The organism is Amycolatopsis orientalis DSM 43388, from assembly GCF_000411975.1.
Taxonomy (GTDB): Bacteria; Actinomycetota; Actinomycetes; order Mycobacteriales; family Pseudonocardiaceae; genus Amycolatopsis; species Amycolatopsis orientalis_D.
In genome coordinates this window covers 1-56,616 of record NZ_ASXG01000046.1, presented here as the reverse complement: position 1 = coordinate 56,616, position 56,616 = coordinate 1, and the positions used below count along the sequence as shown (strand labels likewise).

Annotated in this window: 53 protein-coding genes and 1 tRNA gene (1 of these 54 only partly in view); 36 read left to right on the top strand and 18 right to left on the bottom strand. The window is 70.5% G+C overall.

What is annotated here, in order from left to right; all coding sequences use genetic code 11:
* From L942_RS08665 to L942_RS08585, 17 genes are all read left to right on the top strand, one after another.
* A protein-coding gene (locus L942_RS08665; RefSeq protein WP_051165807.1) for an acyl-CoA dehydrogenase family protein crosses the window boundary here: on the top strand, window positions 1-105 show its 3' end. Its footprint begins 939 nt before the window's first position; 105 of the gene's 1,044 nt are visible here — the last part of the coding sequence; its start codon lies beyond the left edge, outside the window; the stop codon is at window positions 103-105.
* Window positions 102-944 carry a 3-hydroxyacyl-CoA dehydrogenase family protein gene (locus L942_RS08660; protein ID WP_037357277.1) on the top strand — a complete coding sequence of 281 codons (843 nt, stop codon included), beginning with the start codon at window positions 102-104 and terminating at the stop codon, window positions 942-944. The genes L942_RS08665 and L942_RS08660 overlap by 4 nt, the downstream gene beginning before the upstream one ends.
* Before the next feature lie 29 nt (window positions 945-973).
* A complete protein-coding gene (locus L942_RS08655) occupies window positions 974-2,347 on the top strand; it encodes an MmgE/PrpD family protein (protein ID WP_037357442.1) in 1,374 nt (457 codons plus the stop codon).
* 5 nt (window positions 2,348-2,352) lie between these two features.
* Complete coding sequence (locus tag L942_RS08650) at window positions 2,353-3,714, top strand: MmgE/PrpD family protein (protein WP_081654988.1); 1,362 nt, start codon at window positions 2,353-2,355, stop codon at window positions 3,712-3,714.
* A gap of 126 nt (window positions 3,715-3,840) precedes the next feature.
* Window positions 3,841-5,010: a thiolase family protein gene (locus L942_RS08645; RefSeq protein WP_200862746.1), complete on the top strand. Its 1,170-nt coding sequence runs from the start codon at window positions 3,841-3,843 to the stop codon at window positions 5,008-5,010.
* 11 nt (window positions 5,011-5,021) lie between these two features.
* Window positions 5,022-5,462 carry a Zn-ribbon domain-containing OB-fold protein gene (locus L942_RS08640; protein WP_051165804.1) on the top strand — a complete coding sequence of 147 codons (441 nt, stop codon included), beginning with the start codon at window positions 5,022-5,024 and terminating at the stop codon, window positions 5,460-5,462.
* Window positions 5,459-6,859, top strand: coding sequence for an MmgE/PrpD family protein (locus L942_RS08635; protein WP_037357273.1), 1,401 nt, complete (start codon window positions 5,459-5,461; stop codon window positions 6,857-6,859). The genes L942_RS08640 and L942_RS08635 overlap by 4 nt, the downstream gene beginning before the upstream one ends.
* Window positions 6,856-8,070: a CaiB/BaiF CoA transferase family protein gene (locus L942_RS08630; RefSeq protein ID WP_051165803.1), complete on the top strand. Its 1,215-nt coding sequence runs from the start codon at window positions 6,856-6,858 to the stop codon at window positions 8,068-8,070. Before L942_RS08635 ends, L942_RS08630 begins: the two co-directional genes overlap by 4 nt.
* Before the next feature lie 44 nt (window positions 8,071-8,114).
* Window positions 8,115-9,293 carry an acyl-CoA dehydrogenase family protein gene (locus L942_RS08625; protein ID WP_037357422.1) on the top strand — a complete coding sequence of 393 codons (1,179 nt, stop codon included), beginning with the start codon at window positions 8,115-8,117 and terminating at the stop codon, window positions 9,291-9,293.
* A gap of 4 nt (window positions 9,294-9,297) precedes the next feature.
* Complete coding sequence (locus tag L942_RS08620; protein WP_037357271.1) at window positions 9,298-9,771, top strand: MaoC family dehydratase; 474 nt, start codon at window positions 9,298-9,300, stop codon at window positions 9,769-9,771.
* Window positions 9,771-10,235: a MaoC/PaaZ C-terminal domain-containing protein gene (locus L942_RS08615; protein ID WP_037357269.1), complete on the top strand. Its 465-nt coding sequence runs from the start codon at window positions 9,771-9,773 to the stop codon at window positions 10,233-10,235. The genes L942_RS08620 and L942_RS08615 overlap by 1 nt, the downstream gene beginning before the upstream one ends.
* A 61-nt stretch (window positions 10,236-10,296) precedes the next feature.
* Entirely contained in the window at window positions 10,297-11,061 is a 765-nt protein-coding gene (locus L942_RS08610; RefSeq protein WP_037357267.1) for a FadR/GntR family transcriptional regulator, read from the top strand.
* Window positions 11,062-11,270: 209 nt separating this feature from the next.
* Window positions 11,271-12,437 carry a CaiB/BaiF CoA transferase family protein gene (locus L942_RS08605; protein ID WP_051165802.1) on the top strand — a complete coding sequence of 389 codons (1,167 nt, stop codon included), beginning with the start codon at window positions 11,271-11,273 and terminating at the stop codon, window positions 12,435-12,437.
* Complete coding sequence (locus tag L942_RS08600; RefSeq protein WP_037357265.1) at window positions 12,430-13,227, top strand: enoyl-CoA hydratase/isomerase family protein; 798 nt, start codon at window positions 12,430-12,432, stop codon at window positions 13,225-13,227. The genes L942_RS08605 and L942_RS08600 overlap by 8 nt, the downstream gene beginning before the upstream one ends.
* Window positions 13,227-13,982, top strand: a complete 756-nt coding sequence (locus L942_RS08595) for an SDR family NAD(P)-dependent oxidoreductase (protein WP_037357263.1) — start codon at window positions 13,227-13,229, stop codon at window positions 13,980-13,982. Before L942_RS08600 ends, L942_RS08595 begins: the two co-directional genes overlap by 1 nt.
* A 29-nt stretch (window positions 13,983-14,011) precedes the next feature.
* Window positions 14,012-15,664, top strand: coding sequence for an AMP-binding protein (locus L942_RS08590; RefSeq protein WP_081654987.1), 1,653 nt, complete (start codon window positions 14,012-14,014; stop codon window positions 15,662-15,664).
* Between the two features lie 41 nt (window positions 15,665-15,705).
* Window positions 15,706-17,058, top strand: coding sequence for an MFS transporter (locus L942_RS08585; protein WP_037357261.1), 1,353 nt, complete (start codon window positions 15,706-15,708; stop codon window positions 17,056-17,058).
* Between the two features lie 48 nt (window positions 17,059-17,106).
* Here the strand turns inward: L942_RS08585 and L942_RS08580 are convergent, their stop codons facing one another.
* A complete protein-coding gene (locus L942_RS08580; protein ID WP_037357259.1) occupies window positions 17,107-18,507 on the bottom strand; it encodes an Asp-tRNA(Asn)/Glu-tRNA(Gln) amidotransferase GatCAB subunit A in 1,401 nt (466 codons plus the stop codon).
* The gene (locus L942_RS41925; protein WP_051165801.1) at window positions 18,504-19,259 is read right to left on the bottom strand and encodes an aspartate/glutamate racemase family protein; all 756 of its coding nucleotides are present in this window, start codon (window positions 19,257-19,259) and stop codon (window positions 18,504-18,506) included. The genes L942_RS08580 and L942_RS41925 overlap by 4 nt, the downstream gene beginning before the upstream one ends.
* 157 nt (window positions 19,260-19,416) lie before the next feature.
* Between L942_RS41925 and L942_RS08570 the strand changes: the two genes are divergently transcribed.
* Window positions 19,417-20,262 (top strand): helix-turn-helix domain-containing protein, encoded by an 846-nt coding sequence (locus L942_RS08570; protein ID WP_051165800.1) that lies wholly within the window; start codon window positions 19,417-19,419, stop codon window positions 20,260-20,262.
* Between the two features lie 7 nt (window positions 20,263-20,269).
* Here the strand turns inward: L942_RS08570 and L942_RS08565 are convergent, their stop codons facing one another.
* The 5 genes from L942_RS08565 to L942_RS08550 all read right to left on the bottom strand — a co-directional run bounded on the left by L942_RS08565 (window position 20,270) and on the right by L942_RS08550 (window position 25,051).
* On the bottom strand, window positions 20,270-20,713 hold the full coding sequence (locus L942_RS08565; RefSeq protein ID WP_037357412.1) for a TIGR03618 family F420-dependent PPOX class oxidoreductase: 444 nt from the start codon (window positions 20,711-20,713) through the stop codon (window positions 20,270-20,272).
* A 429-nt stretch (window positions 20,714-21,142) separates the two neighbouring features.
* On the bottom strand, window positions 21,143-21,397 hold the full coding sequence (locus L942_RS44185; RefSeq protein WP_158684442.1) for a hypothetical protein: 255 nt from the start codon (window positions 21,395-21,397) through the stop codon (window positions 21,143-21,145).
* 928 nt (window positions 21,398-22,325) lie between these two features.
* Window positions 22,326-22,402, bottom strand: a tRNA-Arg gene (locus L942_RS08560).
* A 999-nt stretch (window positions 22,403-23,401) separates the two neighbouring features.
* The gene (locus L942_RS08555) at window positions 23,402-23,821 is read right to left on the bottom strand and encodes a peptidase inhibitor family I36 protein (protein WP_051165799.1); all 420 of its coding nucleotides are present in this window, start codon (window positions 23,819-23,821) and stop codon (window positions 23,402-23,404) included.
* A 186-nt stretch (window positions 23,822-24,007) separates the two neighbouring features.
* Window positions 24,008-25,051: a LacI family DNA-binding transcriptional regulator gene (locus L942_RS08550; protein WP_037357257.1), complete on the bottom strand. Its 1,044-nt coding sequence runs from the start codon at window positions 25,049-25,051 to the stop codon at window positions 24,008-24,010.
* A gap of 146 nt (window positions 25,052-25,197) precedes the next feature.
* On the opposite strand from L942_RS08550, the gene L942_RS08545 reads away from it, so the two are divergent.
* From L942_RS08545 to L942_RS08510, 8 genes are all read left to right on the top strand, one after another.
* Window positions 25,198-27,216 carry a cytochrome c oxidase assembly protein gene (locus L942_RS08545; RefSeq protein WP_051165798.1) on the top strand — a complete coding sequence of 673 codons (2,019 nt, stop codon included), beginning with the start codon at window positions 25,198-25,200 and terminating at the stop codon, window positions 27,214-27,216.
* Between the two features lie 102 nt (window positions 27,217-27,318).
* Window positions 27,319-28,995: an energy-dependent translational throttle protein EttA gene (gene ettA, locus L942_RS08540; protein ID WP_037357253.1), complete on the top strand. Its 1,677-nt coding sequence runs from the start codon at window positions 27,319-27,321 to the stop codon at window positions 28,993-28,995.
* A 19-nt stretch (window positions 28,996-29,014) separates the two neighbouring features.
* The gene (locus L942_RS08535) at window positions 29,015-31,573 is read left to right on the top strand and encodes a hypothetical protein (RefSeq protein WP_037357251.1); all 2,559 of its coding nucleotides are present in this window, start codon (window positions 29,015-29,017) and stop codon (window positions 31,571-31,573) included.
* Window positions 31,574-32,298: 725 nt separating this feature from the next.
* The gene (locus L942_RS08530; RefSeq protein ID WP_037357249.1) at window positions 32,299-37,278 is read left to right on the top strand and encodes an NAD-glutamate dehydrogenase; all 4,980 of its coding nucleotides are present in this window, start codon (window positions 32,299-32,301) and stop codon (window positions 37,276-37,278) included.
* Complete coding sequence (locus L942_RS08525; RefSeq protein ID WP_037357247.1) at window positions 37,275-37,697, top strand: acyl-CoA thioesterase; 423 nt, start codon at window positions 37,275-37,277, stop codon at window positions 37,695-37,697. The genes L942_RS08530 and L942_RS08525 overlap by 4 nt, the downstream gene beginning before the upstream one ends.
* Complete coding sequence (locus tag L942_RS08520; protein ID WP_037357245.1) at window positions 37,690-38,325, top strand: hypothetical protein; 636 nt, start codon at window positions 37,690-37,692, stop codon at window positions 38,323-38,325. The genes L942_RS08525 and L942_RS08520 overlap by 8 nt, the downstream gene beginning before the upstream one ends.
* Window positions 38,326-38,370: 45 nt before the next feature.
* Window positions 38,371-38,631: a hypothetical protein gene (locus L942_RS08515; protein ID WP_037357243.1), complete on the top strand. Its 261-nt coding sequence runs from the start codon at window positions 38,371-38,373 to the stop codon at window positions 38,629-38,631.
* A 268-nt stretch (window positions 38,632-38,899) separates the two neighbouring features.
* Window positions 38,900-39,349 carry a DUF6292 family protein gene (locus L942_RS08510; RefSeq protein ID WP_235078965.1) on the top strand — a complete coding sequence of 150 codons (450 nt, stop codon included), beginning with the start codon at window positions 38,900-38,902 and terminating at the stop codon, window positions 39,347-39,349.
* Between the two features lie 6 nt (window positions 39,350-39,355).
* Here the strand turns inward: L942_RS08510 and L942_RS08505 are convergent, their stop codons facing one another.
* Window positions 39,356-40,252 carry an acyl-CoA desaturase gene (locus L942_RS08505; RefSeq protein ID WP_037357241.1) on the bottom strand — a complete coding sequence of 299 codons (897 nt, stop codon included), beginning with the start codon at window positions 40,250-40,252 and terminating at the stop codon, window positions 39,356-39,358.
* A gap of 390 nt (window positions 40,253-40,642) precedes the next feature.
* The gene (locus L942_RS08500; RefSeq protein ID WP_037357239.1) at window positions 40,643-40,846 is read right to left on the bottom strand and encodes a cold-shock protein; all 204 of its coding nucleotides are present in this window, start codon (window positions 40,844-40,846) and stop codon (window positions 40,643-40,645) included.
* Between the two features lie 388 nt (window positions 40,847-41,234).
* Between L942_RS08500 and L942_RS08495 the strand changes: the two genes are divergently transcribed.
* The gene (locus L942_RS08495) at window positions 41,235-41,423 is read left to right on the top strand and encodes a hypothetical protein (RefSeq protein WP_037357237.1); all 189 of its coding nucleotides are present in this window, start codon (window positions 41,235-41,237) and stop codon (window positions 41,421-41,423) included.
* A gap of 288 nt (window positions 41,424-41,711) precedes the next feature.
* On the opposite strand, the gene L942_RS08490 is transcribed toward L942_RS08495, so the two are convergent.
* The 3 genes from L942_RS08490 to L942_RS08480 are packed head-to-tail and all read right to left on the bottom strand — an operon-like array spanning window position 41,712 to window position 44,729.
* Window positions 41,712-43,310 (bottom strand): glycoside hydrolase family 13 protein, encoded by a 1,599-nt coding sequence (locus L942_RS08490; RefSeq protein ID WP_051165797.1) that lies wholly within the window; start codon window positions 43,308-43,310, stop codon window positions 41,712-41,714.
* On the bottom strand, window positions 43,310-43,699 hold the full coding sequence (locus tag L942_RS08485; RefSeq protein ID WP_369806064.1) for a globin: 390 nt from the start codon (window positions 43,697-43,699) through the stop codon (window positions 43,310-43,312). The genes L942_RS08490 and L942_RS08485 overlap by 1 nt, the downstream gene beginning before the upstream one ends.
* 28 nt (window positions 43,700-43,727) lie before the next feature.
* Window positions 43,728-44,729: a mechanosensitive ion channel family protein gene (locus L942_RS08480; RefSeq protein WP_051165796.1), complete on the bottom strand. Its 1,002-nt coding sequence runs from the start codon at window positions 44,727-44,729 to the stop codon at window positions 43,728-43,730.
* A gap of 411 nt (window positions 44,730-45,140) precedes the next feature.
* Here L942_RS08480 and L942_RS08475 point away from each other — a divergent pair, with 411 nt between their 5' ends.
* The gene (locus L942_RS08475; RefSeq protein WP_050788293.1) at window positions 45,141-45,593 is read left to right on the top strand and encodes an HNH endonuclease; all 453 of its coding nucleotides are present in this window, start codon (window positions 45,141-45,143) and stop codon (window positions 45,591-45,593) included.
* A 100-nt stretch (window positions 45,594-45,693) separates the two neighbouring features.
* Here L942_RS08475 and L942_RS45280 read toward each other — a convergent pair whose 3' ends face one another.
* Window positions 45,694-45,939 carry a hypothetical protein gene (locus L942_RS45280; protein ID WP_235078963.1) on the bottom strand — a complete coding sequence of 82 codons (246 nt, stop codon included), beginning with the start codon at window positions 45,937-45,939 and terminating at the stop codon, window positions 45,694-45,696.
* 28 nt (window positions 45,940-45,967) lie between these two features.
* On the opposite strand from L942_RS45280, the gene L942_RS45275 reads away from it, so the two are divergent.
* From L942_RS45275 to L942_RS08460, 3 genes are all read left to right on the top strand, one after another.
* Window positions 45,968-46,132, top strand: coding sequence for a hypothetical protein (locus tag L942_RS45275; RefSeq protein WP_235078961.1), 165 nt, complete (start codon window positions 45,968-45,970; stop codon window positions 46,130-46,132).
* Window positions 46,133-46,441: 309 nt separating this feature from the next.
* A complete protein-coding gene (gene ctaJ / locus L942_RS08465) occupies window positions 46,442-46,696 on the top strand; it encodes an aa3-type cytochrome oxidase subunit CtaJ (RefSeq protein ID WP_037357229.1) in 255 nt (84 codons plus the stop codon).
* Window positions 46,683-47,165 carry a DUF5130 family protein gene (locus L942_RS08460; RefSeq protein WP_037357228.1) on the top strand — a complete coding sequence of 161 codons (483 nt, stop codon included), beginning with the start codon at window positions 46,683-46,685 and terminating at the stop codon, window positions 47,163-47,165. Before ctaJ ends, L942_RS08460 begins: the two co-directional genes overlap by 14 nt.
* 478 nt (window positions 47,166-47,643) lie before the next feature.
* On the opposite strand, the gene pepN is transcribed toward L942_RS08460, so the two are convergent.
* Window positions 47,644-50,211 carry an aminopeptidase N gene (gene pepN / locus L942_RS08455; protein ID WP_037357402.1) on the bottom strand — a complete coding sequence of 856 codons (2,568 nt, stop codon included), beginning with the start codon at window positions 50,209-50,211 and terminating at the stop codon, window positions 47,644-47,646.
* Window positions 50,212-50,392: 181 nt separating this feature from the next.
* Here pepN and L942_RS08450 point away from each other — a divergent pair, with 181 nt between their 5' ends.
* Window positions 50,393-51,013: a mycothiol-dependent nitroreductase Rv2466c family protein gene (locus tag L942_RS08450; RefSeq protein WP_037357400.1), complete on the top strand. Its 621-nt coding sequence runs from the start codon at window positions 50,393-50,395 to the stop codon at window positions 51,011-51,013.
* A gap of 43 nt (window positions 51,014-51,056) precedes the next feature.
* Here L942_RS08450 and L942_RS08445 read toward each other — a convergent pair whose 3' ends face one another.
* Window positions 51,057-51,848 (bottom strand): MBL fold metallo-hydrolase, encoded by a 792-nt coding sequence (locus tag L942_RS08445; RefSeq protein ID WP_037357226.1) that lies wholly within the window; start codon window positions 51,846-51,848, stop codon window positions 51,057-51,059.
* A complete protein-coding gene (locus tag L942_RS08440) occupies window positions 51,845-52,582 on the bottom strand; it encodes a 2-phosphosulfolactate phosphatase (protein WP_037357224.1) in 738 nt (245 codons plus the stop codon). Before L942_RS08440 ends, L942_RS08445 begins: the two co-directional genes overlap by 4 nt.
* Window positions 52,583-52,626: 44 nt before the next feature.
* Between L942_RS08440 and L942_RS08435 the strand changes: the two genes are divergently transcribed.
* The gene (locus L942_RS08435; protein ID WP_037357222.1) at window positions 52,627-53,100 is read left to right on the top strand and encodes a ribose-5-phosphate isomerase; all 474 of its coding nucleotides are present in this window, start codon (window positions 52,627-52,629) and stop codon (window positions 53,098-53,100) included.
* A complete protein-coding gene (locus L942_RS08430; protein ID WP_037357220.1) occupies window positions 53,100-53,909 on the top strand; it encodes an Fpg/Nei family DNA glycosylase in 810 nt (269 codons plus the stop codon). The genes L942_RS08435 and L942_RS08430 overlap by 1 nt, the downstream gene beginning before the upstream one ends.
* 105 nt (window positions 53,910-54,014) lie before the next feature.
* Here L942_RS08430 and L942_RS08425 read toward each other — a convergent pair whose 3' ends face one another.
* Window positions 54,015-54,830 carry a hypothetical protein gene (locus tag L942_RS08425; protein WP_037357218.1) on the bottom strand — a complete coding sequence of 272 codons (816 nt, stop codon included), beginning with the start codon at window positions 54,828-54,830 and terminating at the stop codon, window positions 54,015-54,017.
* Between the two features lie 141 nt (window positions 54,831-54,971).
* On the opposite strand from L942_RS08425, the gene L942_RS08420 reads away from it, so the two are divergent.
* Both L942_RS08420 and L942_RS08415 read left to right on the top strand, forming a co-directional pair.
* Window positions 54,972-55,847: a TIGR03619 family F420-dependent LLM class oxidoreductase gene (locus L942_RS08420; RefSeq protein WP_037357216.1), complete on the top strand. Its 876-nt coding sequence runs from the start codon at window positions 54,972-54,974 to the stop codon at window positions 55,845-55,847.
* A 1-nt stretch (window position 55,848) separates the two neighbouring features.
* Window positions 55,849-56,289: a nuclear transport factor 2 family protein gene (locus tag L942_RS08415; RefSeq protein WP_037357214.1), complete on the top strand. Its 441-nt coding sequence runs from the start codon at window positions 55,849-55,851 to the stop codon at window positions 56,287-56,289.
* Window positions 56,290-56,391: 102 nt separating this feature from the next.
* Here the strand turns inward: L942_RS08415 and L942_RS45270 are convergent.
* Window positions 56,392-56,616: hypothetical protein (locus L942_RS45270; RefSeq protein WP_037357212.1), on the bottom strand; the 225-nt coding region annotated here is incomplete at its 5' end.

Sequence of the window (56,616 nt, the reverse complement as noted above, 5' to 3'; positions counted from 1 at the left end):
TCGCTGCGTGCTGCCGCGAACGTCGCAGGCGGTGCTGCCCGGGCTGGCCGCGCGCTCGTCGGCGCTGCGGGAAACGTCGCCGCCATCGGAATGGAGGAAAAATGAATCTGCCCGCGAAGGTCGGGGTGTACGGCGGCGGCCGGATGGGTGCCGGGATCGCACACGCGTTCCTGGTTTCCGGCGCGTCGGTCACTGTGGTCGAGGCAGACGAAGCCGCTGCGGCCGCCGCGGCCGACCGGATCGGTGCGAGCCTCGCGAAGGCCGCCGAGCGCGGCAAGACGGCCGAGTCGGTGGCCGAGCTGACCGCCCGGCTTGACGTCGCCACGGATGCCGCCGCGCTGGCCGGCTGCGGCCTGGTGGTCGAAGCGGTCCCCGAGTCGGCGGAACTCAAGGCAGCGGTGCTGGCCCAGGTCGAGACCAGCGCACCGGACGCCGTGCTGGCGACGAACACGAGTTCTCTGTCCATCGACGGCCTCGCGAAAAGCCTTGCCCGGCCGGAGAAATTCCTCGGGCTGCACTTCTTCAACCCGGTCCCGGCGAGCTCGCTGGTCGAGATCGTGGTCGGCTCCGCCACGCCGGACGCGCTCGCGGCCGAAGCGAGGGGATGGGCCGAGGCGCTGGGCAAGGCGTCGATCACGGTGGCGGATTCGCCGGGGTTCGCGTCCTCGCGGCTGGGAGTCGCCCTGGCTCTCGAGGCGATGCGGATGCTCGAGGCGGGGGTCGCCTCCGCCGAGGACATCGACGCGGCGATGACGTCCGGCTACCGGCACCCGACCGGCCCGCTGCGCACCACCGACATCGTCGGCCTCGACGTCCGGCTCGCGATCGCCGAGCACCTCGCGCGCGAGGTGGGAGAGCGGTTCGCGCCGCCGGAGATCCTTCGCGCCAAGGTCGCGGCCGGACAGCTCGGCCGCAAGTCCGGACAGGGCTTCTACCGCTGGTGACGACCGAGACGGAAGGGAAGAAGAGGACCGTGGAAGACCTGGCAGCGGTATTCGGACAGCATTTCGCGGCCGCCACTTTCGCGAAGCTGCCGGCGGACGCGATCCGGGCGGCGAAATTCAGCACGCTCGACACCTCGGGGGTGATCCTCGGGGCCAGCGGGCTGATGGACGTGCTGCCGGCGGTCGTCGAGCTGGCGCGAGAGAGCGGCGGCACCGCGGAGGGCACCGTGTTCGGCTTCGGGGGCAAGCTTCCCGCCGAGCAAGCGGCGTTCGTGAACGGCGCGATGGGGCACGGCCTCGACTTCGACGACCACCTCCCGGAGGGGCACCACCCGAGCGTGGCGGTGCTGCCCGCCCTTCTGGCGGTCGCGCAGCGGCGCGGCGGGGTCTCCGGGGCGGAGTTCCTCACCGCGCTGGCCCTCGGCCAGGACCTGTTCGCCCGGCTGCGCAAGAACGTGGCGTGGAAACAGGACTGGTTCATGACGCCGGTGGTCGGCGCGCTCGCCTCGGCCGCGGCGTGCGGGAAGCTGCTCGCCCTCGACGCGGGGGAGATCGGGCACGCGATCGGCATCGCGTGCACCCAGGCGGCCAGCACGATGCAGATCGCCTACGGCACCGGCGGCGACCTGCGTGGCATGTACGGCGGATTCGCGGCGAAGGCGGGGGTGTTCTCCGCATTGCTCGCGGGCAAGGGCGTGAAAGCGACGTCGGCACCGCTCGAAGGCCGGGCCGGTTTCCTTCCGGTGTACTTCGGCGAATGGGACCGCGCCGCGATGACCGCCGGACTCGGCGAGGATTTCCAGGGCTCCACCATTCTGTACAAGCTGTGGCCGAGCTGCGGGGTCACGCATGCCTACATCCACACCGCGCTCGAGCTGATGGGCGGGCCGGGCCAGACCGCGGAAATCGAGCGAATCCAACTGGTCGGCGGCGATTTCGCGAAGCAGCTGAGCGAGCCGGCCGAGGTTCGCCGCCGTCCGCCGACGAGCAACGACGCCAAGTTCAGCCTTCCGTTCACCGTGGCCACCGCGTTGCTGAAGGGCACCGTCGGCGTCGGTGACTTCTCCGCGGAGCGGCGGGCGGACCCCGCGGTGCACGCGGTGGCGGAGAAGATCGAGTTCGTCGAGGACCCGCGCTACGACTGGGGCCGGGAGCTGCCGGCCGGAGCGGTGCGGATCAGCCTGCGCGGGGGCGCGGAACGGTATGCCGAGGGCAGCCACGACGAAACCCCCGGAGCAGCGCGGAATCCGCTCGGCTGGGATCAGCTGACGGCGAAGTTCCGCGACTGCGCGGCACACGCGGCGCGCTCGTTCGACCGCGCCGAGACGGACCGGATCACCGCGACGGTCGACCGTCTCGACACCCTCGACGACGTCGCCGTCCTCGCCGAGCAGTTGGGGTGACTCGCATGGACACCGTGCTCAAGTCCTTAGTAGGCCTTGTCTCGGGGATCGATCGCGCCAGCCTCAGTGAATCCACTGTGGACAGCGTGGTGCGGCACACGCTGGACACCGTGGGCTGCGGAGCGGGCGGATTCGCGAGCGGCCCCGCTCGCGTCGCGCGGGAAACGGTGCGCGGCTCCGGCGGCGCGTTGGTCGCGTCGGTGTACGGGGAAGCCGAGCGAGTGCTGGTGGACTTGGCGGGCTTCGCCAACGCCACCGCCGACCGCTACCTCGATTTCAACGACTTCGGGGTTTCCGGCCACCCCAGCGACATGATCCCGGCGCTGCTGGCGATGACCGAAGCTGCCGACGGCACGGGGGCCGATCTGGTCACCGCGATCGCCGTGGCCTACGAAGTCGCGACGCGGCTCGCCGAGGCCGTTCCGCCGGACCTTGGCTGGGACCAGGGGATCTACTGCTCGCTCGGGATCGCCGCAGGGCAAGCCAAACTTCTCGGCCTGTCCGCGGAAAAGACCGCGCACGCCCTGTCGCTCGCGGTCGTGCCCGCGATTCCGCTGCGAGTTACGCGCTTCGGCGAGCTGTCGGAGTGGAAGGCGGCCGCGACCGGGCACGCCGCGCTGACGGCCACGTTCGCGGTCCGGCTGGCGGCGGCCGGGATGACCGGTCCGCCAGCACCCTTCGAGGGCAAGGACGGTCTGCTCGAACGGGTATGGCCGGAATTCGGCTGGGACCCGGCGCCCGCCGAGTGCGCGGCGATCCGGCGGGCGAGCCTGAAACGGCATCCGGCCTGCTACTGGGGGCAGGTCCCGGTCGATCTCGTCACCGAGGCACGTGAGCGGGTCGACCTCGCGCAGGTAGCGGCGATCGAGGTGGCGACGTGCGCCAACGCGTGGCGGGCGATCGGCGGCGGCCGAGGCGACGCCGCCGAGAAATGGCGGCCGGCGACCCGTGAGACCGCCGACCACAGCATGCCGTACCTGATGGCCGCGGCGTTCGTCGACGGCAGGCTGACGGACGCGGCTTTCACGCCGGAGCGGCTGCGAGACCCCGAGCTGCTGTCCGTGATGGACCGCATTTCCGTGGTGGAACGCGAAGACCTGACCGCTCGGGCGACCCGGGACAGCTGCCCGACCGAACTCGTCGTGCGATCCCCTTCCGGTTCGGTGACGCTCTCCGCGGACGTGCCGAAGGGACACCCGGAGCACCCGATGACCGACGGCGAGGTGCACGCGAAGTTCGCGGCGCTGGCGGCGGCAGCGCTGCCCGGCGCGCAGGTGCGCGAACTCGCGGGCCTGCTGTGGGACTTGCCCCGGCTCGAGTCGCTGGCGAGCCTTGCCCGGCTGTTCCGGGCGTTCTCGCCGCGGTAACGCGCACCACTCGGCAGGTCCTTGACAGCGGGCACCTGCAACCAATCTAATGTAAGACAATAAGCAGATTGCTATAATGACAGATCTACTGCGAGGGCAGACGGGAGGCGAGGTCCGATGAGGCCGATGGCGTCCGTGGTGGGCATCGGCGCGTTGCCCGTGGGCAAGCACCTCGACCGGCTCGAACACGAAATGATGCTGGCGGCGCTGGTCGAGGCGGTCGCCGACGCGGGTCTCGCGAAGAAGGACATCGACGCGCTGATCTTTTCCACGCCCCGGCCGTACGCGGAGCAGCGGTACTTCGGCACCTTCATGGCCGGCTATCTCGAGATGGCGGTCGGCGACATCCTGATGGAGGTCCTCGGCAACGGGCTGACCGGCTCGATCGCTTTCGACGTCGCGCTGGAACGGGTCGCCTCGGGCAAAGCGAAGGTCGCGGTGGCGCTCGGCGTCAACAAGGAACTGCACGTCCCGACCGGGGAGCACATGACGTGGTCGATGCGCGCGGTCGGCGACGTCGACTTCCACGTTCCGTTCGGGGTCACCCCGATCGCGTGGTACGCGTTCAACGCGGTGCGCTACATGCACGAGTACGGCCTGACGCGAGAGCAACTGGCCGCGATCCCGGTGAAAAACCGCTATCACGCCTCGATGAACCCGCTCGCGCAGTTGCGCAAGCCGATCACCGTCGAGGACGTCGTGGCGGCTCGCGACATCGTGAAGCCGCTCGGGCTGCTCGACGTCCCGCCGCGGTCCGACGGCGCGGTCGCCATCGTGCTCGCCGCGCCGGAGGTCGCGCGCTCGCTGGGAAATCGCTACGTGGACGTGGTCTCTCGCGGGTTCCACCACGAGGGCGTGCACCAGGTGTCGAGCCGGCCGCGGCCCCTGACCGAATTCGAATCGGCGCGCATTGCTTCGGGCAAGGCGTACTCCGAGGCCGGCATCGCGGTGTCCGATCTGGACTTCGCCGAGGTCTACGCGCCCTGCTCGATCGTGGAGCTGATTCTGAGCGAGTCGATCGGCTTGTTCGCTCCCGGCACCGGCGGAGAGGCCGCGGCGGCCGGGGCGACCACGCTCGGCGGCGAGCTTCCGATTTCGCCGTCGGGCGGCTGCGGCAGCCGGGGCCACCCCCCGCACGTGACCCCGCTCTACAACGTCTTCGAGGCCGTGCAGCAGTTGCGCGGCGAGGCGGGGGAGCGGCAGGTGCGCGACGCCGGAATCGGTGCGGTGACGGGAGAACTCGGGGACTACAACGCGACGCTGATGCACATCCTCGCCAGCGCCGACGCGGGATAGGAGGAGCACGGATGACGACCGCAGAACCGTCGGCGGCCGCGGAGACGCTGGCCTACCCGCCGCGGCGGACAGAGTTCACCGAGCCGTTTTGGGGCGGGCTCGCCGCTGGCGTCCTGCGCACCACGCGGTGCGCCGGATGCGCACACCTGACTTTTCCGCCCAAGCCGATCTGCCCCGAATGCTGGGGCAGCGAACTGGAGTGGATCGACCTCGGCGGACGCGGCACGTTGTACAGCTACACCGAGGTTTCCGTCGCGCCGGCGACGTTCGCCGGCGAAGCGCCCTACGTCCTGTGCCTGGTCGATCTCGACGAGGGAATCCGGTGCCTGAGCCGGATCGACGCGCCGTGGGACGCGCTGCGGCCGGATTTGCGGGTGCGGATGCGCGTGCGGGAAACCGAGCCGGTCCGGCTGTTCGAATTCGAAGTGGACGATTCCGAGGAGATCCGATGACGACTACGGTCACCGACCTCGCCGTCGTGCTCGCGGAGCACGGGGCCGGGATGCGGTACGAGGACCTCGCCCCGGAGACTGTCGACGCCGCGGCCGAGGTGCTGTTCGACAGCCTCGCAGTGGCGCTGGGCGGACTGCACGCTCCCGGACTTCCCGAGGCGCGTGCGGCGTTCTCCGCGTGGGGACCGGGAAACGCCACCGTGTGGGGAACGGCGGCCACCGCGTCGGCTCCGGTCGCCGCGGTGCTCAATGCCGGCGCGCTGCACGCCCTCGACTACGACGACACCGACGATAAAGTGCCGCTGCACGCCGCGAGCGTCGTCCTCCCCGCGTTGCTCGCCGATGTCCAGGACTCGCGTCCGGAGGTGGGCGGACACGAGTTCCTGACCGCGCTCGCGGCCGGGCTGGACGGCGCGATGCGGGTGGGCCGGGCCGGCGGGCCGAAGGGCAGCCGGGGCTGGAACTACAGCGTCATCAGCGGCGGAATCGGGGCCGCGCTGGCGATCGCCCGGCTGCGTCGCTGGGAGGCCGGCCGCACGCTGAGCCTGCTGGGACATCAGCTCGCGCAGACGTCCGGCAGTCTCCAGTCCATTATCGACGGCACGCTCGCCAAACGCTTCCAGCCCGCCGTCGTGGCAAAGGACGTATTGTTCGGCGCGGCGCTCGCGGGTGCCGGGGTCGACGGGCCGCGCCAGGTCTTCGACGGCCGCGCCGGTTTCGTCAACCTCTACCAGGACGGATCGCTCGATCCCGACGTTCTGCGCGATGGTGCCGGGACAGCGGGCTACCTCACCGATCTGAGTCTGAAGCCGTACCCGTCGTGTCGGTTCACACACGCCCCGATCGACGTGGCGCTGCGTATCCGGGAATCCGGGATCGCGCCCGCCGACATCGCCCGGCTGACGTTCCGGACGAGCGGGCAGGCCGTCAACATGGTCGGCCGAGACTACGATCCGCACACCGCGAACGTGGTCGACGCGCAGTTCTGCGCTGCCTACACCGCCAGCGTCGCGCTCCACCGCGGAGCGGTGCTGATCGGCGACTTCGCCGAGGATCGGCTGCGCGATCCGGTCGTCGGCGGGTTCGCTGCCGAGCGGGTCGTCGTGGAGGCGTCCGATGCCGTCGATTTCCTTGCTATGGCACCGGTCACCGCCGAGGTCCGGCTCACCGACGGGAGCGTCCGCACCTTCGGTACGGACACGGTTTCCGGCAGTCCGGAGGCGCGTCTGACCGTCGAACAGCTGCACGCCAAGGCCGCTGATTGCCTGCAGCACGGCGGAGCCGTCGTCGGCGCGCCGGAGCTGTGGGACACAGTGCGTTCGCTGATTGCCGACGCTCCGGCGTCGCAGCTGCTCGACCTGCTCGCGCGTCCGTCTGCCGAAGCGGGTGCCCGATGAGCGCCGCGCAGGGTCCGCTCGCCGGGGTCAAGGTCGTCGAACTGTGCCACCTGATCGCCGGGCCGTACTGCGGGATGCTGCTGGCCGACGAGGGCGCGGACGTGGTGAAAATCGAGCCGCCGCAAGGGGAACTCACCCGGGCGCGCGAGCCCATCCGGAAATCCGGCGAGGGCGCCATGTCCGGGTATTTCGCCTCGCTCAACCGGCGCAAGCGCAGCCTCGCACTGGACCTCAAATCCGCCGCCGGGTCCTCGGTGCTGCACCGTCTGCTGGAGGGCGCCGACGTCGTCCTCACCAACATGCGGGCCGGGGCGCTCGACCGGCTCGGCATCCACCCGGAGACGCTCCGGCAACGCTATCCGCGGCTGATCGTGGTCAGCATGAGCGGGTTCGGCCTGCGCGACACCGGCGAGGACGCCAACCGGGCGGGTCTCGCGATGGTCGCCGAGGCGGTTTCGGGAGCCACCGCGCTGACCCGCGACCGCGAGGGCAGGCCCACCTGGTGCGGGTTCGCCCTCGGCGACATCGTGACCGGCATGACCGCGCACGCGTCGGTGCTGCTGGGCCTGCGCGAGCGCGAGCAGACCGGGTCCGGGCGACTTGTCGACCTCGCGCTGACCGAATGCACCCTGCCGCTGGCGACGGTCGCGCTCGCCCGCGTGCAATCCACCGACGCGAAGCTCGCGAAAACCGCGGGGGCCAACGATTTCCACGGCGTTCCGTACGGCACTTTCGAGGCGGCCGACGGGTTCTACAACGTCGGGGTCAACCGCGACGACTTCTGGGTGCGGTTGTGCGCTGCGATGGGCAAACCCGAGCTGGGCGAGGACCCCCGGTACGCCACGTACCTGGAGCGGGCGAGCCGGCAGCGGGAGGTCGAGTCGCTTCTCGAGTCCTGGAGCAAGGAACTGCCTCGCGACGAGGTCGTGAAGGCGCTGACCGCGGCGGACGTGCCGGTCGCGCCGGTGCTGACGATGGCCGAGGTCGTCGAGGACGGCCATTTCGCGGCGCGCGGCACGTTCATCGATGTCGACGACGCGATCGGCGGCACGCTGCGGCAGCCGAAGGACCCGACCGGGTTCGCCTCGGCCGCCCCGGCCCGGGTGCCGCGGCTCGGCGAGCACCGCGCGGAGGTGCTCGCCGAAATCGGGGCCGGCGAAGGAGAGATCCGGGAACTGGCCGCGCACGGGGCGTTCGGCCCCGACCACTGATGACCAGCGCCCGTTGCGGGCGGACACGAGAGGTGCGGTACGAGATGACCACAGTCGAATCCATGGCGCCCGAGGCCACTTTGGACGACGTCCTGCAGGCCGCGAAGGCGGTGACATCGCGGTTTTCCGACGACTACTACCGGGAGGTCGACGAACGCGACGCGTTCCCGGAGGAATTCGCCAAGGCCGCGGAGAAGGCCGGCCTGCACTCGGTGATGATTCCCGAGGAGTACGGCGGCTGGGGACTCGGCGTCACCGAGGCGTCGGTGATCACCGAGGAGATCAACCGGTCCGGAGGGGCGGGCGCGGCGATCCACGCGGCGATGTTCGCCATGGGCATCGTGGTCGGCCACGGCTCGGATGAACTGAAGAAGAAGTGGCTGCCGCAGATCACCAGCGGAGACGTGCGGCTGACCACGTTCGCGCTCACCGAGCCGAATGCCGGGACCGAGACCTCGAAGCTCGCCACCACGGCGCGCCGAGACGGCGACGACTGGGTGTTCAACGGGCAGAAGGTGTTCATCTCCCGCGCTGCCTACACCGATCTGATGGTGATCATGGCCCGCACGAGCCCTTCGCCCGACCCGGCCAAGCCCGGACTCGGCATCTCGTGCTTCCTCGTCGACATCCGCGACGTCGACCCGGCTCGGCTGTCGATGAAGAAGATCCCGCTGATCTTCAACCACCACACCTACGAGCTGTTCATCGACGACCTGCGGGTGCCCGGCGACGCGCTGATCGGCGAAGAGGGCATGGGCTTCAAATACCTTTTCGACGGACTGAACGCCGAGCGGATCGTGATCGCCGCCGAATGCATCGGAGACGGTCGCTGGTTCGTCGACCGGGCGGTGAAATACGCGAACGAGCGCGTCTTGTTCGGCAAGCCGATCGGCGCGAACCAGGGAATCCAGCACCCGATCGCCAAGGGTTACGCCCACCTTGAAGCCGCCGACGCGATGCGCTGGAAGGCGGCCGCGGCCTACGACGCCAAGGCGGAAAACGCGGGCGCGCTCGCCAACATGGCGAAGTTCCTGGCCGCCGAGGCGTCCTGGGAGCTGGCCGAGGCCTGCATGCAGACGCACGGCGGATTCGGGCTGGCCAAGGAATACGACATCGAGCGGAAGTTCCGCGACAACCGCGTGTTCCAGGTCGCCCCCGTCTCGCCCAACATGGTGCTCAACTACCTCAGCCACAAGGTGCTGGGGATGCCGAAGTCGTACTGACGCCATGACCGGCCTTTATTTCGAGGACTACCACGACGGCCAGCGGATCGAGACCCCGCGCCGGACCGTCACCGACTACGACATCTCGGCCTTCGTGACGCTGTGCGGGTTCTCGACCCCGACCTTCCTCGACCTGGAGTACGTGAGCCGGCCCGAGCACTACTCGGGCCGGATCGCGCCGGGCATGCTCACGCTGTCGCTCGCCGAAGGACTGGTCCTGAGCGCCGGGGTGACCCGCGGCACCGGTCTCGCGCTGCTGGACCTGACTCCGCGCTGGCAGGCGCCGGTGTACGCGGGCGACACGATCGGAACGCGGATCGACTTCGTCTCGAAACGCCTGACCTCGCGCGGCGACCGGGGCGTGGTCAAGACCAGCAACACGGTCGTCAACTCCAAGGGCGAGACGGTCGCGACCTACGACTCGACCCGGATGATCAAAACGCGGGCCTTCGGGTCCGCCGAAGAGGGGAGCGCCTGATGGGAAACGCCGTCAAGCCCGCGTACTGGTTCGAGGATTTCGAGGTGGGCGACACCTTCACCACGCCGGGCCGCACCGTCGGGCTCGCCGAGATCGCGACCTTCGCCGGGCTGTCGGGCGACTACAACCCGATCCACACCAATGCCGAGTTCGCGAAGGACAGCCCGTTCGGGCAGCGGATCGCGCACGGAGTGCTGGGCATGAGCGTGGTGACCGGGCTCGTGACCCGGCTCGGTGTGTTCGAGGCGAGCACGATCGCTCTGCTCGGCATCGAGGAATGGCGCTTCACCGGTCCGGTGTTCGACGGGGACACGATCCGGGTCGAAGTGCTCATCGAGGACAAACGGCTGACCAGCGACGGCAGGCGAGGGGTGCTCCGACGCCGCTACCGGCTCGTGAACCAGCGAGACGAGGTCGTCCAGGAGGGCGTCATGCCGCTGCTGGTCAAATGCCGCCCGGAATGAGCAGCGGGTAAACTGTCTGACCGAAGTGGTGCCACAGTCGGTGCGGGGCGGAGGAGACGGAATGGCGAACCCGAGCGGTGCCGGGCGGAGCACTCCGGTGCTGGGCCAGAAAGTGCTGCGTCCGCGTCAGCAGGTCGAGGAGGCGCTGCAGAAGGCGGTGCTGGACGGCCAGCTGCAGACCGGCGACCGGCTCCCGCCGGAAACCGAGCTGGCCCGGCAGTTCAGCGTGAGCCGCCCGACGATCCGCGAGGCGCTGTCGGCGCTGGAGTCCCGGGGCCTGATCCGCAAGGTGCCCGGCGCCGGAGGCGGCAGCTTCGTCCAGGCGGTCAACCACACCGCGCTGGGGCAGGTCGTGCAGGAGTCGATGCACAATCTGCTCCGGCTCGGCGGACTCGACTTCGACGAGGTCGCCATGGTCCGCCAGCACCTCGAGGCGCCCGCCGCCGTGCTGGCCGCGCAGAATCGCACGGACGAGGACGTCGCCCGGCTGCGGGAGATCCTCGCGGAGCAGAAGCGGCGGACCGTCGACGACCCGATGATCGCGGAACTCGACGCGCAGTTCCACGTGGGGATCGCGAAGATGTCCGGGAACCGGGTGCTGGCCGCGCTGATCTACGCGTTGCACCGCGAATCCGAGCCGGTGGCCTACCTCGATCTCTCGCCCAAGGTCGGGCGCGAGACGTTCGCCCAGCATCAGCGAATCGTCAAGGCGATCGAAAACCGCGACCCGGAGGCCGCGGAGAAGGCGATCACCGAACATCTCACCTACCTGCGTGCGCACCTGCGCAAGCATTTCGACGAACACGGCGGAAGCATCGCCATGTGAGCGGTCCCGCGGCGTCGCGGGCAGCTAGGACCACGAAGGGGGCCGGCCTTGTGCCGGCCCCCTTCGGCGTATCCGGCTGTCCTCTTGTCTTGTGAATTGATTAGCATTCTGCTTATTGACTTACATTACGCTAAATGTCAGGCTGAAGGCGCCGCCTCGATCCGAGGAACCGGCAGTCCACCACCCCATCGACTGTTGAGAGTGACGACATGCGTGGCAATCCGACTGCGTCCGGGCCCCTCGCCGGAGTGCGCGTCATCGACCTGACGACCTCCTACGCCGGCCCGACGGCCGCGATGTACCTGGCCGACCTCGGCGCCGACGTGGTCAAGGTCGAGCGGCCGGGACACGGCGACGACACCCGTGCGTGGGGTCCGCCCTTCGTGGGGAGGACCTCGGCGTGGTTCGCCTCGGCCAACCGGAACAAGCGGTCGGTGGAACTGGATCTCCGTTCCCCGGAAGGTTTTTCGGCGCTGGATGAGTTGCTGGGCGGCGCGGACGTCTTCCTGCACAATCTGAACCCCGGCAAGCTCGAGCGGCTGGGCCTGGCTCCGGAAGCGGTGTGCGGACGCCATCCGCGTCTCGTCTACTGCGCGCTGTCCGGCTTCGGCCTCGACGGGCCGGACAGCGCGTTGCCCGGCTACGACCTCGCGGCACAGGCACGGTCCGGGCTGATGTCGGTGACCGGCGCGAAAGGCGGTACCCCGCAACGGGTTTCGACAGCGTTGACCGACATCGTCACCGGCATGTGCGCCGCGCTGGCCGTCAACGCGGCGCTGGTCCGGCAGCAGGCGACCGGCAAAGGCGACGTCGTGGACGTGTCGCTGCTCGATTCCGGGCTCGCGCTGATGGCCCCGCGGATCGCCGCGTTCCTCGCCGGCGAACCGGAGCCCGCGCCCAGCGGCGGAACCGATTCGGTGCTCGCGGTCTACCAGCCGTTCGAGACCGCGGACCGCCCGCTCGTGGTGGCGATCGGGAACGACGCGATGTGGCAGCGGTTCTGCGCGGCGGTCGATCTTCCCGCGCTGGCACGAGACCCGGCACTGGCCGACAACGCGGGCCGCAGGGCGCAGCGGGACCGCATCACCGGGGCGATCGCGGCCCGGCTGGCGGAGCGCCCGGCGGCGGATTGGATGGCCGTGCTCGACCGGGCCGACGTGCCGTGCTCGCTGGTCCGGTCGCTCGGCGAGGTCGTCGCCGACCCGCAGGTGAAAGCCCGCGGCAGCCTGCTGCCGGTGCCCGGCGCGGACGGGCTGTTCACCGTTCGCAGCCCCTTCCGGCTCGCGTCCGTGGCTCAGCCGCGCAACGAGCCGAGCCCGGCGCTCGGCGCGGACACCGAGGACCTGCTCTCGAAGGAGGTCGTCGCCCGTGGCTGACGAAGTCCTGCTCGACCGGGACGGACCGATCGCGGTGGTCACCCTGAACCGTCCGGAGGTCCACAATGCACTCAACGCCGCGGTGCTCGGCGAGCTCTCGGCCGCGGTGCGCGAATTGGACGACGCGCCGGAGGTGCGCGCGGTCGTCCTGACCGGTGCGGGCAGCCGCTCCTTCTGTGCCGGCGCCGATATCGACGAACTGGCCGGGCTCGACGCGCTCTCCGCGCGGGAAGTGCTGCGGGCGGGACAGCGTGCCGTGACGGAGGTCGCGGGCAGCCGGACGCCGGTCGTCGCGGCGGTCAACGGCCTCGCGCTCGGCGGCGGTTTCGAACTGGTGCTGGCGGCGGCTTTCCCTGTGCTGTCGGAAAATGCTTCGTTCGCCCTGCCGGAGTCCGGGCTCGGCTTGATTCCCGGATACGGCGGCACGCAACGGCTTCCGGCCGCGATCGGCCGCGCGACCGCGTCGCACCTCATGCTCACCGGAACCAAGATGTCCGCCGAGCGCGCTTTTCAGCTGGGGCTGACTCCGCTCGCGCCAGTCGCGCCGGATGCGTTGCTGGACAAGGCGATCGAGCAAGCGCGCATCATCACCGCCCGCGGTCCAGCGGCTACCGCGGCGATCCTGGACGCCTTGCGCACGACTGCGCCCCGACCGGAACACCTCGACTTCGAAGCCGCTCTCGCCGGGACCGTGACGTCCGGTGCCGAAGCAGCCGAGGGCATCGCCGCGTTCCGCGCCAAGCGGGCGCCTCTTTTCGCCCCACGACCGAACCGGAACGGGAGTCTGTGATGACGGGATCGCTGGACGGGAAGGTGGCTGTCGTCACCGGGGCGGGCCGGGGCCTCGGCCGGGCCATGGCCGAAGCGCTCGCGGGTGCGGGCGCCGCCGTCGTCGTCGCCGGGCGGCGAACGGCCGACCTGGAGGACTGCGCGGCCAAATTGAATGCCGAAGGCGGTCGCGCGCAAGCAGTGCGCTGCGACGTCACGAGCGAGTCGGACGTCGCGGAACTGGCCGAAACCGCCGTCGCCTCGTTCGGACGCGTCGACATCCTGGTCAACAACTCCGGGGTCGTCGAAACGACGACCCTGGTCGAGCAGGAGCCCGAATCGTGGGACCGGATCGTCGACACGAATCTGCGCGGCGTTTACCTGACCACCCGGGCGATCGGCCGCCGGTTCGTCGCGCAGGGGTCCGGCAAGGTGGTCAACATCGCGTCGAATTTCGGGCTGATGGGGGTCAGCCACCACGCCGCGTACTCGTCGTCGAAGGCCGCGGTGATCGCTTTCACGCGTTCGATGGCGGTCGAATGGGCCCGGCACAACGTGCAGGTGAACGCGATTGCCCCGGGCTATTTCGCCACGGACATCAACGCGGGCCTGCGCGCCGACGACGCGGCGACCGCCGCCGTGTTGAAGCGGATCCCGGCTCGCCGGATGGGACGGCCGGAGGAACTGGCGCCGTGGCTGCTGCTGCTCGCCGGTCCGGCGTCCGACTTCATGACCGGCGAAACCCTCGTCGTCGACGGCGGCCAGTCGATCCAGTGAGCCGCCCCGTTCGCGGAAGGAGAACCTCGATGCCGCTGACAGTTTCCCGGCTGATCGCCGAAGGCGCTCCAGCCGATCCGGAGACCGTGCGCCAGTACTTCCGGGACGGCCGGTGGCGCGGCCGCACGATCCGGTCGGTCCTGCGGGACGCCGCGGCGGCGGTTCCGGACCGCGAGGCGCTGGTCGGCTACCGGTCGGACGGCACGACGCCGCGCTGGACCTACCGCGACTTCGACCGGGAAGCGACGCTGGCCGCGTCGGCGCTGGCGGGGCTCGGCGTCGAGGCGGGCGACGCGGTCGCCGTGATGCTGCCGAACTGGATCGAATACGGCGCGCTGATCTTCGGCATCAACGAGCTCGGCGCGGTCTACACCGGGATCCCGGTCGCCTACGGGGCCCGTCAAGCGGAGGCGATCCTTCGCCGCAGCAAGGCGAAGGTCCTGGTGATTCCGGTGCGGTGGCGCGGGAACGAGCACCTGGAACTCGCCAGGGAACTGCACGCGTCCATCCCGTCGCTGGAGAAGGTCGTGGTCCTCGGCGACGACAGCGCCGAACTCGGGCCGGACGCGGTGCGGTGGCGTGATCTCCCAGCCGTGCCGCGGGAATTCCCGCCGCGGGCGTCCGACGAAATCTGCTACCTCGGCTTCACCTCCGGCACCACCGGAGAGCCGAAAGGGGCGATGCACAGCCACGACACCCTGCTGCACAGCGCGTACCAGCTGGCCGAACACTTCGGCGCGGACGCGTTCGGCGAGCCGATGGTCCACCTGGTCGCTTCGCCGACCGGACACCACACCGGATTCATCTGGGGCGTGGTGTTCACCGTGTGCCTCGGCGGCACCGGCGTCCACGTCGACCGATGGGACCCGGTCTGGGGCACCGAAATCATCCGCGCGGAAGGCGTCACCACCTTCTTCGGCGCGCCGACGTTCGTGCAGGACATGCTCCGCACTGACCTGGCCGGCGACCCGGACTGCCCGCTGTCCTGCCTCGTCGTCGCGGGCTCGTCCGTGCCGCGGACGCTGCCCCGACAAGCCGGAAAGGCGCTGGGCGCCTACGTCGCGCCGGCCTGGGGGATGACCGAGTGCAGCATCATCGTCTCGACCACTCCCCGCGAGCCGGACGAGATCCTGGCGACCGACGGGTCGGTGTTCTCCGGTTCCGAGGCCGCGGTCGTGGACGCGGACGGCGTCCTGCGCACCGAACCGGGTTCGGCGGGCGAACTCGTCGTACGCGGGCCCTCGCTGTTCCTGGGGTATTTCGAGCGGCCCGACGCGACCTCCGAGGCGTTTCTGCCGGGTTCGTGGTTCCGCACCGGCGACACCGCCGTCCTCGACGAGCACGGGTGGGTGACATTGCAGGGCCGGACCAAGGACATCGTGATCCGCGGCGGCGAGAACATCCCGGTCGCCGACATCGAGACCTTGTTGTTCGACCATCCCGGCGTCCGCAACGCGGCGGTGGTCGGCATGCCCGACGAACGGCTGGGGGAGCGGGCCTGCGCGGTCGTGGCACTTGCTTCCGGCGCCAGCCTCACTTTGCCCGCCCTGTGCGAGTACTTGCTCGCCGAAGGGCTGTCGAAGCATTACCTGCCCGAACGGCTGGTCGTGCTCGACGAACTCCCGATGACGCAGAGCGGGAAGATCCAGAAATTCAAGCTGCGCGAACTGGTGCGCGGCTGAACCGAAACGCCCACCCGTCCACCGATCCCCAGGGAACAGCCATGTCCGAGCCTACGGTTCCAACGTCGCCCGCAGGTACCGCTCCCGTTCCGGCGAAGCCGGCCGATCTCCGGCGCACCATTCTCGGCGCGTCGGTCGGGAACATCATCGAACAGTACGATTTCGCGATCTACAGTTCGATCGCGGCACTGGTGTTCGGGAAAGTGTTCTTCCCCGAACTCGGCACCGTCACCGCTCTTCTCGCCTCCTTTTCCACCTATGCGGTCGGATTTCTCGCCCGTCCGCTCGGCGGCGTGATCAGCGGTCATTTCGGCGATCTCTACGGCCGCAAGAAACTCCTGGTCGCGATGCTGCTGACCGCCGGGCTGGCCACCACCCTGATCGGCGTGATCCCGACCTACGCGTCGATCGGATTCTGGGCGCCGTTGCTGCTGGTGCTGCTGCGCTTCGTGCAGGGCGTTTCCTACGGCGGGGAATACAGCGGCGCGGTGCTGATGGTGAACGAATCCGCACCGCGGCGGAGGTCCGGGTTCTACACCGGATTCGTGCCCGCCTCGTCGAGCATCGGCGTCGTTCTCGCCAACTTCGTGATCCTGCTCTGCGCGCTGATGCCAGCTGAGCAATTCCGTACCTGGGGCTGGCGGATGCCGTTCCTGGCCTCGATCGTGCTGGTGGTCGTCGGTCTGGTGATCCGTGCCCGGATGGCCGAGAGCGGTGCGTTCTCGACGATGAAGGCGGCGGCTTCGGACAAGGCCAAGCGGCGCCCGGTGGTCGAGGCGATCAAGGAGAACCCGAAGGAGATCGTGCTCGTCCTGGGCGTCTGCCTCGGTTTCGGCGCGGTGAACTACGTCCTGGTGGCGTGGGTGCTCAGCTACCTCAAGGTTTCCGGGCTCGCGTCCGCGCAGGTCGGGCTGATCGGCCTCGTGGTCGGCCAGTGCTGTTACGCGGTGAGCACTCTGGTCAGCTCCGCGGTGTCGGACCGGGTCGGACGGCGCACGGTGATGCTGGCCGGCGCGTCGGTCTTCGTGGTGCTGGCCTTCCCGCTGTTCTGGCTGATCGGAACCGGAAACCCAGTGCTGATCTGGCTGGCGATGGCACTGGGCCTGGTCGCCGCGGGAATGGTGTACGGGCCGATGAGCTCGCTGATGTGCGAGCTGTTCGCGACAAAACACCGGTACAGCGGTTCGTCGGCTGGAGTTCAGGTCGGGCTCACCCTGGGCGGCGGCTTGTCCCCGCTGGTCGCAACGAGCCTGTTCGGGCTCACAGGCACCACCTGGTCGATCTCCCTGCTGCTCGCGGTGGCCGGCGCGGTGTGCCTGGTCTCGGTGTACTTCGTGGACGAACCGGGCGCACTCCGCGCTCGGGCGAGCGAACTGGCCGCTGTGGAGTCGTGAAGCACGCGAAAGGAGGGGACGAGCCGAGCTCGCCCCTCCTTTCGCGTGTCAAGCCGTTCCCCCGGCCGCGATCGGGATCCGGTCCGCCCAATCCGTGGCTTCCTCGAACTGCCGACCCGCCAGCAACAGCTGTGCTTCGCCGAACGCCCGGCCGGCGAGCTGCAGTCCGATCGGCAGCCCATCGGTGGTGAATCCACAAGGGACGGACAGCGCGGGCAGCCCGGTCAGGTTCGCCGCGAGCGGAAACCGGGCGTAGGCGTCGATGACGCTCTCGGTCGTGCCGTCCGGATAGGACACCGAGTCCGAGCCGAATTCCGCGGCTGGCGCGGCAACGGTGGGAAAGGCGATCACGTCCACCTCGTCGAGCGCGTGTTGCCAGGCCAGCCGGGCGCGCGTACGGACGCGCTGTGCTTCGAGGTAGTCGACCGCGCGCACTTTCTCCCCGGCCGCCAACGCTGTCCGGACGCGCTCGGTGAGCAGTCCGCCATGGTCGCGGAGGACGTCGCCGAGGCACGAACTCGCCTCAGCCATGATGATGACCAGTCCCGCGTCGTAGGCCTCGGCGGCGTACGGGATCTCAACTTCCCGCGCGTCGCAGCCGAGATCCTCGAACACCTTGACCGCCGCGCGGACACCTGCCGCCACTTCGGGATGACAACGGTCGAAGAAGTAGCTGCGCGGAACCCCGATGGTGCGGACGGGCGGGCCGTCGAGATACTCGCCGGCCGGCCGGGCGACGCTCGCCGGGTCGCCCGGGTCGTGCCCCGCGACCGTGGACAGCAGATGAGCCAGGTCGGTCGTGGTACGCGCCATCGGACCGGCGTGGTCCAGCGACGAGGACAGCGGGACCACGCCGGTTCTCGGCACGAGCCCGTACGTCGGCTTCAGCGCCGCGATGCCGCACAACGCCGCGGGAATCCGCACGGAGCCGCCGGTGTCGGTGCCCATGCCGCCGAGACCCATCCGGGCCGCGATGGCCGCGCCGCAGCCGCCGCTCGAGCCGCCGGGCACCCGGTCCGGGTTCCACGGGTTGCGAGTGGCCGGAGTGGTGCTGCCGTAGGCGTATTCGTCGCAATGCGTCTTCCCGATCAGCACGGCTCCGGCTTCCCGCAGCCGACGGGAGACGGTGGCGTCGCGGCGGGCGAGATGACCCTTTCGCGTCGCCGAACTCGCCGTCCTCGGGTGTCCGGCCAGATCGTAGAGATCCTTGAGCACCAGCGGGATCCCGTGCAGGGGACCGAAATACTCGCCCGACGCGAGACCCCGTTCGGCTCGCCGGGCCTCGGCCATCGCCTCCTCGGCCCGCACCAGGGTGAACGAACCGAGTTCGGGATCGAGGCGCGCGCACCGGTCGAGCACGGCGGCCGTCAATTCCACCGGGGAAAGCGTTCCGCGAGCGATCTCGGCCGCGGCGCGGTCGATGGTCAGGTCGGCCGCGTCCGCCGTCACGCCTTGGACTCCAGGAGGTGCTCGGCGTAGGTGGCGGCGCACACCAGCGGATTGATGACCGGAGCACCGTACGCGGACGCCGCGTCGCCGAGTTCGTCGATGGATCGGCTCCAGAAGGCACAGGCGAAGAACAGCGCCTTGGCTCCGTCCTCCTCGACCGCGGACTTCGCCTGGACGAGGCCGTCTTCGTGCAAGCCGTTCGCCATCGCATCGAGGGTGCGGTCGCGCAAGGCGCCGGGATCGGTTTCCGTGAGCCGGTCGAGAGTCTCCGGATCGGGATGCGCCGGCACGGCGACGCCGCGGGTGGTGAATTGCTCACCCGACAGCCCGTACTGCCGCGCTTTGCCGATCCAGAAGTCGAAATTGCCCTGCGTCGGGATCAGCGGAAGGTACGAGTCGGGAAGCCTGCGGGCGAGGATGGCCAGCTTGCCCCAGTTCTTCGCGGTCGAGCAGACCGCCTCGGTGACCCCGACGACCGGGATGGACACGGCCGCACGGGTCTCGTCCAGGAACGGGTCCGCGCAGCAGCCGATCACGACCGCGCCGAATCCGTCCTTCTCCGCCTGCCTGGCCCGTTCGACCATCAGTCCGCTCGCCTCCGCGGCGGGCCAGGGGAGCGGAGGAGCCGCCTCGCCGAGGTTGGTCACCGCCAGTTCGGTGCTGTCGTGCAGATGCGGGCTGACGACCTCGCGCGCGGGTTCGTCCATGTAGCCGACTCCCCACGGGTTCACCATCATGATGCGCTGCGCCATCTCGGATTTCCTTCCTGCCGCGGCCGTTTCGGCGCGTCCACCTTCGCGCTAATGTCAGGCAGTTGTCAATAAGGTAACCTTATCGCAGAATGAGTGAAGTCAAGCCGATCTGGCTCGGACCTCGGTGTCCGGGCCGCGGCCAAGTAGGCTGCTGCCGATGAACACGGACATCGACGTCCGCCGGGACATCGGCGACTTCCTCACGACCCGCCGGGCGAGGATCACGCCGCGTCAGGCCGGGCTGCCGCAGTTCCGGGGCAAGCGCCGGGTTCCCGGGCTGCGCCGCGAAGAAGTCGCGTTGCTCGCCGGCATCAGCATCGAGTACTACACGCGCCTCGAGCGCGGGAACGTGCGCGGTGTTTCCGAGGACGTCGTCGACCGGGTCGCCAGCGCGTTGCAGTTGAACGAGACCGAACGCGCGCACTTCGTCGACCTGGTGCGGATCGCGGCCGAGCCCGCGGCTCCGGTCAGCCCTGCCCGGCCCGCGCACGTGCGGTCCAGCGTGCGGCATCTGCTCGATGCGATGACGGAGACCGCGGCGTACGTGCGCAACCCGCGGATGGACGTGCTCGCCGTCAACCGGCTGGGCGCCGCGCTCTACGCGCCGCTGTACGAAGACCCGGCCAACCGGTCGAATCTCGGCCGGTTCATTTTCGCCGATCCGCGTGCCCGCGGCTTCTACCGCGACTGGGACCGGGTCGCCGAGCAGGTGGTGGGCGTCCTCCGCGTCGCGTCGGGCCGCACCCCGGGCGACCGGGAGCTGGCCGGGCTGATCGACGAACTGCTGTCCGGCAGCGAGGAGTTCCGCACCCGCTGGGCGACTCACGACGTGCGCAACTACCGCACCGGCACACAGTTCTTCCGCCACCCGGTCGCCGGCGATCTCGAACTGGAGTACAACGTGCTCGACCTGCCCGCCGACCCGGGCTTGTCGATAGTCGCTTACTGCGCCGGTCCCGGTGTGGCACTGACGCGGCAGCTCACGGCGGAGCGCGGCGGATAGCACCGCGCTACCGCCCTGCCTCGCTGCTGATCGGGTCCCAGCGTTCGATGTCGATGCGGATCAGCGAATGCTCGGGCCCGAGCGTCGCCCCGTTGATTCCCGGCCGTCGGAACGCGCCGGGAACGAGGTCGAACGCGTCGGCGAGGTCCAGCACCTCGGCCAGCCCGTCGATCTGCACATACGGCCCGTCCTCGTCGTCGGAGAGCACGCAGACCGACACCTGCGGGTCGCGCCGTGCGTTCCGGGTCCGGACCCGATCGCGCTCGGTGGCGATCACGATCCGCTCGCACCGGTCCAGCGCGAACCGGGCCGGAGAGAACTCGACGCCGCCGTCGGGACGGGTGGTGGCCAGCAGCGCGCGGTGCCGCGGCCGGACGAACTCCAGCAACGCTGCGCGGTCGAGCCAGCTTGCGTACTCGAAATCGGCAACAGCGGTCACAGAAACGGACATCATCGTCACCCTTCTGTCGAATCTGGCACGGGATCCGCGTTCGAGCGCCGGGATTCCCGCGAGCCGGAGGTCCAGGAAACCTCGTGCGACAGCCGGGATGGAGGAACTGGCGATGGGGGCACTGCCAGTACCTCCCTCGCCCGGACGCGGCATTGCACCGCTTCAGCGCGGCAAAGGCAGGACTCACCGCGCGCAAGGCGCTGGGCAGCCCGTCTCGGCTGGCTTCGGGAAGTTGAGGGCGCTGCGCTTCCGCCTTTGATCGTTCGCGTGCGAGATCGTCCACGAAGGGGTCTCGGCCTGCTTACGTTGAACGACTGTGCCGAGCCGGTTTCAGCGAGGAGTTGTACAAAAGAATTCGCACTTGTCGCCGGCGTCGTCTTTGTCGAAGACCTGAGGCGCCGCTGGCACATCCGGGTGCTTCCGCCAGCCCTATAGCGGCTGGTCCATCAGGCGAATGTCCTCCAGAACGACGTTGCAGAAGGGTTTGTTCGCGTCGTGCATGGCCATGACGGCGTATCCGCCGGAGCCGGTGAGTGTGCTGCCGAGCTTTCGGGCGTGGGAACGGAAGCTGCCGCCTGCTGGGCGTCTTTCGCGGACATGTTGCTGCTGGAAGAGTGCGTTCGCTTTGCGTGCATCGTCGGCAGCGGCCTGCGCTGCGGTCGCTGCCCCTTCTGCCGTGCCCAAGCTCAGCGCAGCGTCCGTCCGGGCAGCGCGCTAGCTCCGTCTGCTTCCTGTTTTCCGTCAACGCCTTTCGGTGATCCGGCCTTGCGCGGGCGTGCACGACTGGAACGTATCGCGCGGTCAGCTCGTCCGCGCTGGGCAATGCAGACCTTCAGCTCCCGGGACGGGTGCAGAGTGGCATGTGTCCTGCGCGTGACACAGTCCGATGTGCTCTGCGCCCGTCGCTCGGATCGACTAAGGCCGATACGCCGTCGGCCCGATTTTGCTGAAGCTGGTCGGATGCCGAGATCTGGTTGAGTGCGCGGCCGGAGCCGCCGAGAGACCTGCTCCGACCTCGAGACCCTGCAGTGCGGCAGCTGTCCGCTGCCGACTTTCAGGGGTGGGCTTGGTTGGCTAGGCGGCTTCGTGCGGGGCCCCGGCCTCTGTGGACGGACGGCGTGGCGGGGTGAGGGGCCGGTGGGCGATGTTGATGTCGAGGGTGAGTTGTTGCGCGGGTGGGTGGCTTCGCGGGTGTGCTCGGGTCGGCTGGCGAGCGGAGGGCGTTGGCGCGGAGGCGGGCGGGCTTGCGGTTGATTGTGGGGTGTGTGCTGACGGCGAACCTTGGCTCCGGGCGAGGTGGTGGAGTTTGCGGAGGTGCCGTTGGACGAGTCCGGCGCGGCGGGCTTCGTCGAAGACGGCTCGGGCGGCGCTGTTCTGCGCCCGTCTGCTGGGCTGGCGCTTGTGGTGGGTCATGGGTGTCCCGAAGGCAGGGAAGATCACAGGTGTGTTTCGGCCCGGTCGGGGGAGAGAGGTGGCGGGCCGTGAAGGACTTGTCGCTGGGATGGCGGCCTGCGCGCGAGCCGGTTCGGGCTGGAAGCGTCCCGCTGCCGGGGAGGCGAAATCTCTCGCTGGAGAAACGCTGTGCTGGTGACTCGCACAGCGTTTCCCCTGGTGGTGCCCCCGGCAGGACTCGAACCTGCGACCTAGAGATTAGAAGGCTCTTGCTCTATCCAGCTGAGCTACGAGGGCCCGGGTGGCTGACAGCTGCTGACCTCCAGCATGAGCAGCTTAGTCATCGCCAATCTCTCGATCGTTCGACACCGTCGAATCGTTTCAGCTTCCGTTCGTCGGATTTGGGGGTATCCGGGGGAGGAATGCCACAGCGCGCGACGGTTCCGGTACGCACCGCGCGGGGGAGCTGCCCGGTGCGGTGGGCCGGTGGCGGTTTGTGCAGGTTGGACACCTGAAACTCCTGGTGGGGGAGCGGACGGGACGGGGAACAGAATGTGGCGATCTTGTGATGTAGGACGTCTGGGCTGGGACAGGGCGATTGGGCGATTCGGCGGTTGCGGCCAGGTCGTGAGACGTCGAGGCGTCGGCGCACCCGGTCGGTGGCACCGGATGGTGTGGCCGGGGCCCTGAGGCGGACGGCGTGGTCTGGCGCACGTCCAGGAGGGAAGGCGGGCGGTGCGGTCTGGGCAAGCGACGAGGCCCCGGTCTGGCCCGGGCGACTCATCGGGTGGCGGCGTGGTCTGGGCAAGCGATAAGGCGGTCTGGTCCGGGCGACTGGGCGGGGTGGCGGTGTGGGCAGGTCGAGCAGTGGACGTCTCGCGCGCGGAGCGTGCAGCGGTCGTACGGCAGGAATCGGCAGGGCGTGCCTCCGGCGGAGCTGAACTGGCAGGGCGGGCCTCCGGCGGAGCTGAATCGGCAGGGCGGGCCTCCGACGGAGCTGAACTGGCAGGGCGTGCCTCCGACGGAGCTGAACCGGAAGGGCGGCCCTCCGACGGAGCTGACGTCAGGAGGTGTCTCCCGACGTCGCAGCGACCCGGAGCCTCGCCTCCCGCTCCCGGGTCGGGGGCCGGGAGCGGGAGGGCGAGGGACCAGGGGCCCGTGGGCGCGGGGGTTCCGGGCTGCGCGCCCACGGGCCTGGGGGCCGCTCGGGGGTGCGGCCCCGGGCCGGCGCACTGGGGCGGCGAGTCGACTCGGCCTGGAGCTGCCCCGTTCGCCTGGCCCGGCTCTGGGGCGGGGCTATTCCCACACCTTCAGGGCACGCACCGCGAACGGCGACTGCGGCACGTACGTGCCACCGCCCGGGTAGGTGATGAAATCGCCCTCCGTGGAACAGTCCGCTCCTTGGTAGATCGTGACGTCGCGGGTCATCCGGTTGACGAAGGAATGGCCTTGGAATCCCTCGGGCAGGGGAATGCAATCACCCGGATTTGCCGTGCGCAGGTCATAACTCTGGACATTGCCGGAATACGTTTCGGTGTCCCACAGGCAGAACTCGCCGGCGTCGCAGGCGGGGCCGGGGTCCGCGGCCGGCGCGGCTTGGGCCAGACCGGAGCTGGTGAGGAGACCCGCGGTGACCAGCAGCAGCACGGCGGGCAGGGCGGCGGGCCGGGAACGGCGGCCGGGGAACGGAAGGGACGGCAGCAGGCGGCGGAACATCGTGGGAACTCCCCCTCAATCGAAGCGGCGCCGGCGAAGCGGCCGGCGGAATCCCGGGAAACCGGGTGTGTCTCCACCTTGGCGGGTTCCGGGCGATTTGTCTGCCCGCATTCCTACGTCTGTGGACAAGTAGTTTCCCTTCACCCGGAAGAGACCTGGTTGTCCACAGATCGGCGAACGGTCTTGCTAAATCGCCGCCGTGCTTTCCCGGACGGCCAGCGACACCGGGAGTTCCACCGGGGGCGGGGCCGGCTCGCCGGCCAGCAGGTCCATCACCAGTTCGCCGGCGACGCGGCCCTTGCCTGCCAGGTCCTGGCGCACGGTCGTGAGGGGTGGTTCAGACCACGCGGCCTGCGGGGTGTCGTCGAAGCCCACGATCGAGACGTCGCCGGGCACGCGCAGGCCCAGCCGGTGGGCGGCGGCGATCGCGGCGAAGGCCAGCTGGTCGGACATGCACAACAGCGCCGTCGGGCGCACCGAGGCGGTGAGCAGGTCCGTCGCGGCGGCGCGGGCGGTCGAGGCGGAGAGCCACGGGGCTTCGGTGATGGTGATGTCGCTGATCCCGGCGGCGGCCAGCGTGTCCAGGTATCCGGCGAGGCGTTCGCGGGTGCCGTGGAAGGCGCTGGAGAAAGTGCCGGAAAGACGGGGGGCGGCCAGGATTCCGAAGCGCCGATGGCCTAGCTCCACCAAATGACGGGCGGCCAATGAAGCGCCGCCGCGGTCGTCGCAGCCAACGCGGGCCGTTTCCGGGAGCGGGGGTTGGTCGATGACCACCAGGGGCAACCCCCGGGTCCGCACGGCTTCCAGCGCGGGCGTGCCGTCGGCGAGGGAGTACGCCACGGCGATATCCGCTTGCGCGGCCAGGACTCGCGCTGCCGGCGGGCCTTCCTCGGCTTCGCGGCCGGGCAACAGCAGCAGCGCGTTGCCGGTGGGTTCCACGGTTTTCGCGAGCGCGTCCAGCGTGATCGACAGCGCCGGGTCGGAGAACGCCGCCGACAGCGACGAATCGAGCAGGAAAGCGATCGCGCCGGTGCGGCTCGTGGCGAGGCTGCGGGCGGTCGGGTTCGGGCCGGGGTAACCGAGTTCACTCGCCGCGCGCAGAATCTCCTCCCGCAACCGCGCCGACAGCTGGTCAGGCCGGTTGTAGGCGTTCGACACAGTGGCGCGCGACACCCCGACCGCCTCCGCGACGTCGTCCAGCGTCGGGCGGCGGCGACGGCTGCTGGTCATCGGCGGAGCATAGAGGAAAGCCTTGCCGTGCCCCGGATTCCGCCCGGAGACCCGGTTCGACCAGCACAAACACCGCAAGCGAGCGAAACCCGGCTAGCGGCCCGCCCGCTGTGCCCCAGCGCGCGAGACCGGCCTAGTCTCGTACTGTGAGCTCGGAACCTGTGACAAAACCCGCCCCGAACCGCGGCCGCAAGACGAGCGTGCTCCCGCTGCTTTCGGTCGGGGTCGTGCTCGGCGCGGTCGTCGCGGTCGGGCTCGTCGCGCTCACCGGCGGCGCGGGTTACGTCATCGCCGGTCTGCCGGACCCCGGGCTCGTCACGCGGTACGGCGTCACGGTGGTCCGCGTGCTCGCCGAGGCCGCGTCGGTCGTGTGCGTCGGCGCCTTGCTGCTGGCCGCTTTCCTCGTGCCGCCGCAGAAATCCGGCACGCTCGCGCCCGAGGGGTACGCCGCGGTCCGCACCGCCGGGATCGCCGCGTGGGCGTGGTTCGCCGCCTCGATCCTGTCCGTCGCGTTCACCGCCGCGGACAGCGCGGGCAAGCCGTTCGGCGACGTCCTTTCCCCGGACACCCTGCTCAGCCTCGTCGGCGCGATCGAACAGCCCAAGGCGTGGCTGTGGACGGCGCTGGTCGCGCTCCTGCTCGCCCTCGGCTGCCGCCTGGTGCTCAGCTGGGGCTGGACGGCGGTGCTGTTCTTCCTGTCCGTCGCCGGGCTCGTCCCGGTCGCGGTCACCGGGCACTCGGCCAGCGGCGGTTCGCACGACCTGGCCACCAACAGCCTGCTCTACCACCTCGTCGCGGCCGCGCTGTGGGTCGGCGGCCTGCTGGCCGTGCTCGCGCTCGGCTGGCGGCGCGGCAAGCACCTGAGCCTCGCCGCGCAGCGGTTTTCCAAGCTCGCCCTGGTCTGCTGGGTCGTGATGGCGGTGTCCGGCGTCGTCAACGCGCTCGTCCGGATCAACCTCGGCGACCTCTTCACCACCGACTACGGCCTGCTCGTCGTCGCCAAGATCGTCGCGCTGCTGCTGCTCGGCGTCTTCGGCCAGCAGCAGCGCAGCCGCGGCGTCGCGAACCTCGTGGACGGCAAGGGCGGCGGCCAGCTGCTTCGGCTCGCCGCCGTCGAAGTGCTGATCATGTTCGTCACCATCGGCATCGCGTCCGGCCTCGCCCGCACGCCGCCGCCGGCGGACGCGGTCACCCAGCCGGGCACCGTCGAACTCCTCATCGGCTACGACCTGCAGGGCCCGCCGACGTTCTGGCGGCTGCTCACCGACTGGCGTTTCGACCTGATCTACGGCACGCTCGCGATCGTTCTCGCCGGCCTGTACCTGCTCGGCGTGCGCCGGCTGCGCAAGCGCGGCGACGCGTGGCCGGTCGGCCGGACCGTGTCGTGGCTGGCCGGCTGCCTGGTGATCCTGCTGGCCACGTCGTCGGGCATCGGCCGGTACGCGCCCGCGATGTTCAGCGTGCACATGGGCAACCACATGCTCCTGTCCATGGTCGCGCCGGTCCTGCTGGTGCTCGGCGGCCCGGTCACGCTCGCCCTGCGCGCGCTCCCGCCCGCCGGCCGCGAAGCGCCTCCGGGACCGCGCGAATGGCTGCTGGCGGCCGTGCACTCGCCGGTGTCGCGGTTCCTGACGAACCCGATCGTCGCGCTGCTGCTGTTCGTCGGATCGTTCTACGCGCTGTACTTCTCCGGCCTGTTCGACAACGCGCTCAACTACCACTGGGCGCACCTGGCGATGAACGCGCACTTCCTGCTCGTCGGCTACGTCTTCTACTGGCCGGTGATCGGCGTCGACCCCGCGCCGCGGCGGCTGCCGCCGGTCGGCAAGCTCGGGATGATGTTCGGGGCCATGCCGTTCCACGCGTTCTTCGGCGTGATCCTGATGAACATGCAGACCGTCATCGGCCGCGAGTTCTACACGTCGCTGAAGCTGCCGTGGGTCGGCGACCTGCTGACCGACCAGCGGCTCGGCGGCGGCATCGCGTGGGCCTCGGGCGAGGTGCCGGTGCTGCTCGTGCTGATCGCGCTGCTCGTGCAGTGGGCCCGCCAGGACGAGCGCGAGGCGAAGCGGCGGGACCGGCGCGAGGAGAGCACCGGGGGCGAGGAACTCGCCGCCTACAACGCGATGCTGAAGAACCTCGCCGAGGGCAAACGGGCGGAATAGCGCGCCGGAAACGATGTCGTCCGCGTGACCTCGACTTGACCCTGGGTAGTGCGGTGGTGACCGCCGTCAGGCCGCCGGAGGAGCCACTCTACGATCGCTGTCATGGCCGAGTTCATCTACACCATGAAGAAGGTGCGCAAGACCGTCGGGGACAAGGTCATCCTCGACGACGTGAGCACCGCGTTCTACCCCGGAGCCAAGATCGGCGTCGTGGGCCCGAACGGCGCCGGCAAGTCGACCGTTCTCAAGATCATGGCGGGGATCGAGCAGGCCAGCAACGGCGAGGCCTTCCTCCAGCCGGGCGCGAGCGTCGGCATCCTCATGCAGGAGCCGGAGCTGGACGAGACCAAGACGGTCCGGCAGAACGTCGAGGAGGGGCTCGGCGACACCAAGAAGAAGCTCGACCGCTACAACGAGATCGCCGAGCAGATGGCGACCGACTACAGCGACGAGCTGATGGAGGAGATGGGCCAGCTCCAGGAGGAACTGGACCACGCCGACGCCTGGGAGCTCGACTCGACCGTCGAGCAGGCCATGGACGCGCTGCGCTGCCCGCCGCCGGACGAGCCGGTCACCCACCTCTCGGGCGGCGAGCGCCGCCGCGTGGCGCTGTGCAAGCTGCTGCTGTCCGCGCCCGACCTGCTGCTGCTCGACGAGCCCACCAACCACCTGGACGCCGAAAGCGTGCTGTGGCTGGAGCAGTTCCTCGCCACCTACAAGGGCGCCGTGCTGGCCGTGACCCACGACCGGTACTTCCTGGACAACGTCGCCGAGTGGATCATGGAGCTCGACCGCGGCCGGGTCGTCGGCTACGAGGGCAACTACTCCACCTACCTGGAGAAGAAGCGCGAGCGGCTCGAGGTCCAGGGCAAGAAGGACGCCAAGCTGGCCAAGCGGCTCAAGAGCGAGCTGGAATGGGTGCGGTCCAACGCCAAGGCGCGCCAGACCAAGTCCCGTTCGCGGCTCGACCGCTACGAGGAGATGGCCGCGGAGGCGGACAAGCACCGCAAGCTCGACTTCGAGGAGATCCAGATCCCGCCGGGCCCCCGCCTGGGCAGCGTCGTGGTCGAGGTCGAGAAGCTGCGCAAGGGCTTCGACGACCGGGTGCTCATCGACGGGCTCTCGTTCAACCTGCCGCGCAACGGCATCGTCGGCGTGATCGGGCCGAACGGCGTCGGCAAGACGACGCTGTTCAAGACCATCGTCGGGCTCGAGGAGCCGGACGCGGGCACGGTCAAGATCGGCGAGACGGTCAAACTGTCCTATGTGGACCAGACCCGCGGCGGGATCGACCCGAAGAAGACCGTGTGGGAGGTCGTGTCCGACAAGCTCGACTACATCCACGTCGGGCAGACCGAAATGCCCTCGCGCGCCTACGTGAGCGCGTTCGGCTTCAAGGGCCCGGACCAGCAGAAGCCGGCCGGCGTGCTGTCCGGCGGCGAGCGCAACCGGCTCAACCTCGCGCTGACGCTCAAAGAGGGCGGGAACCTGATCCTGCTGGACGAGCCGACGAACGACCTGGACGTCGAAACGCTGGGCTCGCTGGAGAACGCGCTCGAGCAGTTCCCCGGCTGCGCCGTGGTGATCTCCCACGACCGGTGGTTCCTCGACCGGGTCGCGACGCACATCCTCGCCTGGGAGGGCACCGAGGAGGACCCGGCGAAGTGGTTCTGGTTCGAGGGCAACTTCGAGGGCTACGAGAAGAACAAGGTCGAGCGCCTCGGCGCCGAAGCGGCGCGTCCGCACCGGGTCACCCACCGCAAGCTGAAGCGCGACTGACCGGCGCGGGGGGTCCCGAGTGGAAAGCAGCAGGCACAACCGGCCCAGCCCGTCCGCGACCGCGGACGGGCGGCCCGCCGTTGCCAGTGGCGGGACCCTCGCCGACCTCGGCCGGCTCATCGACCGGGCGGAATCGCTGCGCTTCCGGGCGCCCGAGCTGTCGCTGGTCCTCGGCGAACGCTCGGCCGCGCTCGCGGAGGCGGCGGGCGCGGACGGGCACTGGATCCGGGCCGAAGCGCTCGTGGTGTCCGCGCGCGTGCGCACCGGCGCGCGGACCTCGACGGTCGGCCGCGCGGTCGCGGCGTTGCGCGCGGCCGAACACGCCGGATACGCGACCACGGCGGCGCGGCTGCGCGTCGACCTCGCGATTTGCGCGCGCAGCCTCGGCGTTCCGCTGATGGGGCTGGCCGCGCTGCGGCCGGTGCTGTCCGAGGACGTGCCGCCGTCGCTGCGCGCGGAGGCGTTGTGCCACCTCGTCGGATGCCTCGCCCCGTTCGGCCGGAAGGCGGAGCTCGACCGGGTGCTCGTCGGGGCGGACCGGCTGCTGGTGGCCGACGATTCGCTCGACGCGGACGACCGGCTGCTGATGCGGGCGTTGCTGCGCAACGGAACTGCGGCGCACCGGCGTCGGCACGGCGACCTCACCGCGGCCGCGGACGCCGCGCGGACCGGGCTCGGGTTCCTGGAGAAGATGGACCGTCCCGGCGACGACGGCGGTCTCGTCCGGATCCGGCTCGTGCTGCAGCTGGTGAGCACGCTGCTCGACCGCGGCGACGCGGACATGGCTCACGACATCGCCGAACCGATGCTGCGGGAACCGGTGCGGGCCGCGGGAATCGCGCCCGCGGCGTGGCTGCGGCTGGCGGTCGCGACGCGCATTCACTTGCCGGCCGGGGCCGGGGACGCCGCCGCCGAGCTGGTGCGGGAGGCCGTCGCGGCCACCGACCGGCACGGGCTCGCCTCGGTCACCGCGCGGTTGTGGCTGGAGCTGGCGCAGATCGAGGAGCGGTTCGGCAGCGCGGAAGAGGCCATCGGCTGCCTGCACCGGGCGCGGGCCGCCGAACACGTGCACGCGCGGGCCCGGCGCCAGGCCTGCGGGCTGATCGCGGGCGAGCTGGGCGGCGATTCGGTCGCGTCGATGGACCTCGACGACGTCCTCGCCGCGTCCGCCCCGCGCGACGGACGCCCGGTGTCGATGGAGGTCGAGCCGCGGGTCGCGGCCGAGGAGACCTCGGTCATGCCGGCGATCCGCGACGTGCCCGCCGAGCGGCCGGACCCGGTCGCGGCTCCGCTGCCGTCCGTTCCGGCGCGGGTCGAGGTGCCCGCGGCGCCGGTTTCGGCTTCGGCCTGGGCCGAGGCGGCGGACAAGAAGCCGGCGTGGTCGTTCCGCCGGGCCGCGGCGGAGACGGAGGTCGAGCAGACCTCGGTGCTTCCGGCGATCCAGGAGGCGGCCGAGGAGGCTCCGCGGACCGGCGGACGGCGGCGGGCGGAGGACCGCAAGGCGCCGGTGCTGCCGGGATGGGCGCGGCCGTTCGCGCGCAAGAGCGCCGAAGCGCCAGCTCCCCGGAAACGGGCGGCCGCGGAGGCTGCGCGGGCTGAGCCGGATCGTCCGGCCCCGGTCGCGGAGAGCGCGTCGGCTCGGCAGCCGGAGGCGGCTCAGGTCGCCGAAAGCACGGGAGCGCGACGTGCGGCCCCGGAGGACGTGTCGGCCCGGCGGGCGGGCACGGCGAAGAACACGGCGGATCCCGTCGCGGAGACCGCGCCGAGCCGTCAGGCGGAGAAGGCATCGGACACGTCGGCTCGCTGGCCGGGGCAGCCGTCGGCGGCCGGCCGGGAAGAGAAAGCAGCCGAGGAGACGCGGGCGGCGGACGAGGTGCCCCGTCGCGCCCAGGAAGCCAAGGAAGAAGCTCCGGCCGAGGAGGCCCCGCGGTTCTCGCTGCGGATGCCGGATCTGTCGGACATCCTGCCCGAGTTGCCGCTCGCCCCGGCTCCCGCGGACGAGGCCGCGGCGCCGTTGTGGGAAAGCGCCGAGTGGGCGCGGGAGGAGGCGGCCCGCCGCGACGCGCGCGGACGCAAGACCCGGCACGACGCCGAACACGGCTCGGTCGCCGCGAAGTCCGTGCTGGACCGGCTGGGCATCACCGCGACCGGCGGAGGCGGCGGACGGCGCCGGGCCGACGAGGCCGGGCGTTCCGAATCCGCTGCGGCGGAACGGGAAACGGCGTCGGCGAAGGACGAACCCGAGCTGGCCCCCGCGCCGCGGCCGGAGGAACCGGAGCCGGTCGAAGAGCCCTGGCTGCCGCGGTTGCGGATGCCGCCCGCGCTGGACCCGCTGTCGGACATCGACGCGTGGACGCCGTCGGAGCAGCCGTTCCCCGAAGGCTACGCGCGAGCCATCGCGGAGGACGAACCGCCGCCGGACGCCGGTCTCGCGGACTTGCTCGCGCGCGCTCTCGCCGAACACCAGGCAGGCACCGCGAGCGCGGCCGCGCTGGTGAAGCGCCTCGGCCCGAACGACGAGCCGAAGCCGATCAACGGCCGCGCGACCGCGGACCGGCGCCGCAACAACGGCGACTGACTTTCGCGTCGGAAAGTCCTTGCGCCGCAGGGGAAGTGCTGGCTCGGCCGGGCAGATTGCGCGGTGGCGCAGGGGATCGCGCATCGACACGGACGAGGCTTCGGCGTCGAGAAGTCCGTGAAGGGCTCCTCGAGGGAATCAGATTCCCTCGAGGAGTCCTTCACGGACCTTTTGCCGGAGGCTGCCACGCGGCCAGCGCTACAGGCGAATCGGCGGTTTCGGAGCTCCGGCGGCTCATCGCGTTTTCGCGCTGCGCCAAGCGCTTTCCTCATCGCTGGCCCGTCGCGGCCCAAGACCGTGCGGCACAACCCACCCGGCCCCGTGCCCCGCGAACACCCCTGCGGTTGCTCTTCCCAGCGCGCCCGCTCCGTCCTCCGCAACGGAAGAATTAGCCCGTCCGGGTGGGAATTCTCGCACGCGTCGGAGGCAACCTTTTCCGTTCTCGCCGCGGGCGATACGGGAGCTGAACCGATCCCGAAGCAGCCGCCGCGCCGGGAAAACCCCCGCTCCGGCCTCGTGCCAAGACTTTTGCCGAAAACCGCCCGGGCCGAACCCGTCGGTAGCTGAACCGATCCCGCCGGAGCGCGCCGCGGCGGACCCCGGAAACGAACCTTAAGTCTTTCCCCGCCGAGCACAGGGGCGCTCGAGGGCGGATTAGGGTGAGGGATGTCCGGCACGTTGTGGTGACGGACGCATCTCGGTCTCGCACACTGGAGAGTTGCTCAATGAGCTCGACGGGAGTCTCGTCCCCGCCCGATGTCGGCACCGAAGCCGGCGCCGCCCGCCGCACAGCCAGCCCGGAGCAGATCCGGGACGAGCTGATCGACACCGCCGCGGCGCAGGCGCCGGAGATCGCGGACCTGATCCGCTTGTACTACCGGCACATCCCGGCCGACGAGATCGTCGGCGACGATCCGGTAGCGCTCGTCGGCGCGGTGCGGTCGCACCTGCAGCTGGCGAAGCAGCGCATGCCCGGGCGCCCGGCGGTCCGGCTGCTGAACCCGACCACCGCCGAGGACGGCTGGACGCGCGACGCGACCGTCGTGCAGGTCGTCACCGACGACATGCCCTACCTCGTGGACAGCGTCACCGCGGAGTTCGCCCGCGACGGCGTGCAGGTGCAGCGCATCGTGCACCCGATCGTCGTGGTGAGCCGCGGCCTGACCGGCGAGCTGGAGGGCCTGCACCTCGACGCCGACCCGGCCGATCCGCCGGCTGGCGCGTCCGCGGAATCGTGGATGCTGGTGGAGATCGACCTCGTCACCGACCCGCAGCGGGCGCGCGAGCTGGACAACCGGCTGACGTCGGTGCTCGGCGACGTGCGCGAGGTCGTCGAGGACGCCGAGAAGATGGCGCAGACGGCCTGCTCGCTCGCGGAAACGCTGGAGCAGCACCCGCCGAAGCTGCCCAGCGACGACGAGGTCACCGAGGGCGCGCGCCTGCTGCGCTGGCTCGCCGACGGCCACTTCACCTTCCTCGGCTACCGCAAGTACGAGCTGGTCGACAGCCCGCAGCCGGACAGCGACGAGCCCGCCCTGCGCGCTGTTCTCGCGTCCGGGCTGGGCGTCCTGCGCCAGGACAGCCTCGCCGCGCGCAGCCTCACCGCGGGCCCGGACAGCTCGGTCGACGCGCTCGCGCCGTCGCTGCTCGTGCTCACCCAGGCCAGCGCGCCGAGCACGGTGCACCGTCCGGTTTATCCGTATTACGTCGGCGTGAAGACGTTCGACGAGAACGGCAAGGTCTCCGGCGAGCACCGCTTCCTCGGCATGTTCACCACCACCGCGCTGCACGAGAACGTGCTCGACATCCCGGTGGTCGGCCAGCGCGTGCGCGAGGTGATCCACCGCGCCGGGTTCCCGATGGAGTCGTTCTCCGGCCAGCGGATGCTGGAGGTCCTGCAGAACTGGCCGCGCGCGGACCTGTTCTCCGCGGACACCGATTCGCTCTTCTACACCACCACCGGCGCGATCACCCTGTCCGACCGCCGCCGGCTGCGGCTGTTCCTGCGCCGCGACCCGTACGGCCGCTTCTACTCCTGCCTCGTCTACCTCCCGCGCGACCGCTACACCACGCGCTCGCGGCTGGCGATGCAGGAAGTGCTGCTGGAAGAACTCGAAGGCACGCAGCTGGAGTACAGCGCGCGCGTCGGCGAAACGCTGCTGGCGCAGGTGCACTTCATGGTGCACACCGACCCGTCGAACGCCCTCGAGCCGGACACGCTGCGGATCCAGGAACGCCTGAACACCGTCGTGCGCAGCTGGGACGACCGGCTGGTCGAGGCGATCATCGCCGAACGCCGCGAGCGCGTCGGCGACGGCGGCCCGATCGGGATGATGGGCGAGGAGTCCGCGGTCGACCGGGGCCAGCGCTTCGGCGCGGTGTTCCCCGAGGCGTACAAGGAAGACTTCACCGCCGAGGACGCGCTGGCCGACCTGGCCAAGCTCGACACCCTCGCGGACGAGGGCGACCTCGCGCTGTCGTTCTACCTGCCCGCCGACGCCGAACCCGGCGAGCGGCGGTTCAAGCTCTACCTGCGCGGCGAAGGCGTCACCTTGTCCAAGGTGCTGCCGGTGCTGCAGGCGATGGGCGTCGAGGTGGTGGACGAGCGGCCGTACGAGCTGTTCCGCGAGGACGGCGGGGCCAGCTGGATCTACGACTTCGGCTTGCGCGTCGACAAGAAGGGCCTCGAAGAAGCCGACGAGGCGGCGGCGGTCGAGGTGCGCGAGCGGTTCCAGGACGCGTTCCACGCGGCGTGGCGCGGCGACGCCGAGGTCGACGGCCTCAACGGGCTCGTCCTGCGCGCCGGGCTCACCTGGCGCCAGGCCGCGGTGCTGCGGGCCTACTCGCGTTACCTGCAGCAGGCGCGCAGCCCGTTCTCCCAGTCCTACATCCAGAACACGGTCGTCAAGCACACCGAGGTCGCGACGAAACTGGTGCGGCTCTTCGAAACCCGCTGCGACCCGCAACTGTCCGATGTGGACCGGAAGACGCACGAGGAATCGCTGACCGCCGAGATCTCCTCGATGGTCGACGAGGTCACGAGCCTCGACGAGGACCGGATCCTGCGCCGGATGCTCGCGGTCATCAACGCGACCCTGCGCACGAACTACCACGTGCGCGACGCTGACGGGAACCCGCGGCCGTACCTGGCGCTCAAGCTCGACCCGAGCGGCGTGCCGGAGCTGCCCGAGCCGCACCCGAAGTACGAGATCTTCGTGTACTCGCCGCGCGTCGAGGGCGTGCACCTGCGGTTCGGCGAGGTCGCCCGCGGCGGCCTGCGCTGGTCGGACCGGCAGGAGGACTTCCGCACCGAGATCCTCGGCCTGGTCAAGGCGCAGGCGGTGAAGAACGCGGTGATCGTGCCGGTCGGCGCGAAGGGCGGCTTCGTGGTGAAGCGCCCGCCGCGGCCCACCGGCGACGCCGGGGTCGACCGCGACGCCCAGCTCGCCGAGGGCATCTCCTGCTACCGGATGTTCATTTCCGGCCTGCTGGACCTCACCGACAACCGCGTCGAGGGCGAGACTGTGCCGGCGCCGGACGTGGTGCGCCACGACGCCGACGACAGCTACCTGGTCGTCGCGGCGGACAAGGGCACCGCGAAGTTCTCCGACATCGCCAACGAAGTCTCGGCGCAGTACGGCTTCTGGCTCGGCGACGCGTTCGCCTCCGGCGGTTCGGTCGGCTACGACCACAAGGCCATGGGCATCACCGCCAAGGGCGCGTGGGAAAGCGTGAAGCGGCACTTCCGCGAGCTGGGCAAGGACACCCAGACCGAGGACTTCACGGTCGTCGGCATCGGCGACATGATGGGCGACGTCTTCGGCAACGGGATGCTGCTGTCCGAGCACATCCGGCTGGTCGCGGCGTTCAACCACATGCACGTCTTCCTCGACCCGAACCCGGACGCCGCGTCGTCCTACGCGGAGCGGCGGCGGCTGTTCGACCTGCCGCGCAGTTCCTGGGACGACTACGACCGTTCGCTGATCAGCGAGGGCGGCGGGATCTACCCGCGGTCGGCCAAGACCATCCCGATCACCCCGCAGGTCCGCGAGGCGCTCGGCCTCGACGAGGGCGTCACCAAGCTCGCGCCGATGGACCTGATCCAGGCGATCCTGCTGGCCCCGGTCGAACTGCTGTGGAACGGCGGCATCGGCACCTACGTCAAGGCCGAGAGCGAAAGCCAGGCCGCGGCGGGCGACAAGGCCAACGACGCGATCCGCGTCAACGGCAACCAGCTGCGCGTGAAGGTCGTCGGCGAGGGCGGCAACCTGGGCCTGACCCAGCTCGGCCGCATCGAATTCGCCCGCGCCGGCGGCAAGATCAACACCGACGCGCTCGACAACTCGGCCGGCGTCGACTGCTCCGACCACGAGGTCAACATCAAGATCCTGCTGGACCACCTGGTGGCGGGCGGCGAGCTGGAGCACGCGCGGCGCAACGAGCTGCTCGGCGAGATGACCGACGAGGTCGGCTCGCTCGTGCTCGCGGACAACTACCGGCAGAACGCGGTGCTCGGCGTCAGCCGGGCGCACGCCGGGCCGATGGTGTCGGTGCACGCGCGGCAGGTGTCCGCGCTGGTCGCGAAGGGCGCGTTCGACCGCAAGCTGGAGGCGCTGCCGACCCCGTCGCAGTTCCGCGCGCTGGAGAAGGCGGGCGAGGGCCTGACCTCGCCGGAGCTGGCGACGCTGCTCGCGCACGTGAAGCTCGACCTCAAGGACGAGCTGCTGGACTCCGACCTGCCCGAGTCCGAGGTGTTCACCCGCAGGCTGCCGGAGTACTTCCCGGCCCCGCTGCGGGAGCGGTTCGCCGCGGCGATCGCGCAGCACCCGCTGCGCCGCCAGATCATCACCACGCTCATCACCAACGAGCTGGTCGACGGCGGCGGCATCTCGTTCGTCTACCGCCTGATGGAGGAGATGAACGCGACGGCCACCGACGCGGTGCGCGCGTACGCGGTGGTCACGCACGTCTACGACCTGCCGAAGCTGTGGGCCGAGATCGACGCGCTGGACAACGTGGTGCCGACCGAAGTCGCGGACGGGATGGTGCTGGAGACGCGGCGGCTGCTCGACCGGGCCGCGCGCTGGTTCCTCACCAACCGTCCGCAGCCGCTCGCGCCGCTGGCCGAGATCAACCGGTTCGGCCCGGTGCTCGCGGAACTCGGCCCGAAGCTCGGCGAGCTGCTGCGCGGGCGCGAGCTGGAGTCGGTGGAGCAGGACGCGGCCGCGCTGGTCGACCAGGGCGTGCCCGCCGATCTCGCCCGCCGGGTGGCGCTGCTGCTGCACAGCTACGGCCTGCTCGACGTGGTCGAGGTGGCGGAGCTGGCCGAGCAGCAGGTCGGCCTCGACGCGACGCACACCCCGGCGGACACCGCCGAGCTGTACTACGCGCTGTCGGATCACCTGGACATCGACAAGATGCTCACCGAGATCAGCGCGCTGGAACGCGGCAACCGCTGGCACGCCCTCGCCCGGCTCTCGCTGCGCGACGACGTGTACGGTTCCCTGCGCGCGATCGCGCTCGACGCACTGCGGCACAGCGACCAGGACCTGTCCGTCGACGAGCAGATCGCGCAATGGGAGAAGGCCAACGCGTCGCGGCTTTCGCGGGCGCGCGTGGCGCTGGACGAGATCACCCGTTCCGGGCGGCTCGACCTCGCGACGCTGTCCGTGGCCGCGCGCCAGATCCGGAGCACGGTGCGGTGACATTCGTTTCCCACGTCCAGCCGCGATGGTCGGACATGGACGTGTTCGGGCACGTCAACCACGCCAACGTGGTGACGCTGCTCGAAGAGGCCCGGGTTCCCGTGCTGTTCGGCGAAGCCGAGCGCGCGGGCCTTACCGAACTGCCGAAGGGCGTCGTGGTCGTGAAGCTCGCGGTGCATTACCGCGCGCCGATCGTCGCGGCGCCCGGCCGCTCGGTGCGCGTGGAGATCACGCTCACCGAGCTGAAGGCCGCAACGGTGACGCTCGGGTACGTCGTGCGAACCGGCCCGGAGGCGACCGATCCGGTCGCGGTCACCGCGGAGACCGTGCTCGCCCCGTACGACACGGTCCGGCTCCGGCCCCGCCGGCTGAGCGACGAGGAATCCGAATTCCTCAAGCGGGTGCTGGCCGATGCCTGAGCTGCGGATTCCCGATCCGGACGACCGGGAGACGCTCAGCGCGTTCGTCGCCCGCGCGGTGCGGCTGGACGGCACGACCGCCGTCCGGCTGCGCCGCCGGGGCGACGACGTCGTCGAGGCGTGGACGGCCACGCCGTTCGAGGTCCTCGCGACCCGTGCGGTAGCCGGGACGGTGACCCCGGCGGACGTCACGGTGTCCGGCAACGAGCTGCTCGCGGCGCTCGCCGTCGCCGGCGGCGAGGTGATGGACCCGGGTCCGGCGCGCGACCTGCTGTGGCATGCCGAGCTCCCGGTCTCGGACCGGTGGCAGAAGGTCGACGAGCTGCCGGTCGGCGTCGTCTCGGAGCTCGCTGACCGCGGCGTCGCGCTCGCCCGCGACAACGCCGGTCCGCACGGCACGCCGCCGGCTTCGCTGATGGACCAGGCGGTGCTGACCGTCACCGGGGGAGACCTCGAGGTCAAGGTCCAGATGCGGTGCCTGTTCGCGCTGTCCGGGATGGGGTTGTTCGACTCGTCGATCGACGGCGACGTGGTCCGCGTGACCGCCACCGATTCGTGGCTGCGCCTCGACGCCCGCTACGGCGCGGTGCTGAAGCGGCGCCAAGCGTTGCTGCCGCTGGTGTTTTGAGCCGATCCGCTGGCGGCGCCGTCCGGCGAGTGCCATCGTGAACGGATGACCGAACCCGACGGCGACCCGACTGCGGATTTCCTCGCCGAAGTCCGGGCCGAGGAGACGCCGTGGCGCACCGACCGGCCCGCGGACGCCGTTCCCGAGCCGGAAATCGCGCCGGGGCCCGGCCGGGCCCGGTCGGTGGTGCGCGCGGTGGGCGAGGCCGCGCCGTACGTGCAGGCGGGATTGCTCGCCGCGTGGGTGGCCACGTCGATCGCGGAGTCGGCGGACGGCGGCCAGGCGGGGGATCTCGGCGGCGGATAGCCGCCTGTCTACATTGGACTTTTTGTCGGCTGCACCGCCACGTCGAGCGCGGATTTCGCCGACGGCGACGGGCGAACGCGCGATTTCCGCGGCGGCTGACCGGGTTGATCCGGGCCACGGGGCTTGCCTGAGCGGGTAGAGTCGGAGTCCGGTCCAGCTGCCGGATGCCCGATCCGGTGCGGCCCCGATCATCGCGACCGCCGGTCTTCGCGCGATGCGACAACCCCGGTTTCCGTGCGAAGCGGTACGGCGGCGGAAGAGGAGACCCATGCTCCTGTCCGGTCCGGAACGCCCGATGTCCCTGCCCGCCGCCGACGATCCGCAGGTGTTGCGGCGAGCCTTGGCCGATTACGTGCGCGAGGTCGCCGCCGCGGTCGGGGTGTCGGCGGAATGCACGTCCTGCGAGGTCGCCGACACGGTCACCGCGTACGTCGCGCTGAGCGGGCGCTCGCCGCGGTTTCCCGGCCGGGACCTGATGCTGGTGTGGAGCGTGCGGCAGGGCTGGACGGTCGCGGTGGAGACGACGCCCGCGGAAGCCTCGCAGGTGGTGGCCCATCTGGGCGGCGACATCACGCCCGCGCCGGAGCGGGTGCGCCAGTTCGTCACCGAGGTTTCGGGATCGGCCGAGCAGGCCGCGAACCCGGGTCCGGTGCTGGCGGTGTCCAGCCACGGCGACCTGCGGACCCGGCTCGAGGAGGCGCGGGTCCGCAGGTCCTGAAGCCGCTCAGGCGGCCTTGAGCTTGCGGGCGAGGCGTTCGGCCCGGGGCCAGCGCACGTGCGAGGCCCAGCGGAACTTCTCGAACATCCAGATCAGCCGCGCGGAGATGTCGAGCTGGCCGCGGCCGACGCCGTGCCGGGCCCCGGTCGGGTCGGCGTGGTGCGAGTTGTGCCAGGACTCGCCGAAGGACGCGATCGCCAGCGGCCAGAAGTTCGCCGAACGGTCGCGCGCCTCGAACGGGCGCTCGCCGATGAGGTGGCACAGCGAGTTGACCGACCAGGTCACGTGGTGCAGCGCGGCGACCCGGACCAGCCCGGCCCAGAAGAACGCGGTCAGCGCGCCCCACCAGCTCATCGTGGCCAGCCCGCCGATGAGCGCGGGCAGCAGCAGCGTCACGGCGGTCAGCACCGGGAACAGCCGGTCGATCCGCTTGAGGTCGGCGTCGTCGAGCAGGTCCGGGGCGAACCGGCGCGGGTTGGTCCGGTCGCGGCCGAACAGCCAGCCCATGTGCGCGTGCCAGAAGCCCTTCGCGAGCGCGGCGGGCGACGTGCCGAAGCGCCACGGCGAATGCGGGTCGCCGTCACGGTCGGAGTACGCGTGGTGGCGGCGGTGGTCGGCGACCCAGTCGATCACCGGTCCCTGCATGGCCATGCTGCCCGCGACGGCGAGCGCGATCCGCAGCCCGCGGCGGGCGCGGAACGAGCCGTGGGTGAAGTACCGGTGGAAGCCTACGGTGATGCCGAGGCCGCTGATGCAGTAGAACGCGAGGGTGAGGCCGACGTCCAGCCAGCTCAGCCCCCAGCCCCAGGCCAGCGGCACCGCGGCGGCGACCGCGAGGAGGGGGACGACGGCGAAGAGCTTCACCAGGAAGGCCTCGGTGCCGCTCTTGCGCCCGGCGAGCATGGGCTGCGGCGATTTCGGGGGACGCTGAAGGGTGCTCTGGGTGTCGATGAGTAAGGCTCCTACTCGAGCTGGTCCGGCCGCCGCGCTCTGCGGGGCCGAGGCCGGTGCCGCGACGCGCACCGGGGCGGAGGGGGCCGCCTCGGGGATGCGCCGTGCGTTGCGAACTGACCGGGCAGGGGAGGGCCGTGCGGCCAGTCGCGACCTGCCCTGGTCAACGGGCGATCTCGCGTCCGGGTTCCCGGAACGCGGAAAACCTTGTGCGCCCGGGGGAATTCACCGGGGCACACCGGGATGCCGAGCAGTTTCGGCTGCCGTGGGCGGAAAAGTCCGCTTCGGCGCGGGTCCCCTGGTGCGAAAAGCCTTCCGCACCAGGGGAAACACCGGGGAAACTCAGATGGCGCGAACGCCGGTGGCCTGCGGGCCCTTCTGGCCCTGGCCCACCTCGAACTCCACGCGCGCGTTCTCCTCAAGGCTGCGGAACCCGTTGCCCTGGATCTCGGAGTAGTGCACGAAGACGTCGGAGCTGCCGTCGTCCGGGCTGATGAACCCGAAACCCTTTTCGGCGTTGAACCACTTCACGGTGCCTTGCGTCATAAAAACGATCTCCATCGGACTCACAACGGATGCCACCTCGGCATCCGGGCCGGGCAACCGACGGAGTGCCTTCCGGAAAGAGAAACACCACGCCCGCTACATCTTGCGAGCGTGGCTGCGGGACGTACCCACCGCACGAACACAAAACACGACCGCCGTCAGTAAAGCACGCCCGGGCCGGTCCCACCAGGGCCGTCGCCCGATGGGTCCACTGTGGACGCGGCGACGCGCGCGGGCGCGACGGGCTCGCGGGCAGGCCGGGGGCGGGGAGTAGCGTCAGGGGCGTCGAGAAGTCTCATCGTGCGCCGGCGTTCGAGCCGGCGTCGCCTCGGCGGGTCCGCCTGACGCGGCTCCGCCGGCGGCCCCTTCCACCTCGACGAGGAGCGACATGCGCTCGGAACGACGTCCGCTGTCCGCCGAAACCAGTGAATTCGCCCGTGCCCGGGTGTCCGCCGAACAGGACCTGCGCGTCCAGCAGGAGCACGCTGTCCGCACCGTCGCCGGGCACGCGCACGACGTGGACGACCTGCGGGGATTGCTCGCGATGCTCGGGCTGGAGGCGGGTGCCCGCGTCTGAGCCTGGTGGGCCGCTGGGCGGAGGTCGCTGCTGGTGTAGAGGGCTTTCGGGAACGGCTGATGGCCGGCTCGGGCGCTGACCGCCTGGGTTGCGGTGGCCGAGTGCGGAGGCGCGTGCTGCTCGGGCTGGCGGCGGGTGGCCGCGGCCGAGCCTATCCGGCCGCCGGGCGGAGGTCGCTGCAGGTCCGGAGTGTCTTCGGGGCGGTTCGATCGCTGTGCTCGGGTGCTCACCGCATGGGTTGCGGTGGCCGAGCCCGGAGGCGTGTGCCGCTCGGCCCGACGGCAGGCGCTAGTCCCGGACCGGCCCGAGCCAGGCGGCCGAATCCGGGGCGAGCCTGCCGTCGACCAGCGGGCTGCTGGTGAGCAACACTTCGCCCGGCGGCAGGACGATTGAGCTGGCCGAGGTGTTCAGCGCGCAGATCAGGCCGCCCTTGCCGCGGCGGAAAGCGAAGCAGCCGGCGGGCGCGCCGTACCACTGCAGTTCGTCGCCGCCGCGGAATGCCGGGTGGTGCTTCCGCAGCTCTACCGCGCGCCGGTACAGCGACAGGGTCGATTCCGGGTCCTCGAGCTGCCGTTCCACGGTGAGCGACGCCCAGTCCGCGGGCATCGGCAGCCAGGTCTGCGCGGTGCGCGAAAAACCGTACGGCGGCAGCGTGCCCTCCCACGGCAGCGGCACCCGCTCGGCGTCGCGGCTGAACTCCGGGCCCTGCGAGCGGGCACGCGGGTCGGCCATCGCTTCGGGCGGCAGGTCGGCGTTCGGCAGCCCCAGCTCCTCGCCCTGGTACAGGTAGACCGCACCGGGCAGGGCGAGTTCCACCAGCGCCATCGCGCGCGCCCGGCGGAGCCCGGTCTCGCCGCCGCCGTAGCGGCTCACCGCGCGCCAGACGTCGTGGTTGGACAGCGTCCAGGCCGCCGGGGCACCCGCCGAACGCGGCACCGCCAGCGAACGCTCGATCGAGGTGCGCATCGCGTCCGCGTCGAAATGGGTGAGCACGAGGCGGAAGTTGAACGCGAGGTGCAGCTCGTCCGGCCGCAGGTAGCGCGCCAGCCGCTCTTCGTCCTGCACCCAGATCTCGCCGACGGCCATCGCGTCCGGGTACTCGTCGAGCACCTTGCGGATCAGCTGGTGCACCTCGTGCACGCCGTCGTCGTCGAAGCGCGGATCGCCGTGCGCGCCGCCGTGCGCGGGCGTGTCCGGGTCCATGTCGGGCAGTCCGGCGGGCTTGGCCATCCCGTGCGCGACGTCGATCCGGAACCCGTCCACGCCCCGGTCGAGCCAGAACCGAAGCGTGCGCTCCAGATCGGCGCGAACATCGGGGTTGGCCCAGTTCAGGTCCGGCTGCTGCGGCGCGAACAGGTGCAGGTACCACTGCCCGTCCGGCACCCGCGTCCACGCCGGCCCGCCGAACACGCTGACCCAGTTGTTCGGCGGCTCGGTCCCGCCGGGCCCGCGGCCGTCGCGGAAGTGGTAGCGGTCCCGTTCCGGGCTGCCCGGCCCGGCGGCCAGCGCGGACTTGAACCACGCGTGCTGGTTGCTCGTGTGGTTCGGCACCACGTCCACGGTGACCCGGATGCCGCGCCGGTGCGCCTCGGTGAGCAGCACGTCGAAGTCGCCGAGGGTGCCGAACATCGGGTCGACGCCGCGCGGATCGGCCACGTCGTAGCCGTGGTCGGCCATCGGCGAGGGGTAGAACGGCGTCAGCCACAGCGCGTCGACGCCCAGCAGCTCCAGGTAGCCGAGCTTGCTGCGGATGCCCTCGAGATCGCCGATGCCGTCCTCGCCCGAATCGGCGAAGGACCGCACGTAGATCTCGTAGAACACCGCGTCCGACCACCACGACGGCCGCGGAAGGCGCTCCGGCCGCCGTCCCGCGACCCTGCGTCTCATCAGACGAAACTGTTCATCATGCTGTGCGCGGCCATTTCCAGGTACGCCCACAGCTGGCTGAGGTACGGCTCGGGGAGGTTCTCCTCGTCGATCGCGATCCGGATGCAGCGCAGCCACGCGTCGCGTTCGATCGGGCCGATCTTGAACGGCGCGTGCCGCATCCGCAGCCGCGGGTGGCCGCGCTGGTCGGAGTAGGTGTGCGGACCGCCCCAGTACTGGATGAGGAACAGCCGGAACCGTTCCTCCGCCGGGCCGAGGTCCTCCTCCGGGTAGAGCGGGCGCAGCACCTCGTCGCGGGCCACTTCCTCGTAGAACCGCTTGATGATCCGGCGGAAGGTCGGTTCGCCGCCCACCGCCTCGTACAGGTTCGCCGGTTCCGGCTCGCTCACTGTCGACACCCTTCCATCTTGCCCTGCCTCAGCTCCGCTGCGCGCCCGCCTGCTTGTCCTGCATCGACGAAAGCAACCGGCCGAGCGGCGGTTCGAAACCGGCCTCCTCCAGCGCGCCGAGCAGCTGCCCGCGCAGCTTCCGCTGCACCGCCCACTGCTTGCCCGGTCGCACCTTCACCGTCAGGCGCAACACGATTCCCTCCGGCGTGACCTGTTCGACGCCGAGCATCTCCGGCGGCTCCAGCACGTTCACCGAAAGCGCGTCCGATTCGACCGCCTTCGTGGCCGCTTCGCTCAGCACATCGGTGGCCTTGTCGACGTCCGCGGAGTAGCTGAGCGGGACGTCCACCACGGCGTAGGCGAAGCCCTGGCTGGAGTTGCCGACGCGGAGCACCTCGCCGTTGCGGACGTACCAGACGGTGCCCTTGAGGTCGCGCAGCGTGGTGATGCGCAGGCCGACCGCCTCGACGGTGCCGCTCGCCTCGCCGATGTCCACGACGTCGCCGACGCCGTACTGGTCCTCGATCATCATGAACATCCCGGAAAGGAAGTCCTTGACCAGATTCTGCGCGCCGAACCCGAGCGCGACGCCGACGATCCCGGCCGACGCGATGATCGGGCCCAGGTTGATGCCCAGTTCGCCCAGCACGAGGATGAACGCGAGGCCGTAGATCAGGAACGTGGCCATCGACTTCAGCACCGAGCCGATCGTCTTCGCGCGCTGCCTGCGCCGCTCCACCACGGCGGTGCCGAGCATGTCCGGCGCGCGTTCGCGCAGCGGTCTCAACAGCGCCGGGATCTTGCCGTTCCCTCCCGAGGCCGGCAGCGTGGTGACCCGGTCGATCACCCGCTTCGTGAGATAGCGCACCACGAACGCGATGAGCAGGATCATGATGATCTTCAGCGGCTTCGTCAGGAGCCAGCCCGCCGACGCGGCGAGCCACTCGTTGTGCGTGACCGAATAGACCTGGGCGCACCACGACCCGGTCTCGGAGATGCAGCTGGGCGGAGCGCTGAGCACGGCATTCACTGGCTGAGGAAGTCCCTTCTTGCGTGGTTGTCCCGGCGGCGCGCAGGAGGCCGCGGGGTGGCCGCCGGGTCGCGGGTATGTGACACGTCACAGAACACGCGTGCGCCGGGGCCCTGATGTGTGGTCGACTATGCCTGCACCGGTGGAGGTGGTCGAGTGCCAGACCGACAACCCGTCCCCCTCGGCGGAGCCGGCCAAGCCATGGCCGAGCAGCCGCCGGAGGCGATCCTGCGTGCCTGCCCGGGAGGGTCCGCATCCGGCGGCTCCGTCCCGTCCGGGCCGGGGACCCGTCCAGGGGGAGCATCCCGTCCGCCCGGACAGCGTAGAGCCCGCGATCCGGTCGCCCCGGCGTGGGGGCGGCGCCGGGTCCTCCTGCTCAACGCCACTTTCGAGCCGCTGACCGCGGTGCCGATGCGGCGCGCGGTGGTGCTCGTCATGTGCGGCAAGGCGGAGGTCGTCCACGGCGATCCGGGCGGTGTGGAACTGCACGCCGCGACGGTGTCGCTGCCCGTGCCCTCGGTGATCCGGCTCAGCACGTACGTGCGGGTGCCCTACCGGGCGCAGGTGCCGCTCACCCGGGCCGGGCTGATGCACCGCGACCGGCACCGCTGCGCCTACTGCGGCGGGCGCGCCGAGACCATCGACCACGTCGTCCCGCGCAGCAAGGGCGGCCCGCACAGCTGGACCAACTGCGTCGCCTGCTGCGCGAAGTGCAACCACCGCAAGGCCGACCGGCTCCTGTCGGAGATCGGCTGGCGATTGCGCGTGGTGCCGCGCGCCCCGCACGGCCCGCACTGGCGGCTGCTGGCGCATTCCAAAGAGGCCGACCCGCTGTGGCGGCCGTATCTCGGGTCGGCGGCCTAGCCGGGCGTCCCCGGAGACGTCGGCGCCCCGGCTGCCGGTGCGGCGGCCGGGGCGAGCCGATGGAGCGTGCTCGACGTCTCTGGTCCGGTGCTGCCTGCGCTCAGGCGGCGAGGCGGTAGTCGGCCTGGCAGGTGACTCGCGTGCCCATGGTGACCCGGGTGCCGCGCGTCACGCGGGTGCCGCGGGTGACCCGGGTGCCCATGGTGACGCGGGTGCCCATCGTGACCCGCGTGCCGCGGGTGACCCGGGTCCCGCGCGTGACGCGGGTGCCCATCGTGACGCGAGTTCCGGCCGTGACGCGGGTCCCGCGGGTGACGCGGGTACCCCGGGTGACTCGAGTTCCCATGGTGACCCGGGTACCCATTGTCACGCGCGTGCCCGCGGTGACCCGGGTGCCGCGGGTGACCCGGGTGCCGCGGGTGACCCGGGTGCCGCGGGTGACCCGAGTGCCCCGCGTAACCCTGGTGCCGGACGTGACCCGCGTTCCGGGCACGAATCCGGTCTCGCTGGGTGACGAAATGGTCTCGGTGATCGCCTGAGCGGGGGGCTGGACGCTCTGCATGAGGTGTCCTCCTGGGACCGGTGCGTGACGGGCTGGGGCTGGGGAGGCGGGCGCAAGGCCCGTACAGGTGAAAAAGCTACGAGGATTTCAGGGTTCGGACAAGCGGGTATCGCCCGGTACGGCCGCCTGTACGGCGAGTTGCCATCTTTCGGCCCGCAGCCCTTCGCCCCAACGTTCCAGCGGGGGCGGGCCAAGCGGCGGACGGCGCCTCAGCGGCGACGAACGGTCGCCCCCGGTCGCCGGTGTCGCGCGGTGGCTGCCGGAGGCATCCGATACGCTCACCGGCGTGAACGTTGTCGAGACGATCCTGGTCTACGCGGTCATCCCCGGGGCCATTTACTTCGTGGTCGGCGCCGCGACCTTGCGGAAGAAGTTCTCGGGGACGCCGCGGTACCGGCCGGGGCAGCCGTGGGAGTACCCCGCGATGTGGTGGACCGCCAACCCGGACGGCGTAGGAGCCGGCCACGCATCGGCGGTTGACGTGAATGCGGCGCCCGCGGGCGCTTCGACGGCCGCAGGAGGCGCTCGTGGCAAGTGGTGAAGTGACCCAGACGGCGGTCGCGGAAAAGGACCTGGCGTTCGGCGAGGTCATCACCAACAGCGGCCGGCTGTCCGCGGCGAAAATGTACGAGCCCGCCGCGCCGACGAGCCCGTTCACGGTGCAGCAGCTCGCCCGCCTGGACGAGGCCCTGACCTTCGCGACGCGCGAGAGCGGCCTCGACTTCAGCATCTACCTGGGCGACCTGGGCGAAGACACCCGCGCCGGCGCGGAAGCGCTGCACGCCGCCACCGACAACCCGTCGAACGCGGTGCTGATCGGCGTTTCCCCCGCCCAGCGCGCGATCGAGATCGTCACCGGCGAACGCTCGCACGCCCGCCTGCCCGACCGGGGCGCGAACCTGGCCGTGGCGAGCATGGTGGCGTCCTTCAAGGAAGGCGACCTGACCGGCGGCCTGGTCAACGCCCTGCGCATGCTGAGCGACCAAGCGGGCCCCGCCCCGAAGCACTAGCCTCCCGACGTTTCAAGAGCCGGTACGCGAAGGCGTACCGGCTCTTTTATGTTCCGCGCCAGGACGTTTCGTGAGGGCCACCTTCACGAACCCTGATTCCCCCAGGGTTCCCCTCACGACCGGCACCCGTCCGTGAGGGGCCCATTCACGGACTTAGATTCCCTCAAGGAGCCCTTCACGACCCGCCGCCCGCCGGGCGCGCACCCAATGCCGCATTGAGCGCGCCCCACGCACCGAACGCCACCTTGGGGCGCAAGCCCCACCCCACCCCCGAACCGCACCCACTGCACCCAACGATCGAGGCACCCAGCCCCCGCCCTGCACCCCGATACGAAGCCTCTCTGCGGTCTGAGGGTGGTTGTCAAGGCACGCTTTCCCGCCTTGACAACCACCCTCAGACCGTCAGCACAATCAAGCTTCGGGGTGCCCCACGCCACCCCCAACTGCAATGTCGCCGCCAGGCGACGAGCCGAAGAACCTAAGCCTGACTGTCGAAATCCCGAGCAGCCAACGCCCGGACAATCCCGGCCCGCCCCTCAGACACCAGCCGCCGCAAAGCAGCCGGATGCTCCCCGGCAAGCCACTCGTCCGACGCGTTCACCGTCTCCGCCTCAACCGCCCAAGACGGATACAACCCGATCGCCGTAGGCTGCGCCCGCTCGCTGGACCGCCTAGCCCACACGTCGTCGATCACCTCGAAGTACCGCTCGACATACTCCCCGAGCAAGTGCTTCTGTCCCGGATGCGAGAACCCGGAGATCAACGCGTCACTGACCGCGTTCGGAATCTCGTCGTCGTAAATCGCCCGCTGCCAGGTGTCCGCCTTGGCCTCCGCAGTCGGCTGCAACGCCCGAGACCGCTCCGCGTGCCGTCGCCCGGCCGCGGTGTCGTCCCGCTCCTGCTCCGCGTTGATCTCTTCCGAGCCGGCCTTGCCGTGCGCCACCAGCGCCTGCAGCAGCCGCCACCGCAGATCCGTGTCCACCGTCAGCCCGGGCAACGGCGCGGACCCGTCCAGCCATCCGGCGATCTCGGTCAGGATCTCGTCGCTCAGCACGCCACCGGCCAGCGAGTTCACGAACGCCAGCTGGTGGTCCGATCCGGCCTCCGCGGTCCGGGCCAGCTCCAGCAGCCGGCCGCTGAACGAGGGCCAGCCCTCCTCGGCCGCCCACTTCTGGTCGGCGTAGGAGTTGAGCGCGGTCTGCGCCTGCAGCAGCAGCCGCTGCACCACGCCGACCTCGCTCTCCGCGTGAATCCCGCGCGCCACCAGCGTGACGAAGTCGCGGGCCTTCAGCTCGGCCTCGCGCGTCATCTCCCACGCGGCCGACCAGCACAGCGTGCGCGGCAGCGATTCGGTGATGTCGCCGATCCGGTCGATCAGCGTGGTCAGCGACGCCGGGTCCAGCCGCATCCGGCAGTAGGTCAGGTCGTCGTCGTTGACCAGCACGAGCTTGCCCGCGGGCTGGCCGACCAGGTCCGGCACCTCGGTGCGCTCGCCGGTGACGTCCAGCTCGACGCGACGGGTGCGGACGATCTTGCCGTCGCCGTCCTCGTCGTACACGCCGACCGCGACGCGGTGCGTGCGCAGTTCGCCCGCGCCCGGCTTCGCGCCGGTCTGCACGACGGCGAACGACGAGAAGGTGCCGTCCGAGCCGACCTCGTAGCGCGGGCTCAGCGAGTTGAGGCCGGTGGTCTCCAGCCACTCCGCGCTCCACCACGACAGGTCGCGGCCGGACGCTTCTTCCAGCGCCGCAAGCAGATCCGCGAGCGTGGCATTGCCCCACGCGTGCTTGCCGAAGTACACCTTGAGGCCGTCGAGGAAGTGCTCGATGCCCACGTAGGACACCAGCTGCTTCAGCACGCTCGCGCCCTTGGCGTAGGTGATGCCGTCGAAGTTGACCTCGACCGCGTGCAGGTCGACGATGTCGGCCGCGATCGGGTGCGTCGAGGGCAGCTGGTCCTGGCGGTAGGCCCAGGACTTCTCGATGTTCGCGAAGCTGGTCCAGGCGTTCTTGTACTCGGTCGCCTCGGCCTGGGCGAACACGCTCGCGAAGGTCGCGAACGACTCGTTCAGCCACAGGTCGTCCCACCAGCGCATGGTGACCAGGTCGCCGAACCACATGTGCGCCATCTCGTGCAGCAGCGTCTCGGCGCGCCGCTCGTAGGCGTAGCGGGTGACGCGGCTGCGGAAGACGTAGTCCTCGAGGAAGGTGACCGCGCCGGCGTTCTCCATCGCGCCCGCGTTGAACTCCGGCACGAACAGCTGGTCGTACTTGGAGAACGGGTACGGGGTGCCGAATTTCTCGTGGTAGAAGGCGAAACCCTGTTTGGTTTCGGCGAACAGCCGTTCGGCGTCCATGTGCTCGGCGAGCGACGCGCGGCAGTAGATGCCGAGCGGGATGGTGCGGTGCTCGTCGCGGAACTCGTCGGTCCATTCCGCGTACGGGCCGGCGATGAGCGCCACGAGGTAGGTCGAGATGCGCTCGGATTCGGCGAACTGCGTGCGGCGCGCGCCGTCCTCGGTGTCCTCGGCGCTTTCGACGAGCGCGTTGGAGACGACCTTCCAGTCGCGCGGGGCGTGCACCGCGAGCCGGTAGACGGACTTGAGGTCCGGCTGGTCGAAGCAGGCGAACATGCGCTTCGCGTCGGCGGTCTCGAACTGGGTGTAGAGGTAGACGCCGTCGTCGACCGGGTCGACGAACCGGTGCAGGCCCTCGCCGGTGTTCATGTAGCGGCAGTCCGCGGTGACGACGAGTTCGTTCTCCGCGGCGAGGCCGGGCAGCTCGATGCCCTTTTCCTCGGTGTAGCCGCTGACGTCGAGCTCGGCGCCGTTGAGCACGGCGGAGCGGACCCCTTCGGCGACGAGGTCGATCCACGACGTTTCGCCGGGGCGGCTGCTGGAGAACCGCACCGTGGTGGTGGAGCGGAAGGTCTTCTCCCCGGGACGGCCGCTGCCGTCGGTGAGGTCCAGCTCGATGTCGTAGGACGACACGTCCAGCAGGCCGGAGCGCTGCTTGGCTTCGTCACGCGTCAGGTTGGGGGCGGGCACGGGCACCTCTGGTCTTCGGTTCCGGTTGGCACGACGTTCAGCATCCAATCATGACGGGGGCGGAAGCGGCGACCAGGGAACAATGCGGAGGGCTCCCCGCGTTGCCTCGCAGTGCGGGGGTTTCGCCCCGCCCTCCGGCACCGCGCCGGGGAGCAGCCGCGCCGAGGAGCCCGTGAAAAAGATGACTGACTCGTCCCAGCCGACCAAGGTCGACTTCTACTTCGACCCGATCTGCCCGTTCGCGTGGATCTCGTCGCGGTGGATCCTGGAAGTCGAGAAGCACCGCGAGCTGGACCTGACCTTCCGCGTGATGAGCCTTTCGGTGCTGAACGAAGGCCGCGAAGACCTGCCCGAGCGGTACAAGGCGCTGCTGAGCGAGGGCTGGGCGCCGGTCCGCGTCGCGACCGCGCTGGCGCAGACCCAGGGCCAGCAAGCGGTGCGCGACTTCTACACCGAGTTCGGCACCCGCTACCACAACCAGCACAACGAGGACCGCAAGCTCGTCATCAAGGAGGCGCTGGCGGCGATCGACGCCCTCGCCGAACTCGCCGAGGCGGGCGAATCGACCGAGTACGACGAGGCGCTGCGCAAGAGCCACCACGAGGGCATGGACCCGGTCGGCATGGATGTCGGCACGCCGACCATCCACGTCAACGGGACCGCGTTCTTCGGCCCGGTGCTGTCGTCGATCCCGCGCGGCGAGGACGCGCTGAAGGTGTTCGACGGCGCGGTCGCGCTGGCGAGCTACCCGGACTTCTTCGAGCTGAAGCGCACCCGGACCGGGGACCTGAACTTCGACTGATGTGGTCGTGAGTGTTTACGCCGGTTCTAACCGGCGTAAACACTCACGAGAACCCGAGCGCCGCCCTGGTGACGTCCTCCGGGTACGGCGAGTCCCGCAACGCTTCCTCGAGCGACGCCCCGGCTGTCTTCAGCTCGTGCAGCCGCAGCAGGCCGTCGCGATGGGTGCGCACGAATTCTTCGTCCACCGGGTCGCCGTGGCCGGGTACGACGATGCGCGGTTTCAGGGCGAGCAGCGCGTCCATCGCCGCGGCCCACGCGTCGAGCTGGTCGTCCGGACCGAACGAGTACGCGGTGAAGCCGTGCGGGCCGTGTTCCACGACGTCTCCGGCGAAAACGACGTCCGCGTCCGGTATGTGCACCAGCAGGTCGTGATCGGTGTGCGCGACGCCGGGGTGCACGAACGCGACGGTGCGGCCGCCGAGGTCGAGTTCGGCGCGGTCGGCTACCAGGCGGTCGGGCGGCATGGGCCCGGTGCGCTCGATGGCGTCGGCGATCTCCGGCTTGCCCTCTTCGCGGTAATGCGCGGTCCAGGTTCGTTTGTCGGCTTCGCCGTTCTTCAGCAGGGCCCGCAGGCAGCCGGGGTGCGCCCAGACGTCGCACGGCAGGAACGGCGTGGTGCCGAAGGCGTGGTCGAAATGCGCGTGCGTGTAGACGACCGACCACGGCAGTTCGGTCAGCTCGCGGACCGCGGCGGCGAATTCGGCGCCCTGGTCGACGTCGCCGCGGGTGTCGATCACCAGGCACCTCTCCTGGCCGAGCACCAAGCCGGTCGTGAGGTCCAGCTCGTCGTACCGGCGGGCGAAAACCCCGTCGGCCACCTCGGTCCAGCTCATTGCCCCTCCAGGATCCCTCGCGACAGCGTCGCCACGCTATCGCTGACGTCCTGCAGGGCGGCGAGAACGACGTCGTTCCGGTGGCCGGTCGCGGCGAGTTCCCGCCCGGAGGTGCAGGCGTGCAGCGCGGCCGGGACGTCGGTGGCGGCGTAGGCAGCCGCCGCGAGCGCGGCTTCGGCGGACCGGGAGCCGGTCAGCGCGCTGACGATCGCGCCCGCGCCCAGCTGGTCCTCGACGCACGGCCGGAGCGGACCGGACTCCGCACCTTCGCCGAACAGGTCGACGCCCCAGCGTTCCCCGGCGGGTATGACGCCGATCGGCCGGCCGTCGGCAATTTCCTCGGCTTTCGCCGCGGTCGCCGACGCATTCCGCAGGCAACCGGCCAAGACGTGCGCGCCGGTTTTCGCCGCGGCCGCGCAGAGCGTCGCGCCGTTGGGGGAGGGGAGGGCGAGCAGCGTGCCGGACGGGATCTCCGTCACAGAAGACGGCCGGAGCGTCCATTCCTCTTCCCCGGCGACCACTGCTCCGGCTCCGCGCGCCTCGGCGATCCCGCGTTCGTCCCGCCACCGCACCGGCAGCACACGCCCGCCGCGGCGGACGACGAGATCCGTTGTGGTGCTGAAGGAAAGCACGTCCACGATGATCAGCACGGCGCATTCGCGGCCGAGCACCGCGACGCCTTCGCCGCCCCATTCGAGCCGGATGTCCGTGCCGTGCTGCGTCGCGAGGTCCACCCCCGGAGCATGCCGGGTCGGCGGCGAGATGGCACACTCCCGCTGTGCGTGTCTACTTGGGATCCGACCATGCCGGTTTCGAGCTGAAGAACCACCTTGTCCGCCACCTCGGCGAACAGGGGCACGAGGTGACCGACATCGGTCCGTTCGTCTACGACGCGGCCGACGACTACCCGGCGTTCTGCGTCGAAACCGCGCGCCGCGTCGCCGCCGACGAGGGCAGCCTCGGAATCGTCATCGGCGGGTCCGGCAACGGCGAGCAGATCGCCGCGAACAAGGTGCCGGGCATCCGCGCCGGGCTCGGCTGGAGCGTCGAAACCGCGCAGCTGACCCGGCAGCACAACCACGCCCAGGTGCTCGGCGTCGGCGCCCGGATGCACACGCAGGAGCAGGCGACCGAGATCGTCGAGGCGTTCCTCGCCGCGGAGCCGGACCCGGACGAGCGCCACGTGCGGCGGGTGCGGCAGCTGCTCGACTACGAGCGCACCGGCACCCCGCCCGCCCTGCCGGAGGCCTGATGCCCGAGGGGCACACGCTCCATCGGCTGGCCCGTCTCCACCAACGCCGCTACGCCGGCGGACCGGTCGCGGTGAGCAGTCCGCAAGGCCGGTTCGCCGCGGAGGCGGCCAAACTCGACGGGCAGGTGTTCGTTTCCGCCGAGGCGTACGGGAAACACCTGTTCCACCACTACGGTCCTTTGGGGACAGTCCATGTCCACTTAGGTCTGTACGGCACCTTCGGCGAAGCACCGCTGCCCGAGGCCGAGCCGGTCGGCCAGGTGCGGATGCGGCTGGCCGGCCGCACCCACTGGACCGACCTGCGCGGTCCGACCCGGTGCGAACTGCTGGACCCGGCCCAGGTCGACGCGATCAAAGCCCGGCTGGGCCCGGACCCGCTGCGCCGCGACGCCAAGCCGGACCGGGCGTGGGAGCGGATCTCGCGCTCTCGCACGACGATCGCCGCGTTGCTGATGGATCAGGCGGTGCTGGCCGGGGTCGGCAACGTTTATCGTGCGGAAGTGCTGTTCCGGCATGGGGTTTCGCCGATGCTGCCCGGACGTTCGCTCGATCGGGCGTTGTGGGACGCGATGTGGGCGGACCTGGTGACCTTGATGCGCGCCGGGGTCCGGGTCGGGCGGATCGACACTGTCGCGCCGGAACATTTGCCCGCGGCGATGGGCCGGGCGCCCCGCGAGGATCGGCATGGCGGCGAGGTTTACGTGTACCGGCGGGCCGGGATGCCGTGTTTGATTTGCGGGACACCGGTGGCGCAGAAGGAATTGGCGGCGCGGAATCTTTATTGGTGTCCTGCCTGCCAGCCTGCTTGAGCCGAGTCCCCGGGTTCCCTTGACTGGGTCACAGTCGCTGACCGCGGGGCGGAGATGCGAAGGCCCCGCGGCGAACCTGCCACGGGGCCTTCACGGTGTCAGCGGTCAGAAGTCGAAACCGCCGCCGTCAAACCCTCCGCCGTCGAAGCCGCCTCCGTCGAATCCGCCGCCGTCGAAACCGCCGAAGTCCTGGCTTCCGTCGAATCCGCCGCCGTCAAAGCCTCCGCCGTCGAAACCGCCGTCCATGCCGCCCGCGTCCAGGGCGTCCGCCTGGCCCGCGTCGTAGCCGGATTCCCAGGCCGACGCGCTGGCGATGCCGCTCATGCCGGAGAACATGGCGCTGAACAGGAACATCGAGCCCAGGCCCCACGCGCCGGCCACCAGGGCGGGCTTCCACCACGGTTCGCTGTACCAGCCCTGCGGCACCGGGCGTCCGGCGACGCGGCCGCCGGGGTAGTAGTACGGCGTGTCCTGGCCCGGTTCGGGCGACGCGGCGTAGCGCTGGCCCTCGACGTCCACCTCGCGGTGTTCGGTGACCTTGCCCGCGCGTTCGCGCTCGGCCTCGTCCGGCAGCGCCGGGCCGGGGTCCATGCCCATCGCCACGCGCGCGGCCCGCACGTAGTACAGGCCTTCGACGGCGGTTTCCTTCACCAGCCGGGCCTGTTCGACCGTCTTGGCCTGCTCCAGCTGCGAACCGGCGGCGTTGTAGCGCTCGCTCGCGTCCGCCATCGCCTGCTGGGAGGCGGTGTCGGTGCCGGTGAGGTTGAGGACCTGGCCGCCGAGGCGTTCGACGAGGCGGCGCGCGTCGGCTTTCGCGTCGTCGAGCTGGCTCTGTCTGGTCGCGGCTTGCTTCCTGGACAGGTACAACCCGCCTCCGACGATGACGACGACCAGCACGATCAGGAGGATCGCGGTGCCCATGGGTCACTCCGTGTCTCGATCTGACGCGACGGCCGGGCAGCCGTCCCTGAAACGGACAACGCGGACTGTGCGCGGAGAGTTCCCGGGGCGCCTCCGTTCGGGCGGTGGCCGACAAAACTAGAACACGTTATAGTCCGCGGCATGAAGTTCTCCTTGTCGATCGCGATGAGCCCGCTCGACCAGCTCGGCGGGCTGGCCCGCGCCGCCGAGGAGGCCGGGTTCTCCTCGATCGTGCTGCCCGATTCGCTCTTCTACTCCGAGAAAGTGTCCGCCGACTATCCCTACACCCCCGACGGCAGCCGGTTCTGGGACGAGGACACGCCGTGGGCCGATCCGCTGGTCGCGACCGCCTCGATGGGCGCGGTGACCGAACGGATCCAGTTCTACACGTCGGTGCTGAAACTCGGCTCGCGCAATCCGGTGCTGCTCGCCCGGCAGGTCAACTCGGTCGCCGCGCTGACCGGCGGGCGGTTCGGCCTCGGGCTGGGAATCGGCTGGTCGCCGGAGGAATTCGAATGGTGCGGCGCGCCGTACGCGCGGCGCGGCAAACGGTTCGACGAGGCGATCGAGGTGCTGCGGCTCATCCTCAGCGGCGACATGGTCGAGTTCCACGGCGAATTCTTCGACTTCGACAAGCTCAAGATGAGCCCGCCGCCGCCCTCCCGGATCCCGTTCTACATCGGCGGGCACACCGACGTCGCGCTGCGCCGGGCCGCGCGCGTCGCGGACGGCTGGTCGTCGGCGATGATGACGCTCGACCAGCTGCGCGAGACCATCGGCAAGCTCAAGGGCTTGCTCGCCGAGCGCGGGCGCGCCGGCGACCCGTTCGAGTTCCAGGCGGTGTGCGTCGACCGGTTCGGGCTCGACGGGTTCCGCGAACAGGCCGAGGCGGGCGTCACCGACGCGATCACCATGCCGTGGGCGTTCGAGGGGCACGGATTCGACGCGGACCTCGGCCCGAAGGTCGACGCGATCCGCAAGTTCGGCGACGAGATCATCGCGAAAATCGAGGAGTGACATGGGAGTCGAGGTCTGCTGGGACCCCGCGGCGAAGCAGCCGCCCGCGCGGGAGGCCGCGTTCAAGTCGATGACGGCGGCGACCGCCGGGGACAAGGACGCGTGGCTCGCGCTGTTCGCCCCGGACGCGGTCGTCGAGGACCCGGTCGGCCCGTCGATGTTCGACGAGGAGGGCAAGGGCCACCATGGCCGCGACGGCCTTTCCGCCTTCTGGGACAAGACGATCGGCAACGTCGAGAAGTTCGAGTTCGTGATCCGCGATTCGCACGCGGCGGGTTCGGAGGTCGCGAACGTCGGCACCATCACGACGTATTTGCCCGGCGGCTACCGCGTCGACACCGACGGAGTGTTCGTCTACCGGGTGAACGAGGACGGGCTGGTCGTTTCGATGCGTGCGTTCTGGGAGACCGAACGGGCGATGGCGACCGCACGGCAGGTCTGACGTCAGGTCGCGGTCGCTTCGGCGAGAACGGCGGCAGCCGGGCAGTCCCTCGCCGAAGATCCGGTGCTGCCTTCGATACCCGCGTTCGGTGAGCCGGGCCAGTCAATCCACCCGCACCTCAGCATCTTCAGCCACCCGTGGCGCGCGGGCGACCAACACCGTCATCAGCAACCCGCACCCGGTCAGGCCCGCCGCGACGAGGTAGATGGAGCGTGGGCCGGCAGCCGAGTCGGTGAGGAGGCCGCCGAGCAGGCCTGCGCACGCGGCGTCTAGGGCGTGTCTGACAAAGCTTTGGTCCAGGTGATCACGGCGTGCAGCACGACCGCC

Bases quoted from the DNA above. Each gene is read 5' to 3' on its own strand.
- L942_RS08565 (WP_037357412.1), bottom strand. From the start codon at position 20,713: ATGTCCGTTTCTGTGACCGCTGTTGCCGATTTCGAGTACGCAAGCTGG.
- L942_RS08610 (WP_037357267.1), top strand. From the start codon at position 10,297: ATGGCGAACCCGAGCGGTGCCGGGCGGAGCACTCCGGTGCTGGGCCAG.
- L942_RS08515 (WP_037357243.1), top strand. From the start codon at position 38,371: ATGACCGAACCCGACGGCGACCCGACTGCGGATTTCCTCGCCGAAGTC.
- L942_RS08595 (WP_037357263.1), top strand. From the start codon at position 13,227: ATGACGGGATCGCTGGACGGGAAGGTGGCTGTCGTCACCGGGGCGGGC.
- L942_RS08650 (WP_081654988.1), top strand. From the start codon at position 2,353: ATGGACACCGTGCTCAAGTCCTTAGTAGGCCTTGTCTCGGGGATCGAT.
- L942_RS08420 (WP_037357216.1), top strand. From the start codon at position 54,972: ATGAAGTTCTCCTTGTCGATCGCGATGAGCCCGCTCGACCAGCTCGGC.
- L942_RS08520 (WP_037357245.1), top strand. From the start codon at position 37,690: ATGCCTGAGCTGCGGATTCCCGATCCGGACGACCGGGAGACGCTCAGC.
- L942_RS08425 (WP_037357218.1), bottom strand. From the start codon at position 54,830: ATGGGCACCGCGATCCTCCTGATCGTGCTGGTCGTCGTCATCGTCGGA.
- L942_RS08635 (WP_037357273.1), top strand. From the start codon at position 5,459: ATGACGACTACGGTCACCGACCTCGCCGTCGTGCTCGCGGAGCACGGG.
- L942_RS08530 (WP_037357249.1), top strand. From the start codon at position 32,299: ATGAGCTCGACGGGAGTCTCGTCCCCGCCCGATGTCGGCACCGAAGCC.
- L942_RS41925 (WP_051165801.1), bottom strand. From the start codon at position 19,259: ATGGCGCAGCGCATCATGATGGTGAACCCGTGGGGAGTCGGCTACATG.
- L942_RS08430 (WP_037357220.1), top strand. From the start codon at position 53,100: ATGCCCGAGGGGCACACGCTCCATCGGCTGGCCCGTCTCCACCAACGC.
- L942_RS08505 (WP_037357241.1), bottom strand. From the start codon at position 40,252: ATGCTCGCCGGGCGCAAGAGCGGCACCGAGGCCTTCCTGGTGAAGCTC.
- L942_RS08625 (WP_037357422.1), top strand. From the start codon at position 8,115: ATGACCACAGTCGAATCCATGGCGCCCGAGGCCACTTTGGACGACGTC.
- L942_RS08570 (WP_051165800.1), top strand. From the start codon at position 19,417: ATGAACACGGACATCGACGTCCGCCGGGACATCGGCGACTTCCTCACG.
- L942_RS08660 (WP_037357277.1), top strand. From the start codon at position 102: ATGAATCTGCCCGCGAAGGTCGGGGTGTACGGCGGCGGCCGGATGGGT.
- L942_RS08415 (WP_037357214.1), top strand. From the start codon at position 55,849: ATGGGAGTCGAGGTCTGCTGGGACCCCGCGGCGAAGCAGCCGCCCGCG.
- L942_RS08445 (WP_037357226.1), bottom strand. From the start codon at position 51,848: ATGAGCTGGACCGAGGTGGCCGACGGGGTTTTCGCCCGCCGGTACGAC.
- L942_RS08450 (WP_037357400.1), top strand. From the start codon at position 50,393: ATGACTGACTCGTCCCAGCCGACCAAGGTCGACTTCTACTTCGACCCG.
- L942_RS08585 (WP_037357261.1), top strand. From the start codon at position 15,706: ATGTCCGAGCCTACGGTTCCAACGTCGCCCGCAGGTACCGCTCCCGTT.
- L942_RS08590 (WP_081654987.1), top strand. From the start codon at position 14,012: ATGCCGCTGACAGTTTCCCGGCTGATCGCCGAAGGCGCTCCAGCCGAT.
- L942_RS45280 (WP_235078963.1), bottom strand. From the start codon at position 45,939: ATGGGAACTCGAGTCACCCGGGGTACCCGCGTCACCCGCGGGACCCGC.
- L942_RS08500 (WP_037357239.1), bottom strand. From the start codon at position 40,846: ATGACGCAAGGCACCGTGAAGTGGTTCAACGCCGAAAAGGGTTTCGGG.
- L942_RS08555 (WP_051165799.1), bottom strand. From the start codon at position 23,821: ATGTTCCGCCGCCTGCTGCCGTCCCTTCCGTTCCCCGGCCGCCGTTCC.
- L942_RS08550 (WP_037357257.1), bottom strand. From the start codon at position 25,051: ATGACCAGCAGCCGTCGCCGCCGCCCGACGCTGGACGACGTCGCGGAG.
- L942_RS08490 (WP_051165797.1), bottom strand. From the start codon at position 43,310: ATGAGACGCAGGGTCGCGGGACGGCGGCCGGAGCGCCTTCCGCGGCCG.
- L942_RS08495 (WP_037357237.1), top strand. From the start codon at position 41,235: ATGCGCTCGGAACGACGTCCGCTGTCCGCCGAAACCAGTGAATTCGCC.
- L942_RS08630 (WP_051165803.1), top strand. From the start codon at position 6,856: ATGAGCGCCGCGCAGGGTCCGCTCGCCGGGGTCAAGGTCGTCGAACTG.
- L942_RS08475 (WP_050788293.1), top strand. From the start codon at position 45,141: ATGCGGCGCGCGGTGGTGCTCGTCATGTGCGGCAAGGCGGAGGTCGTC.
- ettA (WP_037357253.1), top strand. From the start codon at position 27,319: ATGGCCGAGTTCATCTACACCATGAAGAAGGTGCGCAAGACCGTCGGG.
- L942_RS08605 (WP_051165802.1), top strand. From the start codon at position 11,271: ATGCGTGGCAATCCGACTGCGTCCGGGCCCCTCGCCGGAGTGCGCGTC.
- L942_RS08640 (WP_051165804.1), top strand. From the start codon at position 5,022: ATGACGACCGCAGAACCGTCGGCGGCCGCGGAGACGCTGGCCTACCCG.
- L942_RS08620 (WP_037357271.1), top strand. From the start codon at position 9,298: ATGACCGGCCTTTATTTCGAGGACTACCACGACGGCCAGCGGATCGAG.
- L942_RS08645 (WP_200862746.1), top strand. From the start codon at position 3,841: ATGGCGTCCGTGGTGGGCATCGGCGCGTTGCCCGTGGGCAAGCACCTC.
- L942_RS08510 (WP_235078965.1), top strand. From the start codon at position 38,900: ATGCTCCTGTCCGGTCCGGAACGCCCGATGTCCCTGCCCGCCGCCGAC.
- L942_RS08615 (WP_037357269.1), top strand. From the start codon at position 9,771: ATGGGAAACGCCGTCAAGCCCGCGTACTGGTTCGAGGATTTCGAGGTG.